Below are 54,345 nucleotides of genomic sequence, written 5' to 3'. Positions count from 1 at the left end.
GGACGGCGCCGAGGATTCTCGTCGACGGCCCGGACGCGGTGGTGCTCGGTGACATCCGCCAGACGGTGAAGGCCACCGGCCGCGCGTACACCGCCCGCTGCGCCCTGCACCTCACCGTCGACAGTGGCGTGATCACGCGGTACCACGTGTACGAGGACAGTCTCACCGTCGCGCAGGCGCTCGCGGGTTGAGGTTGGACGGGGCGCGTAGTTCTGCTGTGGTGATGTGGGGACGGCTGCGGTGTGGTGGACGTGGGTTGGGCGGGCGTTCGCGGGTTGAGGTCAGACCGGGGCGCGTAGTTCGGCCGTCGCGAAGTCCGCCATGCCCTCCGTGAAGCCGATCTCCGCCGTGAAGCCCAGCAGTTCGCGGGCCCGGGCGGGGTCGGCCACCACGTGGCGGACGTCGGCCGCGCGGGCGCCGCCCACCACCTCGGGTGCCGGGCCGGCGCAGGCGCGGGCCAGCTCCGCCGCCAGCTCGCCCACCGTGTGCGGGGTGCCGGAGCAGACGTTCACCGGGGTGATTTCGCCGGCCGGGCCCTCGGTGCGCAGGGCGAGGACGTTCGCCCTCGCGACGTCGTGGACGTGCACGAAGTCGCGTTGCTGGCGGCCGTCCTCGAGTACGCGTGGTGCTTCGCCGCGCACCAGCGCCGAGCGGAACAGGGACGCGACCCCGGCGTACGGGGTGTTCTGCGGCATCCGGGGGCCGTAGACGTTGTGGTAGCGCATCGCCCACACGCTGCCGCCCGTCTGCCGGGCCCAGGCGCCCGCCAGGTGTTCCTGCGCCAGCTTCGTCGCCGCGTACGTGCTGCGGGGGTTCAGCGGCGCGTCTTCGGGCACCAGCCGCCAGCTCAGCTCGGCGCCGCAGGCCGGGCACCGCGGCTCGAACCGCCCGGCGTCCACATCGGACGCCCGCCGCGGGGACGGCGCCACCACGCCGTGGTCCGGGCACGCGTACCGGCCTTCGCCGTAGACGACCATCGACGACGCCAGCACGAGCTTCCGGATGCCTGCCGCGTGCATCGCCGCCAGCAGCACCGCCGTGCCGTAGTCGTTGTGCAGGGCGTACGACGGCGCGTCGGACGGGTCGACGCCGTGGCCGACCACCGCCGCCTGGTGGCACACGGCATCGACGCCGTCCAGCAGTTCCGCGACGATCTCGGCGTCCGTGACGTCTCCGCGCAGGAACCGGTGCCTGCCGGTGTACGCGGGTGGGGTGCGGGAGCCGTGGGCCGTCGGCAGGAGGTTGTCGAGCACCACGACCTCGTCACCGCCGTCCGCCAGCAGATCGGCGATGTGGGACCCGATGAACCCGGCTCCGCCGGTGACCAGTACGCGCACACCGGCCACGCTAGGGGCCGCCGCGTGGACGTGCCCGGTCGCGCGCGGGCACGTCAGGGAATCGTCAGAACTCACCCGGCACCTCCCGGCGCCGGAAGGGCGAAACCGACTACGGTGGGCGCCATGGAACGGAGTGCACAACGGCTGGGCCGGGCCCTCGTGGTCATCGTGGACGATCGCGTGGCGCACGGCGAGCACGAGGACACCACTGGCCCGCTGGTGACGGAACTGCTCGAAGAAGCGGGCTTCATCGTCGACGGTGTCGTGGTGGTCGAAGCCGAGACCGCGGGTATCCGCAACGCGCTCAACACCGCCGTGATCGGCGGCGCCGACCTGGTGATCACCGTCGGCGGCACCGGCGTGCTGCCGCGTGACCGCACGCCGGACGCGACGGCCGGTGTGCTCGACCGGCCGATCCCGGGCATCAGCGAGGCCATCCGCGCCTCCGGGCTGGCCGCCGGCGCGGTGGACGCCGGGATCTCGCGGGGGCTGGCGGGCGTGTCCGGCAGCACCCTGGTGGTCAACCTCGCCGGCTCGCGGTCCGCGGTGCGCGACGGGATGGCGACGCTGACCTCGCTCGTGCCGCACGTGATCGACGAGCTTTCCGGCCTCGAAGAGGTCTGAAACTCCCTGGCCTGACCGGGGCGCCGCCGATAGCGTCGCTCCGGTCATGGACTTCCTCATCGGTGGCCGGCTGAAGGTGCGCCGGCTCGGCTTCGGCGCGATGCACCTGCCGGCCGAAACCGACCCTGAACGTGCGATCGCCGTCGCCCGACGGGCCGTCGAACTGGGCGTCACGCTCATCGACACCGCCCACCTCTACGGCGGCGGAGCCAACGAGGAGCTGCTCGCCTCGGCGTTGCACCCGTACCCGGACGAGCTGGTGATCACCACCAAGGTCGGTGTCGCGCGCACCGGACCCGGCGGTGAGTGGCGGCTCGACGCCCGGCCCGAGATCCTGCGAGACCAGGTCGAGCAGGCCCTGCGCCGGCTGCGCGTGGAGCGGATCGGCCTGCTGCAGCTGCACCGCATCGACCCGGAGACGCCCCTGGCCGACCAGCTCGGCACCCTCCGGGAGCTGCAGCTCGCCGGGAAGGTCGGGCTCCTCGGGCTGTCCGAGGTGACGGCCGGCGAGCTGGCGAGCGCCCGGGAGATCATCGACGTCGCGAGCGTCCAGAACCGCTACAACCTGCACGACCGGGAGCACGAGCCGGTGCTGCGGGACTGTGCCGCGGCGGGCATCGCGTTCCTGCCGTGGCGGCCCGTCGCGCCGGTCGGCGGGCCCCGGGTCGCCGCGATCGCCGCGGAGCTGGGCGCGACCGCCGCTCAGGTCGCGCTCGCCTGGCTGCTCGGGCACTCGCCGGTGCTGCTGCCGATTCCGGGGACCGGCCGGATCGCGCACCTCGAAGAGAACGTCGCCGCGGCCGGCCTGGTGCTGACGCCGGCGCAGCGCCGGCGGCTGAGCGGGCCGGACCTCGCCGAGATCGAAGCGTGCTTCACCGGCGTCCTGTCCGGGCGGATCAGCCGCGATGAGGCCGACCGCTGGGCCTCTCGGTGGCACAGTGATGACGAGTGCGAACTGGACGAAGACCAGCGGTGGGCGCTCGATCTGCTCTTCGGGATCGACCTCAGGCCAGGGCCCGGCGAGGACTTCCTGCACAGCGACGACCAGGTCCGCGAGTGGCGGGACGAGCTGCGCCGCCGGCTTTGAGCTTCGCTCTGGAGTTGTCAAAGAACTGTCGTGGGACACTGGGAGCATGTCCGGCCAGGAACGCGACCCCAAGACCCGCAGCGAGCAGCGCCGGCGGGTCGACGAGATCTTCGGGGACGTCCTGCCCGAGACGACTTCCGATGAGCGGGACGCCGGCGGGCGTGCCGGGCTCCCGGACGACTGGTACCGGGAGAACCGGCCTCCGCACCACGATCGCTGACCGGCCTCAGTCGCGGCCGTTGTCGCGCTGGGACTGCGCGCGCAGCAGGTCGCGGATCTCGATCAGCAGCTCGACGTCCGTCGGCTCCGACGGGCCCGGCTCCTGGCCGCGCTTGCGCCGCTCCTGCACGTGCTTCACCGGCAGCACGATCACGAAGTAGACCACCGCCGCGACCAGCACGAAGTTGATCGCCGCGTTGATCACGCCGCCGAAGTCGAGGAACGTGGCCTGGTTGTTGTCGAAGATCTGGTAGCCGAGGCCCTTCGCGGCGTCCGTGCCGCCGATCGTGCTGATCAGCGGCTTGATGAGGCCGTTGGTGAACGCCGTGACGATCGCCGTGAACGCCGAGCCGATGACCACCGCGACGGCGAGGTCGACGACGTTGCCGCGCATCAGGAAGTCTTTGAAACCCTTGAACACTTGCTCTCCTCGAAAACGGGTCGGGTGGGGGCTAGCGGAGAGTAACCGTTACCGGTCGCTCCAGTGAAATCGCCGCCACCCTCGTCGCCGTCGCTTCGGGGAGCCTGAGGAGCACGAGCGGACCCTTCTCAGGACCGCCGGCCGCTTTCTCCTGATGCCCGATCGCCACCACCGTCGCCCCACTGGCCAGGACGGACGCCGGCGCGCCCGGTTCCGGCGCCGCCACGACGTCGACCCGCCCGCCAAGGCCCAGCAACCCGGCGACGGCCGAGTCGGCCAGCCGGACCGGGACCGTCGCCGTGCCAGGCTCACCCGAGGCGGGGATGGTCTTCGCCAGCCGGACGTCGGTCAGGGGTTCGCCGGCGCGGACGGCACCGGCCAGCAGGTGGCCTTCGACCTCGCCGAGGGTGCTCGACACGCCCGCCGGACGTGCGGAATCAGGGAGGTCGGCCAGCCGGACGTCGGAAGTGCGCAGGGCCGCGCCGGAGGGCAGGTCGTGCGCCGCGACGACGGTCGGAGTCGTCGGCGCGCCCCGCGCCGAACCGGGATGGGCGAACAGCAGCGCGCCGGCCAGGAGCAGGCCGGCGGCGAGCCAGCGGCGGATCAGCCGCGCTCGCCGGCTGTGCAGCCGGGTGAGATCAGGTGGGGTGAGCTTCGCCAGCACGTCCACGGTGGCCCCTCGGTCGGATCGGGTGCGGCGGTGTGCCGCACGAAATCGACGTTAGGGAAGCCGGACGGGCCGCCGGAAGGGCCTCGTCCGGCATCTGTGGACAACCGGGGTGTTGTGGATAACTCGGGACTCAGGAGGCGGCGGCGGTGCTCTTCGTCGTGCTCGTGGGGGAGGATGCCGGCTTCGACTCCGTCTTGGTCTCGGACTTGGTCTCCGTCTTCGCCGGGGTCGAAGCGGTGCTCGACTTGCCCGAGTCGCGCGAGTCGGTGCGGTAGAACCCGCTGCCCTTGAAGACGACGCCGACCGAGCTGAACACCTTGCGCAGGGTGCCGGAGCACTGCGGGCACACGGTCAGGCTGGGGTCCGAGAACGACTGCACGGCTTCGAACCGGTGGTCGCATTCTTTGCAGGCGTACTGGTACGTAGGCACTGACGGCTCCTTTGCTGGCACTCATCCGACCAGAGTGCTAACCCAATTGTGCTTGAAAGCATTCCCCGAAAGCAATTCCTCGTTGCTCACATCGGCAGCTCGAGCACGCCTCGACCGGGTGTCAGGGCTCCGCTCATGCGCACGTCGTGAGGTTCCCCCGGCAGCCGTTCGACCAGTTCTTCGTCCCGGACGACGGCCAGCAGCGGCACCCCGGCCGCCGCGAACGCCAGCGAGCGATCGTAGTGGCCCGCGCCCCGGCCGAGCCGGACGCCCCGGTGGTCCACGGCCAGCGCGGGCACCAGGACCAGCTCCGCCGCGCCGACAGCCTCGGTACCCAGGCGTTTTCCACCGGGCTCGCGGATCCCGCGGAACTTGCTCGGCACCAGGTCGGCCTCGCCGGTGTACTCGGCCCAGTCGAGCGGGTCCGCCCGCGAGACGATGACCGGCAGCAACACGCGCGCGCCGCCGGCCGCCAGCGCGTCGACGAGCGCGGTCGTGCCCGGCTCGGCGCCGAAGGGCAGGTACGCGCACACCGTGCCGACTGTGACCTTCGACACCGCGCTGACCAGCGCCGACGCCTCCCGGGCATGGGATTCGGCCGTTTGGTCCGCCCGCGCGCGTGACAGCCGCGTCCGCCACTCCGCCTTGCTCAGGTGCTCATTGCCCAGCGCGTGCATGACCTCACGTTAGGCTTTGCGCCCATGACGGGCGCCGCAACCTCCCAGACGTTCAGAACCGCCATCGTGCCTGCCGCCGGCCTCGGGACGCGCTTCCTCCCGGCGACGAAGGCAGTGCCCAAGGAGCTGCTGCCGGTGGTCGACACGCCGGGGATCGAGCTGGTCGCGGCCGAGGCCGCCGCTGCCGGGGCGGAACGCCTGGTCATCGTGACCTCGCCGGGCAAGGAAGCCGTCGTCAAGTACTTCGAAACCCAGCCCGAGCTGGAGGAGAACCTCACGGCCAAGGGCAAGGACGAGCTGCTGGACAAGGTCCGCCGCGGGCCCGCGCTGCTCGCCGTCGAGACCGCCATCCAAGAGCAGGCCCTCGGGCTCGGGCACGCCGTCGCGCAGGCCGAGCCGAACCTGAAGCCCGACGACGAGGCTGTCGCCGTCCTGCTGCCGGACGACCTCGTGCTGCCCACCGGCGTGCTCGAGCGGATGAGCGCGGTCCGCGCCGAGTTCGGCGGCAGCGTGCTCTGCGCGTTCGACATCCCGAAGGCCGAGATCTCGCCGTACGGCGTCTTCGACGTCACCGACACCGACGACGAAGACGTCAAACGCGTGCACGGGATGGTCGAGAAGCCGAAGCCGGAAGACGCGCCCTCGACCTACGCCGCGGCCGGGCGCTACCTGCTCGACCGGGCGATCTTCGACGCGCTGAAGCGGATCACCCCGGGCAGTGGCGGCGAGCTGCAGCTGACCGACGCGGTGGCGCTGCTGATCACCGAAGGACACCCGGTGCACGTCGTCGTGCACCGCGGCGGCCGCCACGACCTGGGGAATCCGGGTGGTTTCCTGCGTGCCGCGGTCGATTTCGCGCTTGAAACGCCCGAGTACGGTCCATCTTTACGGGCGTGGCTCACGGAACGGATCGGGACAGATCGCCCATGACGGAATCCCTCGACGCGGCACGGGTCGAAGCGGCCGGCGAACAGGCCGAGTTCCGCTCGGTCGACCAGCAGATCGCGATGACGCTGGACGCCGCCGTCCGGCCCCGGCCGGTGCGGGTGGCGATCTCCGAAGCGCAGGGCTTGCTCTGCGCCGAAGAGGTCGTCGCCGAACACGCGCTGCCCGGGTTCGACCAGGCCGCGGTCGACGGGTACGCCGTGCGCAGCGTCGACGTGCGCGCGGCCGGGCAGGAGCCGGTGCAGCTGCCGGTCGTCGGGGAGATCGCGGCGGGCTCGCGCCAGCCGCGGCGGCTCCAGCCGGGGCAGGCGGTGCGCGTCGACACCGGCGCGCCGCTGCCGACGCTGGCCGACGCCGTCGTGCCGCTCGCCTACACCGACGGGCACCAGGCCAAGGTCACCGTGCACCGCTCGGTGCCGTCGGCGGGGTACGTGCGCCGGGCCGGCGAAGACGTCCAGATCGGCGACGTCGCGGTCCGCAACGGTGACACGATCGGGTCGGCGCAGGTCGGCCTGCTGGCCGCGGTCGGCCGGGCGAAGGTGCTGGTCTACCCGCGGCCCCGGGTGTCGATCGTGTCGGTCGGCGACGAGCTGGTCGACATCGACCGGACGCCGTCGGTCGGGCAGGTCTACGACGTCAACTCCTACGCGCTGGCCGCGGCCGCGCGGGACGCGGGCGCCGAGGTCAGCCGGGTCGGCATCGTGTCGACCGAGCCCAAGCGCCTGCGCGAGATCGTCGAGGGCCGGCTGCTGATGTCGGAGATCGTCGTGGTCGCGGGCGGCGCCGGCGGCTCGACCGGCGACGAGGTGCACGCCGCGCTGTCCGACCTCGGCCGGATCGACATGACGCGGGTGGCGATGCACCCCGGCTCGGTGCAGGGCTTCGGCCGGCTCGGCCCGGACTCGGTGCCGACGTTCCTCATCCCGGGCAACCCGATGAGCGCGCTGGTCGTGTTCGAGGTGCTGGTCCGGCCGCTGATCCGGGCGGCGCGCGGGACCCGCAACCCGCACCGGCGGATGGTCGGCGCGCGGCTGCTGTCGCCGATCACCTCGACCGAAGGGCGGCGTGGCTTCCTCCGCGGTCAGCTCCTGCGCGACGAGGCCAACGGCGAGTACCTGGTCCAGCCGCTCGGCCAGTCCGGCGCGCACCTGCTCGCGTCGCTGGCCGAAGCGAACTGCCTGATCAACGTGCCGGAGGAGCTGACCGACGTGCCCGCGGGCGAGCAGGTCCAGGTCACGTTCCTGGCGCAACGGGCCTGATGACCTCCGTGTCGGGCGTGGCTTACCCGGTCGAGAGCCGGCACCCGGGCTGGCCGTCCCGGCTCGGCCCGTTGCGGGTGCCCGCCGGCGTCGTCGCGATCCGGCCCGTCCGGCTGCGCGACGCGGGCGAGTGGTCCCGGATCCGGCTCCGGGACCGGGCGCACCTCGAGATGTGGGAGCCGACCGGCGTCGGCCCGTGGCCGGAACGCAACGCCTTCTGGTCATGGCCGTCCCAGTGGGCGGCGTTGCGGTCGCTCGCCCGGCGTGGTCAGTGCCTGCCGTTCACGATCACCCTCGACGGTCGCCTTGCGGGCCAGATCACTGTGGGTAACGTCATCCGGGCGTCGCTGCGGTCCGCCTGGATCGGCTACTGGGTGTCGTCCGAGGTGGTTCGCGGCGGGGTCGCGACGGCCGCCGTCGCCCTGGTCACCGACCACGCCTTCGGGCCGGCGGGGCTGCACCGGCTGGAGGCCACCGTGCGCCCGGAAAACGCCGCCAGCCTGCGGGTCCTCACCAAGGCGGGGTACCGGCAGGAGGGCCTGTTCGAGCGTTATCTCGACGTCGCGGGCGCCTGGCGGGACCACTACTGCTTCGCCGTGACGCGCGAGGAGACCGGGGCCGGCCTGGTGTCGCGGCTGGTCGCGTCGGGCCGCGCCGACTACGCCTGACGGTCATTACCCACCCGGGTCAGTGAGCGCGTTACCACATGCTGTGAGATTCACCTAATCCGGTGAGGCATTTCCGTGATCCAACCCGGCGAGCCTCCGTCCGATCTGTTACTCCTGTGACTAGCGTGATTTCAGGTGAAGGATCGGGGGAGGTGACGGGAGATGCCCAGCTCCGTGATCATCGTCGCGCTCGCCGCGGCATGGCTCGTCGTTCTCGTGCCCATGGTCGCGCGAAAGCGGCAGCAGGTGGCGCGTACGGCCGACTCCGCGCTGGCGGCCAGGGTGGTGCGCAGTGGACGCAACGAAGACCGGGAGGAATTCGCCATGTCCGACGATCCCGACAAGTCCCGGCCCTCGGTCGAGGACGACCTCGCGGAGCTGGAAGCGGACCTCGAACTCGACGAAGACGACTACGACGAGCCGGAGGCCGAGCCGCTCCCGCAGCCCAAGCGCGGCTCCCGCGTCGAGCGTGAACGCGCGGGCTACCGCCCCGGTCGCGGCGGCTTCGACCCCGAAGCGGCGGAGATCGCGGCGCGCGCGAAGTACAGCTTCCGGCAGCGCGTCGTCGTCATCCTGCTCGCGGCCGCGGTGATCACGGCCGCCGTCGCCGGCTTCGTCATGCCGATGGTCTGGTGGGGCCACGCGGCCGCCGACGTCGTGCTCGTCGGGTACCTCGTCTACCTCCGGCGCCAGGTGCGGATCGAAGAGGAGATCCGGCAGCGCCGGCTCGCGCGGTTCAACAGCACCCGGGCACCTCGCCGGTCCGAAGCCCGCCCGGCGGTCGAGGAGACGCCGGAACCGGAGCCCGAGCCGGCCGAGGACTTCGAGGTCGTGGAGCCGGTCCGCCGCGAGGTGGTCGAGCGGCGTCCGTCGCCGACTTCGCGGGTCCGGCGGAGCGCGGTGGTGGTCGATCTGGACGACGAGGACCCGGCGTTCGAGGAGCTCGACGAGCCCGGGACCGGGCCTTATCGGCGGGCTGTCGGGGAGTGACCCCCGATTTCGGGTGCTCGTAGGGCACTGATACGCTCTACGAGCACGACCAAGGGGCTGTAGCGCAGTTGGTAGCGCGTCTCGTTCGCATCGAGAAGGTCAGGGGTTCGATTCCCCTCAGCTCCACACTGGAGGGCTTACTAGAACACTGGACCAAGTCCATGCCCGCTAGTAGGACTTCAACATCGTTCATGACACGAGGGGCGTCTCCGGAATCGGAGACGCCCCTCGTGTCATCTGTAGGGAGTTCGGCGACGGCCCCAGGATCAGGCTTGTCGCTGCTCGCGCTCTGGTGGCGGTCTTCGACTGAGCGCAGCGTGGCAAACGGCTCTCGCAAGTCGTAAGCCGTGACGTCTTCGTCCTCGATGAAGACGTGCTCGAAGAGCGCCTGGTTGAGCAGCCGCCGCTGTTCGTCATCGCAGCGCCGGTAGAGCTCCTGTGGATCTTCGAGCAGGGTGAGACACAGTTCGACAAGCCGGGCGACTTCCGAGAGATCCTCGGTGGTCTCTTCCAGGCGTTCGGTGACGCGCTGGCGCTGCCGCCCGATGTCGCGGAGCTTCTCCTTGATCCGCTCGCGCGGCATCGTGTCGTCACCGCCGGCGACCAGGTCGATCAGCTTCTCTTCCTTGGTCTCAAGGTCGCGGAGCTGTGTGGTGAGTTGCTGCCGCAGTAGGCGCGTGGCAGCTCGCTCGTCATCCAGGGTGGCGGCGATGTGGGCTCGAACGTCTGTGACGAAGTCAGGGCTGAATCGGACGCTGGCGTAGTGCGTCTCGACAGCCTCCTCGACGTGGAGGACGTTGATGTGCGGGGTGCTGCAGCGGCCGCTCTGCTTGTTCCGGCAGAAGAAGTACGTGTACTCGTAGCCGCGTGAGTTGACCGTGTGCTGGATGATCATGCGCGACATGGCGCCTGTCTTCCGGCAGCGGCCGCAGAACACCGACCCTTTGAGATAGTGGTGATGCACGCGTCGACGCTCCTTGGCGGCTGTTCGTGTGCTGGCGATCGCTTGGACGTGGTCGAACAGGACGGGGTCGATGAGTGGTTCGTGGCGGCCGCGGACCTCCTCGCCCTCATGCGCGACGTAGCCGATGTAGTACCGGTCACGAAGCATCAGCGACAGCTTGTTGATCGAGACCCGCTTGGCCGGCCGCCGTGGTGTCGGCCGGGTCCGCAGGCCCCGCTCGTACAGTTCCTCATCCAGGTCCGCCAGCGTGTAGTCACCGGTCGAGTACAGCTCGAATGCCAGTCGGACGAGCGGGGCGCGCTCCGGATCGATGGCTATCGTGCGGATCTCGCCGCCCTCGGGCTTCGGTTCACGGACGTTCAGGTAGCCGAGCCGGGCGATGCCGACGGTGCCGCCGTTTTTGACCTTCTGGCCCATCTTGTAGCTGATGTCCGCGCCGCTGGCTTCGGATTGGTATTGGTCGACGGCGTGCAAGATGGTCTCCACCATGGCGCTCTCCGGGCTTTCGCCCATGTCGAGAATGGTGGAGACAACCCGGGTACCGACCCTCTTCAGGTCCCGCTTGGTGATGCCCGCGTCAACGCTGTTTCGGAAGACTCGGTTGAAGTGGTAGACGATGACGTAGTCGATGTCTTTCTGAGACTTCACCCAGGCGACCATCTCTTGAAAGGTTGGTCGTTTGTCGATGCTGGTGGCGGTGCGACCCGGCTCGACGAACTCGCGGACAACGTCCGCGTCAAGCTGTGCAGCCTTGTGTTTGCCGGCCTCGCGTTGGGCCGGGATCGAGATGCCTTCTGGATTGTAGTCGGTGTGAACCTGTCCGGGCGTCGATACACGGAGGTAGAGCACCGCGCGCTTGCGGCGACGTTCGCCAGTCGCGTACCGGGCGACGTTACGGTTCAAGGCTTGCTCGGTCATAGGACCTCCCTTCTGGGTGCCGTTACGCTGGTGGGTTGTTGACGGCAAGATTGACGGCAACGCAGCCCAATTTCCATGTGCGCGTATGTGCTCGTACGACGTTGTTTATAGAGGTCAGGCGTTGCTCGACGGTAGCTCCAAACGCTCTGAAGAGCCTTGTGTCCCCAGTTCGAGTCTGGGAGGAGCCACCAAAGAAAGCATCCAACCCATCGGGGGTGGATGCTTTCTTTGGTAGAGACTTTGATTCGCTTGCGGCTGCCTCGTTGGCGGTTTGACGGCAATTTTGACGGCAACGCTCTCTGTTAGAGGCTTCCGCAAACAGCCGTCCTTCGACCTTTTGTAGCGCATTCCTTTTGCTTTCAAGTCCGACATGCTCGTAGATGCCCGTGGTGCGGATGTCGCCGTGCCCGAGGATTGCCTGGGTGTCACGGGCATGTACCTGCAGTTCCTTCTGTGCGGTGGCGTTACTGTGTCGTAGCCCGTGGATGGTGATCCGCCGCAGGCCGTGTTGTGCGCAGATTCGAAGGAACGATCGGGCAACGTTGTGCGACTCCAGTGGACGACCAGTCCGAGTGGTGAAGACAAGCTCGTAATCGTCGCCGGTGCTATGCCACGAATCGCCGGCCTCGGCTCTGGCAGCGACTTGGGCTTCGCGCTGTCGCAGGAGTACCTCACGCGCGGTGGCGAGCAGTGGTTCATCTCTCTCGCTGGTCTCGGTCTTGAGTTCGACCTGCCGCAGTTCGCCATCGATGCGTTGGACTTGCTGCCGGATACGGACCACGCCGCGGTCAAAGTCCACGTCTCGCCACCGGAGGCCGACTGCCTCGCCGCGGCGCAAGCCGTAGAGTGCCAGGAGTACGAAGACCGGGTAGAGCGGATCGGTGCGGGCAGCGTTCAGGAAGCGTGTCGTTTCCTCTGGCGTCCAGTGGTCGGCTTCCGCTGCTCGATAGCGCGGTAGCTCCACCAGTCGAGCGACGTTCCGCGTGATCAGCTCCTGCCGCATAGCGTAGGTCAGGGCTGCACTCAAGACCTTTCGTGTCTGATGGACTGTTGCTACTGACCTGCCATCAGTGAATAGATCATCGAGAAAGTTCTGCGCTATCCGTACGGATAAAGCGTCAAGTCGTAGATGGCCAAGACGCGGCTTGATGTGGAGGCGCACTATCGATTCGTGCCGTTTTCGAGTAAGCGGTCGGCGCTTTTCCTTCTCGATCCAGGAGTCGAGGTAGTCGCCAAGCTTCCATGTCTTCTCGGCTGGTAATATCCCCTGCCGAGCTTCTTCGATCATGCGCGTCATCTTCTTGTGGACTTCGGTCCTGGCCTTGCTGTAAACGCGAACGCGCTTCTTCTTGCCACTTGCGGTTGGGAGCATGATGGCGCCCTCGTAGCGCCCATCTGCTCTCTGATATATGGTTCCCTCGCCATTCGCCCTGCGGTTCATAACGAGTCTCCGTCTTCGCGAAGCTCCTCGATGAGTGCCGTGAGGTCGGGCTCGGCGACAAGTCGTCGTCGACCGATCCGTATGGTCTTCAGCCTTCGCTGGTTGATCAATGCGTACACTTGCCATCGGCTTACGCGGAGTCGTTCGCTCGTTTCGCTGACAGTGAAGAGGCGTGGCGGCTCTGGCGTGGCGGCCACGACAGGTTGGTCATTCTCTGTTTGGTTCATAGGTACCTCCCTTCTGTGATTGCCTGTTCTCGTACAAGCTGGTTTGTTCGTAGCAGTACTGGGCCATCGCTGCCCGTGTCTCAACGGGAAGGTGGCTGAATTTTGTGTGGAGGTAGGGGGTCAAGTCGGGCAAATCGTCTGCCGTAACGTACTCGGCCATCGTGAACAAGTCTGCGAGTGGAACATCGAGCGCGCTCGCCAGTTGCTTGAGCGTGCCCGGGCTGGGCGCATGGATGCCACCTTGCTCGAGGCGCGTAACGGTCCCACTGTCGATGCCTGCTCTCGCCGCGAGACCACGAACGCTCAGCTTGCGCTGCGTGCGTAGGTCTCTAAGGTATTCGCCGAAACAGCGTGCGGCTTCATCTGTCATGTTCGCGAAGGTCTCCGTTATTTGTTCCCCTATTTTACCTCCGTTTAGGCGCAAAAGCACCCATTGTTGACAATTCCGCAACAGTGTCCCAATTGTTGGATTTATTGGAAGTCTGGACGCTGGTTGGGCCGCGCCGCTGCTAGCGCATGAAGACATGGAACTTCCCATCGAACTCGATGACGTCCCAGGTGGCGCGGACGGTGCGCTCAAGACGCTCCTGGTCGATCTTGATGAAGTCCTCGAAGCCCCAGCGCTCCTCGGCCTCCTTGATCGCTTCCTTCATCTTCTTGATCTCGGTCAGCTCGTCGACGATGTCGTTCAGGCTGGCGAAGCTGCCGATGTGGAAGTCGTTGAAGCGCTGAACAACGTCATCAGGGGCTTCACCCGGGTACAGCTGGAGGTACGCCCAGAAGGGTGCGCCGTGCTCCTGTAGTCCTTGTTCGACGGCCGTCGTGATATCTGCGGGGTGCCCGGGGCGACCAGCGGGTTGCTTGATTAGGTAGAGACCGAGCAGATCACAGAGCTCTTTGGTCTGGACGTCGCCGAACTGCGCATGGATCGCGAGTTCGCGAGCAAGTCCGAGGTGGTCGATGCTGCCCGTGACGGCGTAGTGGTGCAGGGTGCCAGGAACCGGGATGCGGTTGGCGAGCTCGCGGGCGATGACCCGGGCGCCCCAGTCGGGGATCTTCTCGCCGACTCCTTCCGCTTCGGTGATGGCGTCGAAGATGACGTCGGCCAATGCACCTGGCTGCGGGACACTGCCGGTGAGGTCGATCTCGCCGGCGTGCAGCCGTTCGCGCCCTGGGACGCTTCTATCCCGGTCGTCCGGGTTGAGTGGATACTTCTCCAAGTGGTACCTCCTTTCGCTGTGAGGGTTGGATGTGTCTCGTTCGCCGGCCTAGCGGGCGAAAACGTGCACGGTGCCGTCTCGGTCGGCGAGGACCTGCCAGCTGGGCTCGGCGTCCTCGGCGACAGCCGCGTAGTCGAAGACCACGTACGGTCGTATGAGCGTGTCGGTGACGTGTCGGTCGAGGTCTCGGTGCCAGCCGAGGCTTTCGACGAGGGCCCACGCCCACGCTTCACGGGACTGGTAGCTGCCGATGTAGGAGTCGCGGAACTCGCTGAGCCGCGAACGGTCGTTGCTGACAAAACGAGCCCAGGCCGCGAAGGCACGGCCGTGCTTGACAAGGCCGCGGGCAAGGTCTGCAATGACTGTGCTGTCGGTGACGGTCGACAGGTCGATGCCATCGAAGTCTTCGCTCGACCGGACTGCCCAGAGCTTGGCGCCGGGCACTGGGGAGCTTGCCAGCATCGCGGCGATGTCCGCGTCGATTTCGCTCGCCGTCTGGTCGGCGTCGATCCACAGGCCGTGTTCGATGCCGCGCTCCGTACTGGCCAGGTCGGCGACGTAAATCCTTGGATGGCGAGGTTGCTGTCGCTCCGGGCCGAAGGCAGGCGGGCGTTCGCCGGGCTCCTCGTCGTCGGATTCAGGTTGGTGCAGGTGTCGTTCCATTAAGTGGTCCCTCCTTTCAAGATGAGTTGTTGGTGCTGGTGGTCGGCCTCGGAGACCGCTGGCGGATCAGGAACTCCGCTGGTGATGAGCTGGCGGAACTCCGACGTCGTCACCACCTGGAAGAGCCCGGGCTGGATGGCCTTGTCGGCTGCCAGTGCGGCCTGAAGCGCGCGCTGGCGGGTCGAATCCGGGACGACCCAGACGACTGCAGGAAAGAGGCCATGACGCGCCTGGTGCGCTCCAGTGGCCGCGTAGCGCTGGTAGGTCTTCGCCTTGCGGAGAACGACGGTGGGGTGCTCGGTGGCCAGGTCGGCTTCGACGTACCAGTGGTCCTCGAAGTCGCCGATCACCGTGATGGTGAACAGGTCAGGCTTGAGCCACTCGAGCGTGCCGTGGGGGCCGGCGAACGAGCGCCAGCACGACGGCTCCGTCTCGGTAGCAGTCACTTCCAGAACACCGGCCTGGTCGAGCTCGTGCAGCGAGACAGCGAGTTCGGCCGTAGCGAGGGTGTGCGCCGCGAAGGTGGCGCCTGGCTCGATGAACCGGCGACGGTACTTCTTGCCCTCCATGGTGCGGATCAGGCGCTCGCCGGTCGCACCGAGCTGCCAGGTGATGCCGGACGATCCCGCGCGAACGCCGCCAATGCGTCGTCCCAATCGGGCCACCAGGGTCTTCGCCTCTAGGCGGGTCAGCACTCGCATGACGGCGCCGGATGCGGCACCGAGGCTGGCGTGCCCTTGGGCGAAGTGCAGTCGCCGGATGTGAGCGGTGGAGAGCAGGCGATGCGTGCTGATCGACTGCAAGATCGAGATGTCCCGCTCCGACAACTGCAGCAGCAAGGTGGTGACGTCGGTCGGGCTCATGCGCCGTCTCCTCGGCCCGCCCGGTGACCCCCAATTTGGGGGTCAGTCCCATCCCAAGGGGGGATAGGGAGGGCGTGTGACCTGCGAGGATGCGGCAGTGGGGTCGACACGGAGATACGAGCGAACATACGGGTGGAGACACTGCTTCTATCGTCAGTTCGCTGTTTCATGACGTCCTCCGCTTCCTCCCGATCCGTTCGATCGGCTGCGGCGCCAGTTCGAGCTCAGGAGCCACCTCGGGCTCGGCGTCTGGCTCGGAGGTAGTCGTCGGAGCCGCGTCCTCGATTGGCGCGTAGTTGGCCTGCGACGCGGCGCGGACGATGGCCGGGTCGATCGTCGCCACAGTCGGCGGCAGCGTCCTAACCAGCGCCCAGCCAGAGGGGTGGCCGTCGGCGACAAGGTTTGCGTAGGCATGGAACTGCGGCAGCGCCATGAAGTCCTCTGGCGTCAAGTCGCGGGTGAGCTTGGCGGTGTCCCGAGCGTCTTCGTACTCCGTTGCGAACTGGATCTTGGAGCGAGCATTCATGTCGACCGCTCGGGCGAGGGCTGGTGGGAACTGGGAGCGGAACTGAGCGGCCAGGAACCAGCCGACGCCAAGGGAGCGCGACACGGCGAGGGCGTCGGCCATCGAGACGGGGAGGTTCAGGAAGCGCGGCGCCTCGTCGATGTAGATCGTCGCTGGGGTCGTGCCCGCCCCCGGGTCCCCGGCGCGCTCCTGCGTGGCCTGCCAGATGTCCGCCACGATGAGGCTGCCGAGCAGGCTAGCGGTGCCCGGCCCGACGAGGCCTTCATTGAGGGGAGCCAGGACAATCTTGTTCTCGCGGAACAGGTCGCGGAGGCGGAAGCGGCCGCTGCGCTGGTCGAGCATCCGGATCAGTGCGGGGCGGAGCAGAAACTGGCGCAGCTTGTTAAGGGGCGGGGCGATCGCCGCGGCTTGTGCCTGTGGCGACTGCCCCTCGTACCACGCCCAGAAGCCGGCTAGGGCGACGTCGTTCTGAATGCGGCCGACCTGCCGACGACGGAACGCCGGATCAGTGAGCAGCCGCGTTAGATCGACCAATGTGGCCGGTTCCTCGGGCGTGCTTGCTCTGGCCAGCGTGCGCAGGCAGGCAGAGAAGATGTCCTGAGTCCTCGGGCCCCATCCGTCGCTGAAGACGCTAGCGAAGACCGCAAGGATGCCATCGACCACGACGTCGGGGTCGCGATCGCCGATGTCGAGCGGGTTGAAGCCGACGGGCGCCTGGTCGCCGGCGTTGATTTCGACCACGTCGTCGATGCGGCCTTCGGGAATCCGGGCCATGAGGTTGTCGATGAGTTGGCGCTTCGGGTCGAGTACCGCGACCGCTCGGCCAGCCTCGATGTCCGCCAGGATCAGGTGCTCGATAGCGGTTGTCTTGCCGGAGCCGCTCGGGCCGTACGCGATCCCGTGGAAGGTCTGATCCTGAGCTGAGATCCCAATCTGCCGCTCGTCACCGGGCGCGGCGCTCTGGGCGAAGACACGTGGGCCGGTGTGTACGCCAGGCGCGGCGCGTAGCGGCTTCGGGTGGAGCGGTGGCAGCCCGGGCAGCTCACCGTCTCCGATCGGCCAGGCGAGTAGTCCGAGAAGTTCAGGCACCGCCAGGTGCAACGGCCAGCGCCAGGGCAGCCGTGCCCCATCGAGCGCCTTCGGCTTCTCCGGCGCGAGCGTCATCTGAACGCCGGGACTGCGCGCGGTGGAGATCGCGCTGAGCAGCCCCGTGACGAAGCGCCGCCTCCGATCGCTGTCGCTGCTGGCCGCTCCCAGTCGGATGGTGGCGCGAAAGCCGCTTCGCGAGAGTCGGTCCTTGAGGCGCTGACGCGTCTCCGAGCTGGCGGGGCGGGCCCCCGCCGTGAGGGCGTCGAGCATGGTGCTGTCGGGGTCAGGCACGTCTGCGTGAACCGACCTTGGGATGTGTCGCGGGCCCAGGATGATCTGCATGACGAGGGACTCTCCGGTGTGGAGGCGTACGGCGAGTGCGGAGAGAAGGGCGAGCGTCGTCGGTTCGGCGACGTCCGTACGAAGCGGCAGGCTGGCGGAATGCAGGCGGAGCTGCCTTGCGACGTCGACAGTGGGGCGAGGGTTCGGGCTGGCCGCCGAGAAGCCGGCGAGGATGGTGCCGGGCAGCAGGTCGCCGAGGAGGCGTCTGAACGGATGCACGTCACCAGCTCGGCAGCCGAGCAGGTGCTGAGTGCCGGTCTCGCTAGCGCGTGCTTCGAAGATGACTCGCGGCTCGTCGCGATCGGACGCAAGTCGCTCGAGGAACCGGATGACCGCGGTCGACTCAAGCGGCCGGGGAAGGTGGAGTTGGGAGAAGACGAGCGACGTCGCGTCAGGCGCCATGGCGTCCGCCTTTCTTCGCGGAGGGAGGCGAGTCGCTAGCGTTGGGTTGAGCTTCGACGGCTTGGGCCTGGGCTTCGCGCTCGGCCTCGGCCAGCGCGAGCCCGATGATGGCTTTGGAGAGCTTGCGCATGTCCGGCGTATCCCGGCGAACACTGCGGACCCTTAAGCGGCGTTCACGACGCTCCTTTCGGTTCTTGTTGGTCTTCTTTGGGGCTGGGGTCATAGATCATCTCGCTTTCTCTGTATCACGCTTGTGCTGCATGGATTCAACACTTTGCAACGGATTTACTTATTACCTATTTTCGACGAGACGTCAATAATGTTTGTTTATTTGACAACGCGTGCGCAGTGCATGTGTCGGTTCGCTTTGGTTACCAGCGGGAGCGTCGCCACCGGATGAAGACGACTACGCACCACCCGAGGAAGGCGACCGCGAAGCCGGCGATCAGCCAGGGCACGATGGGCTGGAGAAACGTGACCGCCAGGTTGAGCGCGATGGACGCCCCGAGCATGACGAGGCTTGCATGGAGCAGCCAAGCGAGCGGGTTCTTCGAGCCGCCCTTGTCGTTCACTGAGCGCCTCCTGCGGCCCGGCGGTCACTGGGAACGGGGTAGCCGGTGACGGTGATGTCCGAGTCGATCTGGTTGCCCCAGACCGACCAGTCGGCGTTCGAGAGCGGCCGGCGGCGGGCGAACAGCTCCAGGTAGGGGCCAGGCGACACCCGCTCGATCAGGGCGTACTGCTCCTCCGGCTTATGGGAGTGATCCTGGACTGGTGCCGTGAACCAGGTGGGCTGCGATCGAAACTGGACTGGTGCCTTGCCGCGGGTGCAGAACAAGAGGTGCTCTGTCGTGTTGCGGAGGTAGGTGCCAAGCCCGAGCCGGAACTTCACCCAGGTGAGCGGCGAGCGCACCGTGAACCCCCAGCTTGTAGCGACGTCGTAGCCGTCGCGAAGGGTGGCATTGGTCGTCCAGAGCCAAAGGTGGCTTTGGTCAGCTGCCAGGTCGCCGACGGGCATCGCCTTGATGCGCTCGAGCGTCATGAGCTGGTAGTGGAGTTTGGCGCCGTAGCCTCCTTGTTGGAGCACATCCCATGGCGGGTCAGCCAGGATGGTTCGGAACTGCGTCGGTGTGGTGTGGACGGTTTCGTTTGTTGTTGTCACGCATGACTCTCCTTTCTCTGCCTGGAACGGAACCGGGTGAGGCGCCGGCCAGGTACGCGCCTAGTTATGGACGAAGAGTGGGCGAGAGGGAAACCGTCGGTTCGGTCGAAGGTTCGGGCGAAGGTTCGACCGAACCGACGGGTTCCTTCCGGGGCAGAGCTCTTGGGATCGACGCATCGGAGGTTCTCGATTAGCTGTTGTGTAATTGACTACGCATTAGTTCGGTAGCAGCGGAGTGCTGCCGGGCCGACGGGCGACGAGGGAGCCGAAGAGCGCCTTCGCGACAGCGCCCCGAGGGCCGCCCGACATGATCTGCGTAACCGTCACGGCGCCGTCAAGAACGCCGTCCGGGACTCGGCTGCCCAGCACCACCGCGTGCACCAAACCCGGGAAAGCCCGGAGATCGGACAGCACCTGGGCTGGGTCGGCGTCGAGGAGCAAGAAATCTGACAAAACGACCAGCGTGGCCTGGTGTCGCGGATGCGAGTGGGCAAGCTCCACTGCCTGATCCAGGCTCGGTGCCAGCGTGCTCGAGCCGACGCCGTCCTTCGGTCGGCGAAGCCCCGGACGCAGTGACGCCATGCCGAGCCGCGTGATCGGTACCGGTCCGGCGTCGGTCCGGCACGGCGAGTCGAAGTGCAGCACGGCTCCGAGCTCGCGCCGCGAGCCGCGCCGCGCGACGACCTGAAACGCGTGCTCCACTTCGTCGTAGCGCCGGGCGAGCGGGTCGTTGCCACCTCGTCCGGTGACTGAGCCGGAGTCGTCGAACAGGGCGATCACGATGGTCGGCGTCGGCGACGGCTGGCCGGGGTCGCCCAGCTCGTAGGGCGCGTCGTCGAGGTCGAACTCTTTCTGACTGGCGAGCTGGTCGGGAGGTGCGCCGAGAAATCGGCCCCGTCTGGGGGTACTCGGCAACAGGTGGGAGGGGAGGATCATGCGACGCCACCTCGGCGAGGTCGCCGGCCGATCACCCCGCCCTGCTCACCAGCTGGGAAGCCGTGGCCGAGAACGGCTGGGTTTCGGACCTGGATGCGCCAGGCAAGCGCCTCCATGTGTTCGGCCGCAGCCTGGCCACGGAGCGCGTACTCCTTCTCGATGGATTGAGCGACCGCTTGGCCAGCGGCGCGCAGTCGGAGCGGGCTGGAGCTGGCCAGCTGGAGATGACGGGCTTCAGCGCGCCGCACACGCTTGGCCAAAGCGTCGAGCAAATCCGCAACGTCATCGGCGGCGGAATAGCTGAGCAGCCCAGAGGCCAATGCGGTCGCTGCCGCCAGCATGCCGAAGGTCAGCCCGGCGGCCTGGCCATCCACAGAGGCGCGCAAGGTGCCGACCCCGAGGGCAATCAAGCCGACGACCGCGAGTGACATGAGCCCGATCAGCTTGAGAATGCCCGTGCCGCCGCCTGGGCCAGCGAACAGCTGGTGGTAGCGCTTCTCATCTTCGCTCAGCTGGTCGCGAGCCTGCTGCCGTGCTCTTGTCAAGCGGATGGTCCGCAGCTCGGCGCCCGCAAGGCCGGAGCACACGCCCGCCATGCCGGAGGCGAGGGCGAGGAACAAGGCGATGTAGACGACGTCGCCGTTCATGACGGCGGCGGCCCAGACTCCACCGGTGTCGCCAAACCACAGGACGGGCATGCCCAACCAGTAGCGCAGCTTGGCGCCGGAGGAGCGTTTGACGTGGTGGTTCAGCGTGCGGAGCGCGTGCTGATGATCCTCATGGGCGTGGCGAACCTGCCCCTCGCTCTCCTTGAGCAAGAACTCGGTAGCGGCCGCGGCTGCGGACTCCTCCTCGGCTTGCGCCTGGTGTGGAGAGGCCGCTGCTTCACCGGCCGCTGACCACAGAGCGAGTTGCTCCTCACCAAGCGCCAGATACTCGTGCTGGACGTAGATCGTCCCGATGGTGTTCGGGCGTGGACACGCCGTCGCTCCGTCCAACTGCGGGAGCGTGACCCGGTTGGCTTCGTGCTGCCAAGCTGCCGTCGGATCCTTCTGCGCGCCGATCGCGCGCGCGAGACTCATCGGCCGGCCACCGTGTAGTCGGTGACTGAGACGCACTGCGCCGCGGACGCGTTCTTGCACAGAGCGTCGTAGAAGGCAATGAGTCCGTCCACCATCTCGGAGCTCGGCGGGTCCCCTGAGATGCGGCCCAGGCCCGCTACCAGCACTGATGCACCAGGAAGCGGCGGAACCGCGACGCCGTTGGCGAGTTCGCCTGCGGCCTGCTTAGAGATGACCTTGTCGTCCAGCCGGAAGCCGACGTTCTGGAAACCGTCCGTGAGCAGGTAGAGATGCAGCCGGTAGGGCGCGCCAAGCTGGCCAATCCACTCACTGGCCAGGCGATACTCTGCGCTGATGTCGCTGCCGCCGTTCGGAAGCGACGTGGCTGCCGCCGAGTAGCCGCTCCGAATAGCCGCCATGCTGCTGGTGACCAGGGCAGGAAGCTTCTTCAGGCGTGCGTTGTCGGTCGCTCCGTCGAGGTGGAGCGACTTGTCGATGATGATGTTGGTCGCCGCGCTGCTCGAGGAGAAGACGCTCACGCGGAGACGTCCGCTGCAGATCGCGGTGGTGCGCACGATCGACTCGATGGCCTTGAAGCGCTCCTCGGTGATGGCGTCCGAGCTGCTCGAGCCGCTGCCATCGAGCTGGATGTCCGCGGCCGGCGGTGCGGCGGCGTCGCAGGTCGCGAGGATCTGCTGGTCGGCGGCCAGGTCGTTGTTCGGGCGAGATGCCGTACTGCAGCCTGCGAGCGCGAGCGCCGTGCCGACCACCGCGGCGGTGAGTGCTCGAGCTGGGGTGATACGGGTGAGGTTCGACTTGGTGAAGCAGGACATGGAAGCTCCCTTCTCTGGATACGGGTGCGGCATGAAGCGGGGCAACGGGATGTCGCCCCGCCACGGATCTGACTCCTATTCCTTTGTCACGCGCTTGGATCGGCGTTTGCGGTCGACCCGGGCACTGCGCCTTTCTTTCTCCTCGTTCCGAATGGGGAGAAGAGCCGACTGCGGATCCAATCGGTGGAGTTCGCGGCCGAGCTCGCGCAGTTCAACTTCTTGACGTTCGATCTGTACCCGTGTGCGAATGCGAACGAACTTGGTATAGCGGTTGCGGGGCATGTTTGCTCCATTCTGGAATCGGGGTAGTTGCGAGAAATCGCGACTGTAAAACTGTGCCCTGAGCTGAAACCGTCGCTATTGACTGCTCTTGCTGATCTTTCTCACCTCAAGCCCTGAGCGTGCGCCGCCGGGCGTCCTCGACCTGGCGCTTGCGGAGCGCCTGCGCCTGCTCGTTGACCTCGCGCTGCAGGTCGGCGAGCCGGCGCGTCCGCATGCTCAGGCGCTGTTCGGACCAAGCGCCACCGCACAGGACGCCCATGAGGAAGGCCAGCGTGACACTCAGCGTGAGAAGTAACGGCCACGGCAACTTCTGCTCCTTCGGGGGTTGTCGCTGACCCCTTGAAGCTGCCTGATCAGGCTGGATGGTTCAGTACCGAACCTGTGCAACATCAGGAAGAAGCTGGGAGAAACCAGGATCGAATGACTTTCTGGCGCAGATCCGCCTCTGTGAGCTCACGTAGTGTAGTCATTGGTACGCTTGTCGCCTCGGGCGTCGAGCGCTGCTAAGCGAGGGGTGGCAAGCCGAGCTGCTCGCGGAGGTTGTTCTTGATCTCCAGCGGTTGGGCATGCCCTGCGGTCCTGTGGTCGCGGTCAAGGGCATCAATAAGAAGAGCCGCCATCTCTGGGTCGCGCCTGCCGAGCGATTTGCAGATGTGATATAGATAGTCGAGACCGCCGTCTACGAGTGATTCCAAGCTTTCCTTGCCCTCGGCACCCTCGCAGAGAACACCCGCTAGACCCGCGATGTTCCTCGCTTCTTGGAGCTTGAGTTCGTGTTCGGTTAGGGTTTCATTGCCTTTTCGCTCTATTGATTCAGGTTGTAGTTCGTTCATGAAGATCATTATGTGCTAATGCAAATCAATGTCAACACTCTACGTGACCGCGACCGTTGATCCGGTAGTGTGCGGTGCGTGGACAATGAGCTGCGCGAGAAGATCAACAATCAGCTGACGGCCCTTCGTACGCGAGGATATGTCCGGCTCGGAGATCCACAGCTGCAGCCTGTCGATACGGATCTTCTTGAGCTTGCTGCGGGTAAAGTCCCCGGATTTCGTGACTCGCTATCGAGGGTTGCTCGCGTGGGACTGCTGCTCGAATATGCAATCAGTCTTCTTCCGGATCCGTACCGGTCCCAGCTCGCAGTCCTGTTTGGTGTCGATAAAGCTCTTCCGGATCAGCATTCGCTTCGGGGTAAGTTGGACCCAACTAAAACGGGCGACTTGCGCCAGATGGCTAGCAGGCTTGCTGGTATCGATGACCCCAATACTTATCGGAGAAGAGGGGAAGTTAGTGCGATAGCTGCACTGGCTGAGCAGATAGTCCACAGTTGCTTCGAGTCCCCTGATGATTTAGCAATCGACGGTGCTGCCTCGGATGACGATCCGACGAGCGTGCCCCTCGCGGACGAGCCTCGCGTGATGCTGGGCGAGTCGGCGTCTTCGGGTACAGGCGGTAAGCCGGATGCGGCGCAATCGCGCTCGATCTCCGCGCCTACTCCTGGCGAGATTGTTGAAGCGCCAAGGTCAACCCGCCCGCGAGGTGGCAAGCCACGACGGCGGGCGCTCGCCTTTGGTGGCGCGATCGTTCTTGTTGCTGCCGCGGGTAGCGGTGGTGCTATCTGGTGGTCGTCTCAAGCGTCAGACTCATCGGCTACCCCTCCGCCCAGCCCGCTGGCGGCGCAGTCCTCCTCTCCGGCGTCTACTCAGGCGTCAGTTCCAGTTCCGCCAGCCAATGGATGCGTCGACAGGCTGTGTGTGACTCGATCGTGGCCGACACTTCGCTCGGTTTCGGGACATCGATGCGACGCTGCAACAAGTGTCGCGATGTCATCCGAAGGGCAAGACATCACGGCCTTCGTTGCCGAAGATCCGCGTGAAGAAGCGGCTAGCGCTCCCGGCGGAGGGGCGTGGAAAGAGGGGCACCTACACCTTCTTCTGGGTGGGGTCGATGATCGGCCAACGAACATTCAGGATATCCGGCCACGTATTGAAACGCTCGCGACTGCGCCAAGATGGGTTTACACGCCGCAGGGAGGTTGCGGTGATACGTACGAGCGTGTATTTAATCTGAATCTTGACGCCGGGACGTTCGTCGATGCTGGCCTAGTCGGTGCGCCCGAGGCGGCGACGTCAACTCCTAATGCTCAGCCGCTTGGCCGATCCTTTTTCGTAACGAAGACAGAGTCTGCTGAAGTAAGAGTCGATGCGTTGAGCTGCAGCGGGAACTATAAATGGTATCTTGACATATTATACGCGACCGCGGGCGAGTCGGAGAAGACGTATACCGTCGGCCCGTTCCTCTCGATGGGTAGGTCAGATAAGACGTCGTTCTACACGAATTCAGCTGGGCCAGGTACTCCGCCGCAACTGACCTCCTCCGCTCCGAGTGACTCGATGTGCCGTAGCTAGCCTGAATCTCACGTCTGGAGAAGATCTTGAAGGTTCGTATGGGTCGGGTGCTCCTGTCGGCACTCGTGCTCGTTGCTGCTGTGGCGTGCTCGGCGCGAGGTGGTACCGGATCCGGCGCGACACCATCGAGTCCGTCGATCAGCGTCAGCTTCGATATCAACAAATGCAAGTCTGCGACGCCCGGACCGATCGAGCTGCCCTCATCTGGCCCCGCGCTGACCGACGATACTGGCTGCGCAGTTGAGAATCCCGAGCTCGTGAAGAAGGTCTACCACGAGCTTGAAATCGGGGATTATGACGCGCTCATGAAATACGGCGGCGATCGAGGGCTATGGAATGAAGAGAGGCAGCCGGAGCTGTTGAGTCAACCGGATGTCCGTGCCAAGGTGATGAAGTCGATGACTGTGCATCCACACTGCGATGGCGGCTGCGTCTACCCAGGGTTTACGACAACGGGTTGGGATACCGAGCTGGCTCGATCTGACGCCAAGGCGCTGGGAGTTGATCCGGCAGCGATACCGGATCCTACGGTGCAGATTCCAGTATATACGAGTTTCTTTCCGGATTGCGCGTGCGACTGGCTCGGGGTTGGCCCGCCAAAAATTTGATTGCGGCGATGGATAGTTGAAACTGGTGGAGTCTCTGCGTGTGAATCAGGTGTATCACCACAGAGACTCCACCTTGTCGAGCCACTCGTTTCAGATGGCTCGGTTATTCACCGGTGGTCGCCTTCCCGCGACGGGGCGAGGGCTGACTGGCACCTGTGCCGGCTTCCGGAGTCTTGCCGGTCGTTGCGCTCGCTCCGCCAAAGATGGCCGCGATCGCGGCTCGCTCCGTCTGCGCCTTGCGCTCGATCTGGGCCCTGACTGCCTCGGCCTTCTTAAGAATGACCGGGTCGGCCTTGGTCTTCTCGATCCAGTGCTCGAGTGCGAGACGGATCTCTTCGGTTGTGCTGCGCTCGGTCAGCTGCGCGACGATGTCCAGCTGAGCCCGGAGATCCTCCGTGATGCGGACGGCCAGCGTCCTGAGCTGACCTGCGCCTGGGGTTGGCTCGCTCATAGCGAGTGCCTCCTCGGTGAGTTGCGGCCGGCGAACCGGGATGGTTCGTCTGGTAGGCCGCAGGACCCCGACGAGTCGCTGACCAGCGCGTACTAGCCGCAACCCTATTGATCACTCAGGAGCCGACGAAGTACAACCGTCTGTTCGCGCTCGATGTAAAAACCACGACGAGACGCGGGAGGCGCACCTGGCGCCAAGACGTCGGTTGTGCACTCGCACGCCTCACCCTCCACTGCACCTGCACGGGCGTCTGCACCTCCTGATCACCCGCCGCAGCAGCGATCGGAGATCATCTGAGCGCATTCACTCTAACGTGTCGACGGTGTCATGTATCTGTCCAAGCTGATTCGAAGACGAGTAGTCGCGGCACACGAAAGAGTGAAATAGATGCCTTCGGATGGGGTCTAATCAGGGCTTAGTTACACACAATCACCGGTTTGACCGCTCATCGTTCGACGAATACCGGTTGGCGCATTCTTCGCGCTCAAGGTCGTTCTACTCGTCGGTAAGCGTGTCGGTTCCGCCAAGATGGCGTCTGCGTCGCCTGGGGTAACCCATGAGACGCAGACGCGGCTCCCAGCTGTCACTGGGAGCCGCGTAGTTGTCCGCAAGACCCATCCGACACGCAAAGATCGAGAGAGGCAACGAACATGTCGACGTTACCGCCGCGGGGTAGCGACGTGCCAGAGCAACGATCCCCCGATCGGCTCACATTTTCCAAGGATTCCAACCTCGTCGGCTTCGACGAGCTCTTCGAGGCCGCGGCGGAGCCGGTGGTGGAGGCTGAACCGACCGGCATGGTGCTCGGGCCGGCTTGCCGGACAGCGTGGCCTAACGTCCTGCCGGTGGGAGTTCCGCATCCGCTCTGGGAGCTGCTCCGCCAGGTGGTGTTCGGCGATGCCAAGCACGCCTGGCGTTCGGTGCTGCTTCTGGTGGTGCTCGGTGCCGTGATCTGCGGCATCTTGCTCGCCGGATCGGTAACGCTGACCGCAGCCGGCGCCGCGTTGGTGGGCTTGGTTGGACTGCTGCGGCTGAGCCGTTGGCAGGCTGGCCGAGTGCGCCTCACCTGATAGCCGCGGCGTAAGAGGAAGGTGGGCGAGGTCCGGGGCTGAAACAAGCAGCCCCGGGCCTCGCCCGGCTCACGTCCCCTGCGCTGAATATCCAAACGAGTGCCCGCGTATTCGGGCACCGCCGACGGCGTAGTGGCGATGCTCAGATGGGTACGTTCGTTGTGTCGCTGCGTGAAACCTCCAGCTAGTCGGCCTGGCCAGTTTCGGCGAACGCCTTCAGGACCGTCTTGACGGCATCGGTCACCGGCAGCTCACTGTCGAGCTGGGCCCACTGGTAGACATCGTGCTCCTGGAGCACGACTGGCTTTGTCGCGGCGACGTCGACGGCAAAGTTGAACTGCCTGCTCGCCTTGCCGCTGCCGGAGGTGTAGTCGAAGCTCCCGAGGTAGCGCTGGATCTTCGAGACGTCGAGTCCGGCTTCTTCCTTGACTTCCCGGATCAGCGCCGCGTCGAGCGCCTCGCCGGGTTCAACCTTGCCGCTGGGCAGTTCCCAGAGCCCGCCCATGAAGTCGTCCTCGGGCCGGCGGAGCAGCAAGACCTCGCCTTGCGACTGGACGACGGCGCCGACGACGAATTGCTGGATGCCCGCGACGCTGGCTTCCGAGGCGAGCTGCGTCAGGAGTGTCGAGTCGACCAATGCCTTATCCCCTAGAGTTCGTGGTGGAGGCCGACAACCTTACGGAAGCCGGCCGCGTACTGGCGGGCGAGGGAGATGTCTTGCTGCCTGTGCCAGACCGGCAGCTTGAGCGTTCTGGCGTGCAGACGCTCGGCGACCGGGAACTGGCCCGGCTCGTAGCGGATCTGGTTGGCGTTCGGATGCCACGGAAACAGTGGCCGCGGATCCTGGAAGAGCGGCAGCAGGTTGAGCGGGCAGGTCGAGCCCGGCCGGTCGACTTCGATCAGGCCCTCGGCGTGGAGCGCCTCGTAGAACCGCTCGATCGGGAGCCCGTCGAGCTCTTCCTCCGCGTAGATCACTGGATAGCCGTACCAGGCGGAGCGGACGTCGCCTTGGAGCTTCGGCACGGAGATGCCCTCCGTGTCACTGAGCTCGTCGCCGAGCACTTCAGCGAGCTCGGCGCGTCCCACCAGATAGTCGTCAAGATCGAGCAGCTGCACCAGCGCGATCGCGGCGGCCAGCGGATGGATCCGGAACTTGAGCCCCAGGCCGGTGACGGCGAAGCGGTGCAGCGGGTGATCCGGTGGGATTTCGGTTTTGCAGCGCTTGTTGTAGTGACCGAAGAGCAGGAGCCGGTAGTAGACCTCGTCGTCGTCGGTCAGGACGAAGCCGCCCTCACCCGCCGAGAGCGGCTTCGGGCCGTTCATGGAGAAGGCGGCGATGTTCCCGACGCTGCCGACCTTCTGGCCGGCCACCGCGGCGCCGTGGGCGTGCGAGCCGTCCTCGAGGAGCAGCAGGTTGTGCTCGTCGGCCAGAGCACGCAGGGCCGTCAGGTCGGCCGGGATGCCCCACATGTGCGTCGCCATGATCGCCGTCGTCTTCGGCGTGATCCTGGCGGCGACGTCGCTCACCGACAGATTGCCCGTCTCATCGCAATCAGCCAGTACGGGGATGGCGCCGAGGTGCAGGAGCGGCGTCACCGTGGCGAGGAAGGTGTAAGCGGGCACGATGACTTCGTCGCCGGGCCCGATGCCGGCGGCCGCGTACGTCGAGTGCAGCGCGGCCGTGCCGGAGCTGGTCAGTACGGCGTGCTGGACGCCGAAGTAGTCCTGGAGCGCCGTCTCCAGCTCGGCGATGACGCCCGATCGGTCGTAGATCGAGATGGAACGCTGCAACTGCGCCAGAACGCGCAGATCAGTCCGGTCGTCCATAGGCGGCCAGCTGAAGTGCGGCCCCGGCGCCGAGATCGTCGGCGGGCCGCCGAGCAGAGCCAGCTTGCTGGTCACATGAGCTCCTTCGGATTGACGTGGCGGCCAGCCCCCGCGGACTCGTAACAGGCGGCGATGAATGCGAGGTGCGCGATGTTGTCCCGCGGGCTGCTCAGATTCAGCCGGTCACCCCGGATGACGTGGCAGAAGTGGTTGATCTGCGAGGTGGCGGCCGAGGGCCAGGCCTGCTCACGAGCCAGCGACTCGACCATTTTGCCGTCGTTGGTCATCCGCTGAATCCGACCGCGCTCGAGCCGCACGATGCCGCGACTGCCGACCAGTTGGATCTTCTCGCTCTTGGGCCCGATGAACCGCGACAGCAGTAGCGACCCGTACAGGCCGCTGTCGTAGCTGAAGTGGATGAGCGCCGTGTCCTCGGCGTCGTAGCTGCGATCCGGCCGGGCGTTCGCCGAGGTGTCCGCCAGGATCCGGTCGGGCAACCCGAAGTACCAGAGCAACAGGTCAACGAGGTGGTAGCCCATGTCGATGATGCAGCCGCCACCGGCGACCTCGTTCTGGCCGCGCCAGCCGTCCGACGGATCGTCGACGTGCAGCGTGTAGGCGGCGTCCACCACGATCGGGGTGCCGATCTGGTCCGCCAGCTGGGTGAAACTGGTGTAGATCGGGTTGAAGCGCCGCTGCAGCGTGACCATGAGCTCGACTTCCGAGCGCTCGCAGAGCGCTGTCAGCGCCTGGGCTTCGGTGAGCGACGTGGCGAACGGCTTCTCCTTGAGGATGTGCACGCCGCGCTCGGCCGCCATCTCGATAACCTTCCGGCCGGCGCTGTGCGGCACGCAGACCACCACGAAGTCCAGCTGCTCGCTTGAGAGCATGGCCTGGATGTCGCCGTACCCGCTGACCTCCAACTGGGATTCTTGCTCGCGCACGACGTCGGCGTTCTCGTCGCAGACTGCGACCAGCTCGGCGTCGTCAGCAGCCAGTAGCCCCGGTAGGTGATCCTCGGTCGCCTGCTTACCGAGTCCGACCACGCCAGCCCGAAGCCGGGTCCCGGGCTGAATCGGCGGTGGGACGGGTCCGGCAAGCGGCTGGACCGGATGCAATACCTCCGGCATACAGAACTCTCCTTTCGAAAAGGTAAATCCGTGGGGGTGCGCCCAGAACCTGTGCGAGTTGATGAGGCGAGTCAGGACTCGCTCGTATACCGCCGCTTGCGCGAAGAGGGCTCGCTGGCCTTGAAGCCGGGATGAGTCGGCGGAATCGTGAAGCCGAGGCCGCGCCGGTAGTGCAGGTCACAGGTCCAGCAGGTCTTGACCGGCTTCTCAGCTTCGATCGTGTATTCGACGACGTCGACCAGGCCGCAGAGCATGGTCACCTGGTCGCCGGCCTTCGGTACGCGCGCCAGTCGCGCGCGGTGCCGCAGTCCGCGGACAACCAGGTGCAGTTTGTCCAGATCAAGGTAGATGCGGACCGTCATGACGGAGGTTCGAGCTCGTCGGCGAGGATGCGCATGCTGGAGTCGGTCCGGTGGATGGCAGCGCGGAGCCGCTTAACGCCGCCGGGCTTCCAGGAGAGGTGGCGCATCTCCCGTGCGATCGTCATGGCGGCGTCCGCCATGGCTAGAAACCTTCGCGCAGTCGGTAGGCTTGCCGAACGATGTCGCACGGCCAGACCGCTTCACAGCATGCACACTCACCCGTGGCCGGATCCGGCTTGTGCAGCACGAACGTCAGGGCGATCAGGCTGTACAGGTGGGTCGGCTTCGGGATCCGCTCGCTGACCGTCGACAGCCGTCGCTGCCAAGCACAGGACACTCGTGGGCTCTTGTGCAGGTCGATCGTTCGTACGGCCATGATGACCGCTCCGTCCGTCTCGTCGTCGATCTTGGACGGCATCCGACGCCGAGGGCTTCGCCCGGCCGTCGGGGGAAGAACGGCCGGTGGCGCCCTGGAGGACGGCGCCCACCTCGACGCCGGATGCCGCTTTTGACCTTGGTCGGCCGCCCGGCCCGATCCCAGGGAAAAGATCGGGAAAATTGGCGAAGAAGAACCCCAACCACAGGCTCTGACCTGCGGTAATGTGGCCAGGCGATACGGGCCGTATACGGAGGGGTGCACATGGTCGCCAAGCGCGACGAACTGGCGCGGACGCGGCGAGCAGCTGGCTTTACCCAAGAGGCGCTGGCCGAGGCGCTGGCTGTCGACGTCAAGACGGTCGGTAACTGGGAGGCGGGCAAGACCGAGCCGCTGCCCTACAAGCGGCCGAAGCTTGCCCGCCTGCTCGGCATCAGCGCGGACCAGCTCGAGGCGCTTCTCGTCGACGGTTTGGTACGGCCATCCGAAGCATCCGGGTCTGCAGGCCCACCCGGTTGGATGGAGAACCCGACGCCGGTTAGCCTCCGGCAGTGTCTTGAACACGTACAGCGCGACTACGACACAGCGCCGTCGACCAGCCTGCTTGCGATCGCGTCGCAAAACCACGGGCAAATCGGGTACCTGCGCCGGAACGTGCGGGCGACGCGAGATCGGCGCGAGCTAGTGGTTCTCGAAGCGGAGAGCGCCATCCTCATGGCGCAGCTGGTTTGGGATGCATCGCAGCGCCAAGACCACCGGACGCCACGGACTTACCTTGAGCAAGCCGTCGAAGCAGCTGGACGTGGTGGGGATAAAGTCGCGGAGGCCTACGCTCAGCTGCGGATCAGCTTTCTGTCGCTCTACGGCGACAAGGCGCCGCAGAACGGGCTGCTCGACGCACAGCGATCCGCCGATACTGCTGCGGACGCCAGTCCGGCGCTCGCGGGGTTGGCGCTGCTGCACGTCGCCGAGGCGAACGCCATGCTCGGTGAGCGCGCAGCCTGCGACAAGGCACTTGACGACGCTCGAGCTCAGCTCGACCGGGTTCACGATGTCGACCTGGCCGCCGACTACCTGACGTCGGCCGAGATCGATCGGATGGCGGGTTCCTGCTACCTGTTCCTCGGGCTGCCGGACCAGGCCGAAGTCATTCTGCGGCCGGCGGCCAGCGCGCTGGAGAACAAGAAGAAGTCGCAGGCGATCGTGCTGGGTAACTTGTCGCTCTCCTACATCCAGCGGGGCGAGCTGCAGGCCGCGACGACGTCGCTCCACGAGGCGATCGATGCGCTGGAGACGACCCGTGGCGGCGGTGGACTGACGCTGGCATTCGAAGCGGGTCGCAAGCTCCGCCCGTGGCGCCAGGAGCCATCTGTACAGGACCTGAACGATCGGCTCTTCACGCTGATTGCCTCACCCTGAACCGGGTACAACTGACGCATGGACGTTGAGGCGGGCAAGCGAGCAGTGCGCGAGCGGGTCTGGGCCGCGCTGGACCGGGCAGATGCCGTGGCACCGCCTGGAGCTGCTGGACACATCCCCAGCTTCGTCGGAGCCAACGTTGCCGCCCACCGCCTTGAGAAGCTGGACGTCTGGCGTCGAGCCGCTGTCGTCAAGGCCAACCCCGACAAGGCGCAACTACCCGTTCGCGAAGCAGCGCTCCGCGAGCAGAAGCTCCTCTACATGGCCGTCCCCAGGATCGCGACACCAGAGCCGTTTTACCAGTTAGACCCCGCGAAGGTCGGCGTCGATGCCGCGGCGAGTAAGCGCGCCGCCGAGATCGCACCCACTGTCGGCCCGGCCACCATGCGACCGGTTGACATCGTGGTGTGCGGGACGGTCGCGGTCGATCGCCGCGGCGTCCGGATCGGCAAGGGGGCCGGCTTCTCTGACATCGAGATGGGGTTGCTGGCCGAAGTCGGACTGCTCGGGCCGCACACGACGATCGTGACGACCGTGCACCAGCTGCAGGTGGTCGACGACGAGCTGCCCGAGACGGAGCACGACTTCCGCGTCGACCTGATCATCACGCCGGACGAGATGATTCGCTGCGAGCCGTCGCCGCGGCCACCGGGCATCATCTGGGAGCACCTCAGCGAGGAGAAGATCCGCTCCATTCCGGTGCTTGCGGCTCAACAAGAGCAGCGCGCGTAAGGCGCCCGTTCACCGAGCCAGGTCTAAGCGTTCAACGAGCGCTGCCAGCGTGATGCCGATTGCCGTGGCCACGTGGTGCAGCTCGACGACGTCGAGCCGGCGCTCGCCGGCCTCATACTTGCTCACGAAGGACTGCGGCTCATCCAGCCGCTCAGCGATCTGGACCTGCGTCAGCCCAGCTTCCAGACGCAGCTCCCGAAGGAGTGCGCAGAGCCGCTGGTACTCCGCGGAGTAGATCGACTTGTCCACGGAAGGTAGCGGACCGTAACCCTTGCCAATATCCCAAAATAGGATATTGTCGCCGTCGGCCGAGAGAATCGGCCGTTCACCAGCGCATTTTGGCGGGAGGTGACGACATGCAGAAGACCACGTTCGGCGGTGGTGGCGGCGGTGGCACCGGCGGCTAACCAACCGCGCAGACCGAGAAGCGCGAGGTCCTGGACGCTGTACTCGTCCAGGACCTCGCGTTTTGCTATTCAACAGGAAAACAAAGCTTGCTACAATAAGTCGCAGATGAATCATCTGCTTGACCAGCTCTACAAGACCAAGCTCCGGCTCGCCGGTCTGGTGACTGCGCTCCTCGGAATCGCCCTGATAACTCTATCGCACAGCGTCGATACAGTCCCGATTCTGAGTTGGCTCGTCGGGTGGCCGACCGGTGAAGTCGGCAGCGCGCTGCTGAGCGTTGGTGTCATCGCGGTCATCTTCGAGTACTACGCGCGCAAGGAGACCGCGGCCCGCACGAACGAACAGCTTCGCCACGCCATCCGGCAAGAGGCGCCGGCCATCCGCGAAGTAGTGTTGGACAGCTTCGCGTTCGAACCCGAGACGATGCGGAGCATCGCGTCGAACGGGACGCTCGACAAAATCGCCACGAACGCGATCGGACTCCGCCTGGGCGACGCTGAACTTGCCCGTGATGCCTACGCTGACCTGCGCGAACAGGTCATCCGCTCGCCAGAGCGGTGGCGCAACGTCGACGTGTCAGTGTCGCTCAGTCCCTGGGAGGGTGGCCCTGCGAAGGGCAAGGACTCGATGTTCGTCGCCACGATCCGCTGGGAGTATGAGGTCCGACCAGCCAACTCGACCCTTCGCTTCGTGAGCACCAGTGACCAGGCCGAGTACCGGGAGCTGCTTCGCGATCCAACGGTCGCCGGCCAGTGGATGTTCGAGAGGGTCGGGACTCTCGACGCGAGCTCACAGGAGACCTTCGAGCTCGTCCAGTTCGCCGTCGATGGCGAGGAACGGCCTGTTCGCCGGAACGTACGCCGCGGTGCGCAGGTGTACACCGTCGCGATCGGCAAAGCTGCGACGAACGGCAACGAAGTCACGATCTCATACACCTACCGGATCGTCCTCCAGCGCCACGGTCACCTGCTGTACCTCGATCTGCCTCGGCCGACCAAAGGTTTGCACGTCCAGCTCAACTACGGGCAGGCCGACATCCGATACGTCAACGTGCTGGACTACTTCGCGAGCCCGGACGTGTCTCGGGTCGAACGATCACCGAAGACGGCGCCGGCCAGGACGATCGATGTCGGGTTTGACGGCTGGGTGTTCCCGCGAGCTGGCGTGGCGTTCGTGTGGGTACTCGAGGATGAGCTTAGGCTGGGTAATCTCGCGGCCGTCGTTTCGAAGCGCTAGCAACCGTGCACCAACTGCCAGGTCAATCGGTGTCGGTGCTGGTAAGGCGCCTCGTATCGCCAGCGGTGGCTGGAGGCGTCTCAGCAGCGCAGAAGAACCCGCCCCTGCACTCTCGGTTACCCTCGGGCGATAAGCACTCGACTATGTGTCCCTCGTCCGACTACCGCATGGCGGGGTGTACCACAAGGGGTTGCAACTGATTGTAGCAACCTGGCCCTTATGTGTAACTTCTGTGTGAACCGCCGACGATGTACTTGCTGGCAACTTCCAATGCAGTACTGTGCGCACGTTGGCGAACGGAGAGCTCAACATGACACACCCTCGTCAGGTTGATGACTGGACGGTAGAGCGAGAGCTCGGCCGAGGAGACTTCGCCACAGTCTATGAGGTTACCGGCCAAGACCGCCGAGGGGCGCTGAAACTTTGCACCACGCATAGCGAACCGACTCTTGAGCGACTTGAGGTTGAGCAAGATGCGCTGCGTCTCCTCGATCATCGTGCTATTCCTACGCTGCTAGGCTCGGGGGAATATGACAGTCTTCCTTACTTCGTCATGTCACTCGCGCCAGGAAGTCCCCTAAAAGACCTTATTGAGGATAATCATAAGCTTGGACGCCTGTACGGCGATATTGAGACGCTTCAGCTCCTGTCTCAACTGTTGTCGGCGTTAGCGCATGTTCATGAGAGCGGCTTCGTGCATCGAGATATTAAGGATGCCAACGTCATTCATGATCCAATAGGGATGAAGCTTGCCCTTATTGATTTCGGATTTTGCAAGCAGGCTGGCACTTCGCAGATGCGGTCTAGCGATTCGTTCTGGCGGGTCGGTGCGGCGAGGTTCAGTCCCCCGGCCAAGCTGGCCAATCCTGGCTTCGCTAACCCAAGTCACGACGTTTTCGCGGTCGGTGTCATGGCATACAGGATGCTGTCAGGAGAGTTTCCGTGGTCGGTGACTCGGTATGATGACGTTGCTGCGCTTAGAGTGGCGCAGCTCAACCAGCCACTCGAGCCACTCTCGGAAAAGAACTCTTATGTGCTGCCTCGAGTGTCTCGCTGGGTTGCTGATTTACTGGAATTGGATGATGCGCGCAGGCCTACCGCCACTGAGGCGCTCGCCCGGGCGGAAGCTATCCTCTCGGAAGTCAACGGCAGTAACTTCAGTTTGCTTCGCGGAACCAGGAAGATCGATTTTCCGTTCGTTATTAGAGATCCGATTCATAGAGATATTCGCATAACGGAGTACGAGTACAAAGTTCTCAATACACCTGAGATGCAGCGCCTTCGATCGATCAAGCAGTTGGGACTGACCAATCTCGTCTATCCAGGCGCTGAACACTCGCGCTTAAGTCACTCGCTCGGCTGTCTTGCGCGAACCGAACAGATCTTGCATACCATTGAAGAGCGTGACGGTCTTCGCATTGAGCCGGAGATTCGCCTAACGGCGCGACTCTATGCCTTAACTCACGATATAACTCACATTCCCTTCGGTCACACGCTCGAAGACGAGCTGGGAATCTTTGAAAGGCATGATCAAAATCGTCCTCGTGCAGGTAGGCTGCTAGGAAAGTCGACCTCTCAGGTGGGTAAGCTGCTGAAGCAGAGTGAGTCCGGGCGTCTCTTGCTTGATGAGTTCATTGAAGGAGAGGAGCTAGGTTCACTCCACTCGGAGCTGGTGTCGAGCGTCGCAGGTGCAGATGTACTCGACTATATTGACCGAGATTCGTATTTCTGCGGACTGCAGCATCAAGTTGACAGTGCGATATTCCGTCAGTTTCGGCTGCATGCAACACCAAATGCGGACGACAGTCGACTCATATCGTTGATTGGTGGCAAGTATGGCCTGAGGATTGATCGTGAATTCGCTGTTGAAACTATTTTGAAGGAGCGCTATGCGCTCTTTCTTAAGGTCTATACTCACAGTGCCAAGATTGCGGCATCTGCACTTCTAGGGAAGGCGCTATTCCACGCAACGGAAGGGTCCAGAAGGCTGCGCGAGGAGGATATCGAGCAACTCGGCGACGAAACGCTCCTACAGCGGTTGGTTACTTCTCAGAAGCCAGTTGTCACGTGGAGTGCTAGTCAGGTTAGGAATCGTATCTTGCCGCGCGGTGTTTATCGAGCAGTACTCCTTCCAGAGAATTCGCGTGACCAGCACGCATACAACGACAAGCATGCGTGGCTTGAAGCTAAGAACCTAATTTCCCCTCATGGTCGGCATAAGATGGAACAAGAGCTGGCTCGGCGAGCTGGGTTAGAGCCTCAGCAGGTTATTGTCTATTGTCCCCCGAAAGCGCCTGGCTACCGGCAGGTCGAGCACTGGGTTAGTAAATCCCGGGAGGAATCGCCGACGCGCCAGGGTAGTGAACTGGGTGGAGATATCGCAAGAAAGCATCTTGGTCTTTGGGAGATGTGGGTCTTCATTGTGGGTGTACGAGACAATGATAAGCGCACTAAGCTGGCAGACCACGCGCAGGACATATTTGGCATGCAAAATCTTATTAATGTGTATCGGCGACAAGGTCGGCTATTCTAGCTAGATGCGTTGACTTTCCAAGGTTGAAGGGCGATAATTTAGATAATGCAAATAACTGAAGCCTTGGTGGCAATTGGGGGTCGAGCTAGCCGCCTGCGGGCAGCGGGCATCGAGGTTCCGGTGTCAAAGTCTTTTATTAAAGTTCAAGGGCGGCCGTTGCTGCACTGGTGCCTCAGTTCACTGTATCGCGCAGGTGTTCGCTCAATTGTGTTAGCGGCCGACAGTGTCCTTCAGTATCACGAGGCGCAACTAGTCCTGCGAGAGTTCGAATTTTCGTTCGAGGAAATCAGATTTCTTCGCGACGAGGGTCGGGGGGTGCACGGTCTCCCGTATCACGCGAGAAGTATGATGGCTGATCAATTTATTTTTGAATGTGGCCACAGTGTAATGGCTTCATCCCACTACATGCGGATCGCGGCTGAGAAGGAAGTCGAGAATGTGGTTTTCTCGGCGTTTCACCCCGACCCAAGCAACCTCCGTCAACCTGTACAGCTGGATCAGGATGGTCACGTATCTGTTGGATCACTAGAAGAATCCAGCTTCGCCGTCGCGCATCCATTTGTGGTAGACCGGAGGTACGCCGAGTCATTGCCTAAGCATCAATTTGGTATCGAGCGGATAATCAGTCACTATGCCGAGCTGCATAAACTCAAGTATGTGTTTTCCGAACTCCCTCCAGAGTTTGATGTTAGCGAAGAGTATTATAGGTCATTAAAAATATATGACTCTACTCTGCCTTTCGCGTGAGGCGTCTACTTTTGGAAAGTAGTCCGTCGACTGCTTGGGGGATCAGCCGCCGGGCAAAGGTTTTGGATGCCGGACGACTATCCGCGGCGCTTGAACTGCGCCTGGCCACAGGACTACGTGGTAGAGATCATCGCCGTGGATTCCGTCGCTTGAGATCGTGCTGAGGCCTTTGGCGTAGACACGCACGGTGTAGTCGCCTGCAGGCACTGCAGTGCGACGCACAGCGTCGCTGTAGTCGAGCATCGACACGATGATTTTGCCCGTCTCGACGTGCAGGCCAGCCTCCGTGACGTGGTCCCAGCCGTCGAAGTTGTCATCCGGTGCCTCGGACCGGACGTCAAGGATGACTGGAACGGTCGTCCTCCGGGCGGTGCCGACCCCGATCACCCCCTCGCGCGCCGCGATCATGTCCGTGATCAGTGCCTTCGTCCACGCCCGGTCCGGCTCGAAGCGCGCAGTCTCGTCCTGGACCATGAAGCTGTTGTAGTCGGCGAAGACGTCGAGTTCGGCGTAGGCGAGCTGCTTGCTGCCGGGCGTGGCGGCCGGGGCGCGATCTGCCATGAGGTGTACCTGAGCTCCGTCGGGTAGGTCGTGGATCGTCTGGGCGAGTGGGCCGCGGATGCGCATGCAGGTCACGGCGTCCTTGGCCGCGAGGTTATCGAAGTCGTACGTCCCGCCCATGGTGAACATCCGCAGCGGGATCAACCGCTGGTCGTGTCCGAGCGCTCCGCGCTCGTCCTGCCAGGCAGTGGCGAACTGGTGGGCGCCGCGGCCGGCCGGATCCTCGAGCAACCAGGCCGCCCAGTCGTTGAGGCCGGCCCCGACGGGCGTGCGTTCGGCGGTCTCCGGATCGAAGACGACGATCTCGCGGTTGTCAGCGACCGCGAACTGGCAGCCGAAGAGGTCTTGGCCGAAGCAGAACAGGCCGTCGGCCAGTCCGGCGTACGTGTTCTTCCAGGTCGGCGGCTCGTTCCAGCGGCCGAGCTCCGGGCCGAGGCCGGCCGTTCCTGCGTGGAAGACCTGCACTCCGGCGTTGAAGGCGGTGAAGCCGTTCACCCGGGTGAGCAGCTCGGCGAGCTCGGCCAACGGCCCTGTTTTGTGGCCCAAGGTGAGCTGGATGCCCGGTCCGAGCGGCGCGCGGGCCCCGGCAAGCAGCTGGTCGAGCGGTCGCAGGTCGGTCATCTGTCAGTCCACCAGGATGGTGACGCGTTCGCCGTTGTCCAAGTCGCGGATCTGGTTCCTCACGGAGGACCCTGCACCGCGGTTGTCGAACGGGTCGATGTACTTCACGGACGAACCTTCCCCGCCTTCCAAGAACACAGCTGGTGGGTACTCGTCGCGATCGTAGCCAGGCCGCGTCTGCGGGACCTGCTTCATCGACTCGGTGCGCCGGTCCTCGGCGCCTTCGCGGTCGATCGTCACGTCGGCCGGCTGGGTCCTGGGGAACGACTCGTCACCGCGCCACGACGTACCCATCTGCGCCTCGCGGGCGTGGTCGGCGGCCTCGGGGTAGTCGCCCTGGTCGATGATCACGTAATGCGGGCCCTTGGGCTCCGGTTCGTCGCCGCTGAGGAACGCCTTGGCGTCGTTGCCGCGCTCCTGGAGCCAGTGCTCGGCGGTATCTCCGGCGCGGTCGACGGTGTCGCCTGCCTCGTGCAGCGACGACGTGACGGTGTTGCCGGCGTTTGTCAGGTCGTCGGAGCCGACCAGGCCGCCGACGTCGCGCAGCACTCCGCCGACCCCGTCGCCGAGGTCGTGAACGATGTCGCCCGCACCGTGCACCAGGTTCTTGGTCACCTCGCCGGTCGCGTTCATGATGTTGCTCGTTGCGTCGCCAAGGTCGCTTGCCAGGTTGTGCCCGACGAACTCCGCGGCTGACGTCAGCCCGTCGCCGATGTCGTCGAGGAAGGTCGGCTCTTCCGGAGCACCGGCCTGAGCCTTATCGACCTGGCCGACTGCCTGGTTGCCGGCGGAGTCCAGCTGGCTGCGAGCCTCGTTGAGGAGCGAGCGGGCCTGGGCACGCTTCGGCTCGCCGGGATCCTGGAACGGCGTCGCGGTCGGCGGCGGTTGACCGTGCGACGCAGCTTCCTGTCCGGCCGCTGCGACTTCGTGGTCGTAGGCGGCGCGAGCTTGGCGGGTCGCGTCCTCGGCCTGTTTCCACAGGTCAATGGCTTGCTGCGCCTGCCCCTGTGCCCAGTCGAGGGTCAACGCGTAACCATTGATCGCCGCAGCGGCCCCGTGGAAGGCGTCCCCGGCAGTCAGCCAGCGGGCTGGCTCGGCGTGGGTTCGCTCGTGGTATGCGTCGGCGGCCGGCCCCGACCAACCACCCGTGTCCAGCTTCTTGAAACCCTCGCCGATGCGGATCATGGTGTCGCCGTACACCGTCAGGTGGATGGTTGACGCCCGGATCTCCTTCGCCTCGCCGGGTACGAGGGCCTTCGGGTCGTCCGTATCGCCGAGCTCAGCCATCGCTCATCGCCGTCGCGCCCGGGTCGGCGCCGGTGTCGTCGAAGATGCCCTTGAGCTTGTGCTCGTGCGCCTGGTCGGCCTTGATATAGGCGCCGGCCGCGTCGACCATGCGGCGGGAGAGCTGCTGGCCGTCCTTGGTCAGGTTCTCGACGCCGATCGCCCACCGTGTCGTGAACGACTCGTACGAGTCGGCCAGCTTGGTGTGCCCGATGAAATTCCGGTCGCAGTCGATGTTCTCGATCTGCAGTTCGTCGAGATCTGCGAGCAGGTCTGACAGCCCGAGCCCGGCGTTCTTCAGTGCCTCGACGTCGACAGCAAAGCCGTCTGGCATCGCACCCTCCCCGTGGATGACCAAGATCGGCGCCCACCCTACGGCGTAGCCTCGACACGTTGAGCGACAACTCCCGAGCGCCACTCGATTGGACGCAGGAGCCAGGTCCGCTTCGAGTCGCTTATCAAGCCGGTGGTTCTTGGGCTTCTCTCCGCGTATCTGTGGTCTGTGCAGGCGTCTTATCCGTCAGCTCGATGAGAATGGCCAGCAAGTTGCGCGCCACGGCCGGCGTCAGCTCTGGTGGACCGTCCGGCAGGATCACACGAATCTGCTTGCCTATCAGTCCAGCGGTATCGCTCATCCGATCAGCCCAATGCGTCCAGAGCCTTCGAGCAAGATCTCTAAAAGCTGAACTTCGGTCGCTAGCTCCAGAACCGGACCAAGTGCTGGCCTCTGCACCGACATCCACGTTGATGGCCGCGATGAGCAGTTGTTCACCGCGGCCATCAACGCTGGCGACTAGAAGCAGCCCAGGTACGTCCACTTCAGGTAGACACCGTTGTGGTAGAGGTGAGTGCCGCCGCAGCCGACGCGGTTGGCCATGTTGAACAGCTGGTAGGTGTAGGCCGAGGTGCTGTCGGAGTAGGCGGTGTAGAGGTTGGTGCCGGACTGGTTCTGGAGCCAGACCGACGGCGCGGCCGAGTACCCCGGGAGGAAGTAGACGGTGACCCACTGCGTGCCGCAGCTGCGGCTGTAGCGCAGGTGGGCGGTGGCGGCGCGGGTCCCGCCGTCGTAGATGTCGGCGACGACCTCGCGCGACATGCTCGCCGCGCATCCGCTGGTCTGCGGATTGGGGTCGGAGGCAGTGGTCGCCGACGCTGTCCCGGCCGTGAACAGCAGGCCAATGGTCGCCGCCGCGATCACGAGTGCGCCGGCCCTGTGGCGGAGCGCCGTAACAAACTTCTGCAGGATTTCCATGGGTGACCTTTCGCCGAGCGTTGATGGCGCCGCCGAGTCAAGCGGCTGAATCATCGTCAGCAGCAGCTGTGGCGAAGGTCGATAGATTCGGCGTCCAGACCGTGTCCCGGACGCTGGCGGACACCGTTCACCTGCAGTTTTGGTGGGTCAGCATGGGGGCAGGGCCAAGCCTCCTCGGTAGGCTGGCGCCACGTAGACCTCTGAGATGTAGCCCCGTCGCCCGTCCGGCCAGATGACCTCGTACCAGAGAGCGGACGCTGAGGCGTTGGGGTTGGTCTTGATGCCGGGGGAGGAGATGTCGGCGTTCGTCAGCAGTTCGCCTTGGATGTGGCAGACCGCGGTGATCGCGGCTCCGGTGCTCATCTCGGTTCCAGGGAGCTTGCAGCCGATGTTCGCGCAGCGGGACACGGGACGCGAGGACAGGTAAGACGGGGAACGGTCTTCAAGCAGCCCGGATGGGCCGCTGGCGTACATATTCTGGACGATAAGGGTGCTGTGCGGCTGCCCCTGCAGGGCGGTCGCTGACTCCGCCAGGCTGTGGTCTCCGCTGCTCCCATCGGGCGAACTTGCAAGCGCGACCCAGAGCCAGATGCCGCCCGCCAGTAGGAGCGCCAGGCCAGCCGCGATGCCGAGCGTCCGGCGGGACACGCGAGGGCTCGGCGGGGCGCCGGTCTGGGGCTCATCGGGATTTGCAAGGCGGTCATATCGCGCTAGCCAGTGCTCGAGGTCCTCGCCAGCGACACCGATTTTGCTCAGTACGCCGCGCACTAAGTCGCGGTTCGGCAGCGTATGCCCGTTGCATGCCAGGGAAATTGTCGATTTTCCCCAGTTCGAAAGGGCCGCCGCTCGGCGCACGGACACCTTGCGGCGGCGGAGTTCAGCCCCGAAGTCTAAGCAGAAGCTCCGGGCAGAGTCGGGGGTGAGTGAGACGGAACTGTCATCCATGAGTACGGCCCCCTCGGCAGCTCTCTGGGACAGATACGGTATGTGCGCGTTGACACAAAGTCACTACGGCGTTAGGTGTAACTGGTGGTGACAGGCGGGCGTCCGTGGCTGGGAGCCAGCTCAAGGGAGATCAGGGTGCAGTGCGCGGCCCGGAACGGCCGTATCGGATTTTCTGGCGATCCGGCGTTCGGCTGGTAGCTCACGCGGGGGAGTGGGCGCGTCGCCGCGGAGACACAGCACTGCACTCACCGTGTGAGCGACCAGCTTGGCGCTCCGCGCCGGCCTCTCGGGTCGACGCGGAGCGTTCTGTTCGATCAGAGGCTCGGCACTCGTCCGCGCCGAGGCCGCATCGCCCAGGCACCCAGCAGACTCAGACCGCCAACGAGCGTGCTCAGCGATGCGCCGACTGCTGGTCCGCTCGTCATGAACACCGCGACGATGATTCCGCCGGCCACTGCGAGCAGCAGACACACACGCAAGGTCGGCGCCCAGCCTGCCAGGATGGCCATCGCTAGACACAGCCAGTTGTCGCCGGTGAAGCGTCGCCGCCGCACCAGGCCGCGCCGAATCATGACTCGATCGGCTGCAGCCAGCATCTCGTCACGGCTTGCGATGCGTCGTGGCCGGACGTCATCGCCGTGTTTTGCGACAACTTTGACCCGATGGGGTCCTTCTTTGTCTGGCGTCTTGCCAATATCAGGTTGTACAGTCACTGCGTCCTATTCCTTGTGTCGCAAGCGAGTAGTCGGACAACCCGCGTGGCCCTCTGGTGCAACAGGGGGCCACGCAGCACCGGGCTAGGTCTCACCCCCAGTTCGGTTAGAGACATCTTGGCGAAGCCGATTGGTTACCCTCGCGTAGCACTCAGGGTGTCGCGCTGAGCGGTAGCGGCAGATCGTTCAACGGCTGGGTGACGGGCTTGGCTACGCTCTGCAATGAGCGTGGCCGATCTTCGATGAGCGCGCCTGCCGCCTCATCACGGCCAGTCGTCCCAGCTGGTGCTGTGCCTTGATGTGCTGATGTGTGGACGCCCAGTTAGGAGCTCTGGTCAGGAGGAATGAGCTCGGACTCCGGCGTCGAGAGCAAGGGGTCGGGCGATGCCTCAGACCACGCCTGCGGCGCCGGGCCGAACGCGCGTCGGGCGGCCCGGACGGACAGGGCGGCCATGGTGGCGTTGGCGCCGCCGCCGATCGCCGCGCCGATGCCGAACGGGACCACCCGGCTGAGAACGATGATTCCTTGCTTGGTGCCGTACTTGGTGATGAAGTTCTTGCCGAGGACCTTGTTGATTTTGAGCAGTGTGGCCGTGGGCACTTTGTCGACGAGGTGACGGGCCCAGTGCTTGCCGGTGCGTTCGGCGATCTTGCCGATGGTCGTGGAGCCGGACTCGCCGAGCAGGATCCCCATGACGAGCGTGCGGCGGCGTTCGATCTCGTCCGGCTGGACTCCGTGGACCTCGGCGAGGGAGAGCACGAACAGGGTGCTCAGTTCGAGCGAGGAGAAGAACTCGCCCGCCGACAGCGCCAGTGCGATCCCGGTGCCGACGGCTGGCGCGGCCGCGGTGGCCCCGACTGCGGCTCCCGTTGACGCCAGGGCGCTGACGTACATCCGCTCCAGAGTGCGGACGACCTCCGCCGGTGTCGCCTCCGGGTTGCGCTGGCGCGCCCGCACGATGTTCTTGCCGACCAGCGGTGCCTGTGCGCCGATGGCCTTGTCCAGCAGCCCGAGGATCGGCTGGCCTCGTCCGCTCGACTCCGGGATCGGTCCTTCGAGGGCGTCAGAGACCACGCCGCGCTCCTTGATTCGTCGCGTTTCACCCAGTTTTGCACCTGGACGACCACGACCGTTCGCAGAGGTGCCTTCCGCGGACGGCCACTCGTCGGAGTGAACATCGCATCTGCGTCGTTCACATGGGACGACACTAAACATCTGGAGCCGGCGGCGAGAGCGAGTCGGACTGCCGCGCGGATCGGAGGCGGCCGTGACCAGCAGCGCTGAGCACGATCCGTGGGCTGCACTGGACGCGTTGTGGGGCAGGGGAACGGCGAAACCGGTTGATGCGACCGTGGATGCCACCGCGTTCTACGGCCGATGCTCCACGGAAGATAACCAAGATCCGCAGACTTCGCGAGGTTGGCAGCTGGGCAACGCTCGGCGGTTCATCGAACCGCGCGGCGGGACGATCGTCGCTGAGTACTTCGACGTCGGTGAGTCCCGCTCAGTGCCGTGGCATCGGCGGCCGGCCGCCGCCCAGCTGCTGCTCGACCTGAAAGACCGCGGCCGTGGGTGGACCGCCGTGGTGGTCGGCGAGGGGACCAGATGCTGGTTTGGTAATCAGTTCTCCTTGACCGCGCCGCGGCTGGCGGCGTACGGCGTCGACCTCTGGGTACCCGAGCTGGGAGGCCGGTACGAGGCGCGGAACCCGTCGCACGCCATGCTGATGAGTCTGCTCGGAGGGATGAGCGAGTCCGAGCGTCGGCACGTCCAGCTGCGGGTACGCGCTGCGATGGACGCACAGGTTCGCAACGAAGGCCGGCATCAGGGCGGCCGCGCCCCCTACGGCTACGTCGTGGTCGACGGCGGCGTGCACCCGCATCCGCGCAAGGCCGCCGAGGGGCTTCACCTCCGAGTACTGCAGCTCGACCCGGAGGCGGCAGTGGTCGTGGCGCGAATCTTCGCCGAGTACCTGGAGAGCCACACCGACCGGGAGATCGCCTCGGCCCTAAACCGCGACGGGATCCCGTGCCCATCTGCACGGTGCCCGGCACAGAACCGCCACCGACCGTGCGACGGCTGGCAGGCCAGCACTGTCCGCGCCATCCTCGAGAACCCCCGCTACACCGGCTACGCCGTGTTCGGCCGCTGGACGAAGCACGACGTCCTGCTTGACCCCGATGACGTAGCCGCCGGCCATGCCGTTCGGTTCCGGCGGGCGGCTCCAGGCGATGCTGTGCGCTCGGAACGGCCGGCCCACCCGGGCATCGTCTCGGTGGCCGACTTCACCCAAGTTCAACTACTACGCCGTGCCAAGGCTCGTGGCGGCAGCATGATCGAACGCGCTGCGCGCCGTACGGTGCACCAGTACCGCTTCCGCGGGCTGATCCGTTGTGCGCTCTGCGGCCGCAAAATGGAGAGTTCCATCAACGGCGGTCGCATCTACTACCGCTGTCGCGCTCGGACGCTGCCGACCCGAGCGAGGCCGGCCGACCATCCAGCCACGGTCTATCTCCGTGAGGATGCCGTCGTGCAGCGGGTTGGACCGTGGATTGCAGCGAACCAGCTGGCGGGCGCCGCGGGGCTACCAGGCTCGGGCCAACGCGAGGCTACTGCGGGGGCAGCCGACGCGTACCGCGCTCTCGGGCTTGGGCTTCAGTTCGACCCCAACTCGGCGACGCTAACTGGGGTCATCGCGTCGCAGTCTGTCGGCCGGGTTGAACCGGCCGCGGCGACCCGGCGCACGTGGACGAACGTTCCCTGAAGTCATCGAGGTCTGAAGCGTCGGATTCAGGCTGTCGTGGACGACCAAGCAGTGCTCGTGTATTGGCGCCGTGGTGGCCGGACCTGCTTGCCCGGCCACCACGACGCGTCTGTTGTGGTCTACAGCTGTCCGAACTCGTCCGGCCCGACCAGGAGCAGGTGGGGAACTGGTCCGTCGGCCGGGCGCAGCTGGATCAAGTGCTCTTCCTCGCCGTCGGCGTTGTGCCCTTTGGCGAGCCTGCTCATCCGGCCTCGAGCGTGCACCTGGACGACGTACCACCCGGAACCGGGCAGGGCGATCTCGTGTTGCACGGTCAAGCCGGTGCCGAGAATGTCAACGGAACCATGGGTCACTTCGATGCCGCGTTGCACCACCGAGTCCCAGGAAGAGAAGTTGGTCTCCAGTGGGCCGGTGCCGGTGTCGATGGTGACGTTCAGCGGTCCCCATTCCAGGCCGGTGAGTACCACGAACCAGCGGTCTTCGCCGGTGGTCAGTCGATCCTCGGGTTCGGGCCAGCCGTCGTCGATGATGATCTCGGTATCTTCGACGCGGTACTGGCCGTCGCTGACGTTGACCACGAGTTCGCGGCGAGCAGATGGTCCTAGCGATCCCATGAATTTCGACCGTCCGGCAGGAAAGCGATAACCCAGAACGCTTCTTGTTCCATGATCCTACAGTAACCTATGTAGTTCGCGGTCTGTGCGCCCTGGGAACTGTTGGCTTCGGGAATGACGTACTCGACCGAGTAGGGTCCGCCGGACGCTGCGCCTTCCCGCGAGCGGGCGATGGGGTATTCGTCGCAGCTCTTGCCTGGGGGCGTACCACCTGAGGGGCATGCCACGTTGCGGTTGGCGGCTTCCGTGGCGTCGTTGCCCAGGGTCAGCGGCTGTCCGACGCCGTACCAGCCGTAGTGCGGCGCCAGCGAGCCTTCGGCGTCGTAGACGTGCTGGGCGACCTCGGCCACCTTCGGGTAGATGGTCGCGTCGTAGGCGATGTCGGCCGGATTTTCAGCGGCCACGCAGCCCGGGCTCTTGCGCACGATGCGGTCGCATCGCCCGACGACGCCGTTGTACTCCGACGCGTTCATCGACACCTTCGAGGCGGGCGCGCCGGCCGGGGTCACGACCAGCCACGGACCGACGTAGCCAGACAGGTTCACGTAGTTGCCGGTCCCCTGGGACACCACGCCGGTCTCGCGCTGCTCCCAGCCCTGGCTTTCGGTCACGCCCGTCAGCAGCTTCACCGCGTACGAGGCTCCGCCGGGGTCACAGACGAGCGTGTCGCGGGCGCAGCCGTTGCTCATGACGCCGGTCGCACCGGGGAGCTCCGTACCGGTGGCGTTAGTGACCTTCACGCTGGTCCGCAGCGACCAGTTCAAGCTGTTCCAGTTCCAGCCGACACGGGTGTCGAAGTACAGGTCCTCCGACCCAATCTGTTTGCCGGGCACGCCGTTGATGACCTCGTAGACGATATAACCCCAGTTCAGCCCCATGCACGAGTTGGCGCGCCAGAATCCTGGGCACTGAGGCTCGGCGTTGACACGTGCGCCGGTCGCTCCGGTCGTCATGACCGCCGACTTGCCGGCCGACGTGACCGACGCGGTGAAGTTGGTTGCCTTCGTCAGCGGCTTGGTTGCCACACAGCGTCCAGTGAAGCTCGGCGCCAGGCCGGCACAGGTGTTCTGGCTGGCCTGCGCGGCCAGTTGCTGGAACTGAGCCGTTGACGGTCTCACAGCTGGCTGATCATCTGCACTGGCCGCCGGAGCGAATCCGGCGACTACGGTGACGGCGGCTGCCGCGACAGCGCCGACTCTCACCATGATTTTTCGTAGCATTCTTTGACTCCCTCTTCGGTATTCGAAAACGAACCGATAAGAGCGTCACGAAATGGCGCATCAGGTTGGAACCGAAGCGCAACTATCGCGACTATGCCACAGGGGCTGGCCTGAGAGCAGAGTCATCGCAGAATTTCCGCGGTCGATGATGATCGCCGCGATCACGAATCCCCCTCGTCAGTCAGCGCCCTCCCCGACTGCTGTGACGATCATCGAGTCTGCCACGAACATCTGAGCGAACAACCCGCCGAACGAGTGATGTCAACCAAGTGTCGACGGAACGTGTAAGACACTGACAGTGCGCCCGGGACAATTCTTATCACCTCGCTACAGAGGCCATCTCGGATTTGCTCAAACGGTTGCCGACGGCGCGAACGCGATGGCCTACAGCTTCCTAGCGTCGAACAAGCTGGCGCTCTCGACGTCGCTAGCCACGGCCCCGTCAGGAGCGCTGTTCGGGAGGGACGAGCTGATAATGCAGCGTCGGAAGCGCGGGATCGAGCGATGTCTCGAGCCACGCCTGCGGTGCCGGGCCGAACGCTTGCCGGGTGGTCCGGACGGACAGGGTGGCTCTGATGGCCAGTGTGCGGCGGGGGATGCTGAACCGTGACGTGACATGCGTAACTGTGAGGCGCGTCGCGACGACTTGGGAAAGAAATGTCTAGGGCAACAAAGGGGACGCAAGTCGCAGGGCAGGCCGACGTTGCGTTGTCTAGCATATGTTGCTGCTCGTGATTAGGACGGAGTAGTGAGTAGGTATGTCGGATTCAGAGGGAGCTAACAAGCCTGCGCAGGACAACGATTCAGGTGTTGAGAAGACCACCTCGTTTGCGCTCCGTGGTGCTGCAGGAGCAGTGGTTGTCCTGGCGATTGGTCTGGTACTGCAAGGAGCATTCGGCAGCAAGGCTGCAGTCTGCAACTCGCCGCTAGGGCAGATGGGGCAACTCCATGGTGAGCTGTCAGATACGGCCGCTTGCGGGGGCGTCGTAGTGGGTGACCAGGTAGGCATTGCGTTCACGTGGGCGGGTGCAATTGGTCTTGGACTGCTCGCCCTGATCCTGATACTTGCCTTCGCGACCAAGGACAACTCGCTGTGAGAGCGGCCGGTGTCCCGCGTATCCGTGCGTTATTGGTGACCTCGCTGCTGCTAGGTGCTTCCTTGGCGGGCTGTGCGGCACGATCTGTGGATAACTACTGCTCAGTCTTCTACGGCCAAGGGCAGGTCTTTCGGCAGCGTGCGATTGATGCGAATCACAGTAATGACCCTTTGGCTGTGCTTAGCGAACTCGTCGGTGCGCCGGCGCAGCTTGCCGAATTTTTTGACAAGTTGGACGCCGTTGCGCCGAATGAGATTGAGCCCGATGTGGCACAACTGCGTGATGCATACAAAGCGTCGGCGAGCTCCATGGGATCAGGGGGTAGCGTCGACCCCCTCGGTGCGGCGGCGGACGGGCTCATACTCAGCTTGACCGTTTACCAACCCGCTCAGAGGGTCGATAATTACACGCTAAAGGAGTGCGGTAAGCCGCCAGTGGGTTGAGTTAATTGTCGTAGAAGATCTTGGCGTTCTGAAGGTGTAAGCCGCTTTCAGCGACGAGTCATGTGGAGCGGCCCCGATCGCGCCGGTTAGGCGGCCACTCCTTGCGTGAACGACGACGTTCGCCAGGTCCGTAATGCTCAGGAAGTTCAGCGCCAGGATGTCGGCTTCGGTTACCGTGTCGACCGCGTAGTCCGGCCAGCCCCGAGGGCATGCCGGTCGAGTAGCTCGTGTTGGGATGCGTAGTCGTTGGCTGGGGTAGTCCGCTGGCATCGACTTGCGGTCCGCGAAGACGGTGCTGGCAAGTAGCCTTGGTTGGATCACTTGTCGGCAGCCACTTCGTGGGCACAATCGCCTGTCACTGGTCGTCAGTCTTTTCCTGCGCAGCACACGCCTACGGGCCGGCCCACAAGTCGCCATCCATGTCGTGACGTTGTTGAGCAGGACCTGGAGAGATCGTCGGATCTCGCCAGCTGATACCTACGCCGCCCTAGCCTCCAGCCGACGCACACGCTTATCTAAGTCATGTATGGCCGTGTCATTCTTCACGAGCTCGCTACCGACAGCGTTCTGAATCTCGTTAAGTTGCCCATCGATGTCATCGAAGCGCTCATCCATACGATCTAAGCGCTTGTCCATACTGTCGAAACGCTTGTTCATCTCATCCTTCAACTCGTTCTTAAGGTCGGCTGTCGCCTGCGACACCGTCGTCGATACGTATTGCTTCAAATCGTCAAGTAGTTGCTCATTTGTCATATACTCCTATTATCTGAAATATCCACGACACCGTCAAGGCTGAAGTTCGGCCTACATCGTCCGAATTCGTCGTCACCGCATCGGGTGATACTGCCTGTGAAGTATGGCGATCATGACAGCGTTCGACGAGTCTATCTCGCCAGAAGCCGTGACCGTATCCTTTTGGTCGATCGCACGGCTGATACTTCGAGAGGATCCAAAGTGACAAAGAAGAGCAAGACGCCGACGGTGCAATGGATGAATGACGGCTCCTCCGTTTCGTGTCCGCCGTGGTGCGAGGGGGAACTGCACAGCGATACCGATCACCCGGACGATCGGGTGCACCACTCGCCGCAGCTGTGGTCGTTTCTGCCGAAGCTCATGAATCCGAACTACCACTGGCCGATCAAGGGAGAGCCTGGTCGCTTCGACCACGGCCCGTGGGAAGTAAACGTCTATATCCAGCAGGGCTGGCGCGAACGGGAGCCGTCGATCGAGCTGGTGCCCGACATGCTCGGTTCTGACATGGGCAAGGGGTTGAAGCTGACGATCGATGAGGCGAAGAAACTGCGCAGCGTGCTCGACGAAGCCTTGGCGCTCGCTGAGGTGCGGCCATCGACGCGCCGAGCGAAGCTCAAGTCGGTGGGTGCCGCCTCGTAGTCGGCCACAGAGTTGCCACGCCGCCAAGAGGTAGTCGACGTCGGGAGGGTCACTCCGATCCGGATTCGTCTACCCGTCAGCTGTCGTCAGGCTTCTTGCGAGGTGTACGCTGGCGGGCTGGCCTGGCGGGCGCCTCCTCGACGGGCTCGGGCTCCGGCTCGGCAACCAATGTGGCGGGCTGGCCGGCTTCGAAGGCTGCGTAGATCTCGTTCGAGATCCGTCCGCGCTCCGAAACTTCATAGCCGTTGGCCATCGCCCAAGCACGCACCTGCTGGTTGTGCTCGCGGCTGGCCGTACTGGTCGAGCCACCACGGTTGTCGCCGCCGCCCGCCGTCGACTGGCCCGCTGCCACGCGGATACGACGTCCCCCGATGCGCTGACCAGCCTCGATATACCGTGCGAACACGTCGCGCAGCGCCTGGGCGTTCTCGTCGGACAGGTCGATCTCGTACGAGACGCCGTCGAGGGCAAAGGGCACCGTCTGCGTGGCGGTCTCGCCGTCGAGGTCGTCAACGATCTCAACGAGGACTTTCTGAGCCATGGAGCAGGCCTTTCAACAGAACGACATGAGCATGCGCTTACGAGCGCACTACCGAGCATAGATTCAGTACACGGAGGTAGCGGGGTGATACACGGCGCTGGACACCTTGTCAGCCGGAAGAGGACCTTCGTCATGATTCAGCAGCCTGTACGCGAAGGGCTACAAAACAGGCCACCTCCCGGGTCAGTCGCGCGGGCGGGCTTCGTACCCGAACGTCAGGCCCTCGGGTGCGAGTTCGGCCAGATTTGCGAGGGTTGGCTCGGTGTTTCGGCCCCACATCTTGCTGAGAATCCACGTCCGATCGGCCTCGCGTAGAGGCGATTCGATGAACCAGCGGCGCAGGTTGCCTTTGGCCTTGGGGTACCGGGTGACGAACTCTTCGGCAAGGTCGTCGTCACTGGGGGAGCCTGCAAGACTGAGCATGCGCTGGCCGGGAATGGCTTCGGCCAGTTGGGCACCGGGCACGCCGGCGGCGTGGAGTCCGCTCACCAGCGCGAGGACCGCTTGACGCTTCCGCAGCGGCTCGGTGCTCCCTTCCGGCGTGGTGATCACGTACGGCGTCCAGTCCCGGCCTTCACCAACCCGAGCGGCGCGCGCCTGGGACTCTCGGCGCCGAAGTTGAATGGTCAGGTCGGCAGCTTCCGGGAGCGGGATGACCTGCTGAACGTCGAGGAGTAGCCGCTCGCCGACCTTGTATGGAGTAAGCCGAACGCACTGGGTGTCTAGGCCATAAACCTCGTTCAGCCACAACACGGTCGTGGTGATCTCCCGGTCGAACCCACCCGACACCAGCACCACGCGGACATCGCGGGTCAGGACGGCGTCTTCACCTCCAACGTCCTCGAGCCACTCGGCCAACTGGCCGCGGGCGTTATCCACCTCGTCGGGCTTGACCTGGAGCAAGTAGCGCTCGTATGCCTCGCTGACGTCGTCGAAGGTGAGCGCGGAGACCATGGCGGCGTAGCGCAGCGCTTGAAGCTCGAGGTGCCCGCCGTCGGTAGTGCGTTTGAGCTCGATGACTACGGGTTTGCCCTCGCGGTCGATGCCGAGCAGGTCGATCCGTCGCCTAGCGCCGGCGAACTCGGCGAACTCCTCGCTGACGATGAGGACGTCTTCGACGACGGTGTCGATCTGGGCGCGCAGGAGCCGCTGCAGGTCGGCGCGTTCGAGGATTTGCTCCGCGGCAAAGGTGGACGTCGGTACGGTCTCTAGCTTGTCGGCGTTGAGTTCGAAGAGCGGCATGCGCGCTAGCTTTACGGGCGCCGAGCATGAAAGGGAAGCACCGCCGTGTCACAGCCGTATCACCCTGCTGCTGTACATGACCTGGGTCGGTATTGGCCTCGGCGGCCTCGAACGACTCGCGAATCCTCGTGACATCTGGAGGCACGAGGCTGGGATCGAGTTGAGTGTTGCTCAGATCGGTGGCTCGGCGAAGGTGCCTGGTACTTGACGTCCTCGCAAGATTTGACAAATTCTGGACAAAAGTGTGCACGTGTGTTGACCGCTGGAGTTGCGTATAATCGGAGAATGAGCACTATGACCTACGACATCGCTGTCTCCTTTGCCGGCGAGCAGCGTGAATACGTTGTCCAGTTCGTTGAGGCGTGTAAGGCTAGAGGAATTTCGGTCTTCTACGACCGCGATCTTACCAACGACTGGTGGGGCAAGAACTTCATCCGTGAGCAGCGTAAGGTCTACGGTAAGAACACCCGCTACTTCTTGCCCTTCATCTCCACCGAGTACTTGGCCAAGCCGGTTCCACGTGACGAGTTCTCCGCCGCCATGATAACTGCAGTCAACCGAGGTGATGGCTACGTCTTACCTGTCCTCTGGGGGCACGTCGAGGTGCCGACCGACCTCCTGCACCCGCACATCCACCACCTGAGGGCAGACGACTACACACCGGAGCAGTTGGCAGAGGCTGTGGCGCGGCGAATTGGAGTGGGCGGGCAGCAGCCGGCCCGCGATATCAGTGAAGTCGTGCAAGAAGCGCTCGAGTACCGCATGCCGAAGGTCGTACCGCAGAACTTCAGCACATACCGGGAACTAGACATCACTTACGACTACCTGGCCGATCAGCTGCAAGCCGCTGTGCACCAGCTCGAATCCATCGGCTTCGTCGGCACTGTCCGGCGCGGCGAGTCGAAGATCGCAGTCCGCATCGAGCGCCAGGGCCAGACAGTCTACGGACTCGACATCGAGAAGGGTGGCCCGTACGGAGACAGCAGCTTGAACTTCGTCATTGGTACTCATCGTGTGGGTGCCGGTGGCAGCTCGAGCAACGGACACGCGACGCCCTTCTTCGACCGTGAGGCTCAGGTGCCCAAGCTTCGGATGTTCAACCTGTCTGTCTTCCAGGAGGTGGGCGGGCCAGACAGGGAGTACACGAAAGAGGAGTTCTTTGCTGCCCTATGGGACCGCATCGTCGAACAGATTGAGTGTTAGACAGCAGCGATGCAGTCTCATGTCGATAGTTCGTCAGACCGCTACGCGTCAGTAACCATGTCTTGGTCGTAGTACCGCACTTCTCCAGTGTCCGGAAAGTGGATGCCGAGGCAGTACACAAAGCCGGCTGGGCCGCCCACGCCGAAGTTCTTGCCTGGATCGATGACGATGCCGACGTCTTCACGGTCGCGAACCTTGACGCGGCGAGGCTGGGGAGGTTGCTCATCGAGATATCGCATAGTCATCCTCGGGTTCGTGAACTACTGGGCTGGTACGGTCGCGATAGGAACATGCCTGAGCGTGAGAGTACGTCCGCCACCTGCGAGCCAGAGTGCCACGGCCACCTAAGGCGCGCCGAGACCAGGGGGCATCGTGAAGCAAGATCTGCACACTGGCGCTGTCGGGAGGTCGTTCCGAGCTGGACAACGGTGGGCGGCTGCCGCGTTGCGCGACCAGCACATCGAGGTGTTCGTCGCCGAGCTTCCTGAGCAGGTGCGCGCCGGAATCCTCGAGGCTCAGCGCCGCCAGTACCGGCAGCACCGCGCATCGGGGGCTTTCCGCAAGTCTTGGTCGATCAAGGCCCACCTGTGGCTGAGGAGCCTAAGAAGCCGGCGAGTCGTGGTGACCGAAGAGATGAGTCCCCACCTGTTCGTGTAAGCCCTGGTGGGAGCCGCCCGTTCCTGCATCACTCGAACGTGTGTCAACCGCCATTCGGCGCGTCTTATCTCATCTAAGTCCGCCTACCGCCCGTTACCGGCCGCTCTGATGGCGCTCTCCGAGATGGGCCAGCCATGCTCTCCGAAATGGGCCAGCTGAGGAGTGCAGCGTAACCGGTGTCAGCGGCGGAGCGGGATCACTCCGTCGGGTGCCGCGACGGGCATCTGCGGCC

General features: G+C 64.8%; 64 protein-coding genes, 1 tRNA gene and 1 pseudogene (1 of these 66 only partly in view). 22 read left to right on the top strand and 44 right to left on the bottom strand.

Annotated features, from left to right (window positions below):
• On the top strand, positions 1-191 hold the 3' end of the coding sequence (locus tag M8542_RS14670; RefSeq protein ID WP_257920695.1) for a nuclear transport factor 2 family protein. 580 nt of this gene lie to the left of the window's left edge; the window shows 191 of its 771 coding nt (coding positions 581-771); the start codon falls outside the window, past its left edge; its stop codon occupies positions 189-191.
• 90 nt (positions 192-281) lie between these two features.
• Here M8542_RS14670 and M8542_RS14665 read toward each other — a convergent pair whose 3' ends face one another.
• Positions 282-1,337: an NAD-dependent epimerase/dehydratase family protein gene (locus M8542_RS14665; protein WP_257920694.1), complete on the bottom strand. Its 1,056-nt coding sequence runs from the start codon at positions 1,335-1,337 to the stop codon at positions 282-284.
• A gap of 123 nt (positions 1,338-1,460) precedes the next feature.
• On the opposite strand from M8542_RS14665, the gene M8542_RS14660 reads away from it, so the two are divergent.
• From M8542_RS14660 to M8542_RS14650, 3 genes are read left to right on the top strand one after another with little or no spacing between them, the layout of a single operon-like run.
• Complete coding sequence (locus tag M8542_RS14660) at positions 1,461-1,961, top strand: MogA/MoaB family molybdenum cofactor biosynthesis protein (RefSeq protein ID WP_013230045.1); 501 nt, start codon at positions 1,461-1,463, stop codon at positions 1,959-1,961.
• Between the two features lie 46 nt (positions 1,962-2,007).
• Entirely contained in the window at positions 2,008-3,048 is a 1,041-nt protein-coding gene (locus M8542_RS14655) for an aldo/keto reductase (RefSeq protein WP_372508528.1), read from the top strand.
• A 46-nt stretch (positions 3,049-3,094) separates the two neighbouring features.
• Complete coding sequence (locus M8542_RS14650) at positions 3,095-3,268, top strand: hypothetical protein (RefSeq protein WP_257920693.1); 174 nt, start codon at positions 3,095-3,097, stop codon at positions 3,266-3,268.
• 6 nt (positions 3,269-3,274) lie between these two features.
• Here the strand turns inward: M8542_RS14650 and mscL are convergent, their stop codons facing one another.
• The 4 genes from mscL to M8542_RS14630 form a co-directional block, all read right to left on the bottom strand.
• Complete coding sequence (gene mscL / locus M8542_RS14645; RefSeq protein WP_257920692.1) at positions 3,275-3,688, bottom strand: large-conductance mechanosensitive channel protein MscL; 414 nt, start codon at positions 3,686-3,688, stop codon at positions 3,275-3,277.
• A gap of 31 nt (positions 3,689-3,719) precedes the next feature.
• Complete coding sequence (locus M8542_RS14640; protein ID WP_257920691.1) at positions 3,720-4,358, bottom strand: SAF domain-containing protein; 639 nt, start codon at positions 4,356-4,358, stop codon at positions 3,720-3,722.
• 130 nt (positions 4,359-4,488) lie between these two features.
• Positions 4,489-4,788, bottom strand: a complete 300-nt coding sequence (locus M8542_RS14635; RefSeq protein WP_257920690.1) for an FmdB family zinc ribbon protein — start codon at positions 4,786-4,788, stop codon at positions 4,489-4,491.
• Positions 4,789-4,874: 86 nt separating this feature from the next.
• On the bottom strand, positions 4,875-5,465 hold the full coding sequence (locus M8542_RS14630; protein WP_257920689.1) for a 5-formyltetrahydrofolate cyclo-ligase: 591 nt from the start codon (positions 5,463-5,465) through the stop codon (positions 4,875-4,877).
• Between the two features lie 24 nt (positions 5,466-5,489).
• Between M8542_RS14630 and M8542_RS14625 the strand changes: the two genes are divergently transcribed.
• The 6 genes from M8542_RS14625 to M8542_RS14600 all read left to right on the top strand — a co-directional run bounded on the left by M8542_RS14625 (position 5,490) and on the right by M8542_RS14600 (position 10,000).
• Positions 5,490-6,395, top strand: coding sequence for a UTP--glucose-1-phosphate uridylyltransferase (locus M8542_RS14625; protein WP_257920688.1), 906 nt, complete (start codon positions 5,490-5,492; stop codon positions 6,393-6,395).
• Positions 6,392-7,669, top strand: coding sequence for a molybdotransferase-like divisome protein Glp (glp, locus tag M8542_RS14620; RefSeq protein WP_257920687.1), 1,278 nt, complete (start codon positions 6,392-6,394; stop codon positions 7,667-7,669). Before M8542_RS14625 ends, glp begins: the two co-directional genes overlap by 4 nt.
• A complete protein-coding gene (locus M8542_RS14615; RefSeq protein WP_257920686.1) occupies positions 7,669-8,337 on the top strand; it encodes a GNAT family N-acetyltransferase in 669 nt (222 codons plus the stop codon). Before glp ends, M8542_RS14615 begins: the two co-directional genes overlap by 1 nt.
• Before the next feature lie 162 nt (positions 8,338-8,499).
• Positions 8,500-9,327: a divisome protein SepX/GlpR gene (gene sepX, locus M8542_RS14610; RefSeq protein ID WP_257920685.1), complete on the top strand. Its 828-nt coding sequence runs from the start codon at positions 8,500-8,502 to the stop codon at positions 9,325-9,327.
• A 53-nt stretch (positions 9,328-9,380) separates the two neighbouring features.
• Positions 9,381-9,453 (top strand) — tRNA-Ala (locus tag M8542_RS14605).
• A gap of 247 nt (positions 9,454-9,700) precedes the next feature.
• On the top strand, positions 9,701-10,000 hold the full coding sequence (locus M8542_RS14600; protein WP_257920684.1) for a hypothetical protein: 300 nt from the start codon (positions 9,701-9,703) through the stop codon (positions 9,998-10,000).
• A gap of 102 nt (positions 10,001-10,102) precedes the next feature.
• Here the strand turns inward: M8542_RS14600 and M8542_RS50630 are convergent.
• The 17 genes and pseudogenes from M8542_RS50630 to M8542_RS14520 all read right to left on the bottom strand — a co-directional run.
• Positions 10,103-11,209: pseudogene (locus M8542_RS50630) on the bottom strand (recombinase family protein); the annotation flags it as partial.
• Between the two features lie 22 nt (positions 11,210-11,231).
• A complete protein-coding gene (locus M8542_RS14590; RefSeq protein WP_257920682.1) occupies positions 11,232-12,497 on the bottom strand; it encodes a tyrosine-type recombinase/integrase in 1,266 nt (421 codons plus the stop codon).
• Positions 12,498-12,646: 149 nt separating this feature from the next.
• Positions 12,647-12,877, bottom strand: coding sequence for a helix-turn-helix domain-containing protein (locus M8542_RS50625; protein ID WP_372508527.1), 231 nt, complete (start codon positions 12,875-12,877; stop codon positions 12,647-12,649).
• Positions 12,858-13,247, bottom strand: coding sequence for a helix-turn-helix domain-containing protein (locus tag M8542_RS14585; protein ID WP_257920681.1), 390 nt, complete (start codon positions 13,245-13,247; stop codon positions 12,858-12,860). Before M8542_RS14585 ends, M8542_RS50625 begins: the two co-directional genes overlap by 20 nt.
• Positions 13,248-13,386: 139 nt before the next feature.
• The gene (locus M8542_RS14580; RefSeq protein WP_257920680.1) at positions 13,387-14,097 is read right to left on the bottom strand and encodes a hypothetical protein; all 711 of its coding nucleotides are present in this window, start codon (positions 14,095-14,097) and stop codon (positions 13,387-13,389) included.
• A gap of 48 nt (positions 14,098-14,145) precedes the next feature.
• A complete protein-coding gene (locus tag M8542_RS14575; protein ID WP_257920679.1) occupies positions 14,146-14,760 on the bottom strand; it encodes an antirestriction protein ArdA in 615 nt (204 codons plus the stop codon).
• Positions 14,760-15,623, bottom strand: coding sequence for a replication-relaxation family protein (locus tag M8542_RS14570; protein ID WP_257920678.1), 864 nt, complete (start codon positions 15,621-15,623; stop codon positions 14,760-14,762). Before M8542_RS14570 ends, M8542_RS14575 begins: the two co-directional genes overlap by 1 nt.
• A 166-nt stretch (positions 15,624-15,789) precedes the next feature.
• Positions 15,790-17,982 (bottom strand): type IV secretory system conjugative DNA transfer family protein, encoded by a 2,193-nt coding sequence (locus M8542_RS14565; RefSeq protein ID WP_257920677.1) that lies wholly within the window; start codon positions 17,980-17,982, stop codon positions 15,790-15,792.
• On the bottom strand, positions 17,972-18,112 hold the full coding sequence (locus M8542_RS14560) for a hypothetical protein (protein WP_257920676.1): 141 nt from the start codon (positions 18,110-18,112) through the stop codon (positions 17,972-17,974). Before M8542_RS14560 ends, M8542_RS14565 begins: the two co-directional genes overlap by 11 nt.
• Positions 18,113-18,353: 241 nt before the next feature.
• Positions 18,354-18,554 (bottom strand): hypothetical protein, encoded by a 201-nt coding sequence (locus M8542_RS14555; RefSeq protein WP_257920675.1) that lies wholly within the window; start codon positions 18,552-18,554, stop codon positions 18,354-18,356.
• Positions 18,551-19,144, bottom strand: a complete 594-nt coding sequence (locus tag M8542_RS14550) for an MT-A70 family methyltransferase (RefSeq protein WP_257920674.1) — start codon at positions 19,142-19,144, stop codon at positions 18,551-18,553. Before M8542_RS14550 ends, M8542_RS14555 begins: the two co-directional genes overlap by 4 nt.
• 216 nt (positions 19,145-19,360) lie before the next feature.
• The gene (locus M8542_RS14545) at positions 19,361-20,080 is read right to left on the bottom strand and encodes a hypothetical protein (protein ID WP_257920673.1); all 720 of its coding nucleotides are present in this window, start codon (positions 20,078-20,080) and stop codon (positions 19,361-19,363) included.
• Positions 20,077-21,162, bottom strand: a complete 1,086-nt coding sequence (locus M8542_RS14540; protein ID WP_257920672.1) for a hypothetical protein — start codon at positions 21,160-21,162, stop codon at positions 20,077-20,079. The genes M8542_RS14545 and M8542_RS14540 overlap by 4 nt, the downstream gene beginning before the upstream one ends.
• Entirely contained in the window at positions 21,159-21,974 is an 816-nt protein-coding gene (locus tag M8542_RS14535; protein ID WP_257920671.1) for a hypothetical protein, read from the bottom strand. Before M8542_RS14535 ends, M8542_RS14540 begins: the two co-directional genes overlap by 4 nt.
• 75 nt (positions 21,975-22,049) lie before the next feature.
• Positions 22,050-22,256, bottom strand: coding sequence for a hypothetical protein (locus M8542_RS14530; RefSeq protein WP_257920670.1), 207 nt, complete (start codon positions 22,254-22,256; stop codon positions 22,050-22,052).
• Between the two features lie 106 nt (positions 22,257-22,362).
• Entirely contained in the window at positions 22,363-22,563 is a 201-nt protein-coding gene (locus M8542_RS14525) for a hypothetical protein (RefSeq protein WP_257920669.1), read from the bottom strand.
• Between the two features lie 196 nt (positions 22,564-22,759).
• Complete coding sequence (locus M8542_RS14520; RefSeq protein WP_257920668.1) at positions 22,760-23,089, bottom strand: hypothetical protein; 330 nt, start codon at positions 23,087-23,089, stop codon at positions 22,760-22,762.
• 1,622 nt (positions 23,090-24,711) lie between these two features.
• On the opposite strand from M8542_RS14520, the gene M8542_RS14515 reads away from it, so the two are divergent.
• Positions 24,712-25,272, top strand: coding sequence for a hypothetical protein (locus M8542_RS14515; RefSeq protein WP_257920667.1), 561 nt, complete (start codon positions 24,712-24,714; stop codon positions 25,270-25,272).
• A gap of 103 nt (positions 25,273-25,375) precedes the next feature.
• Here the strand turns inward: M8542_RS14515 and M8542_RS14510 are convergent, their stop codons facing one another.
• Positions 25,376-25,723: a ribbon-helix-helix domain-containing protein gene (locus M8542_RS14510; protein WP_257920666.1), complete on the bottom strand. Its 348-nt coding sequence runs from the start codon at positions 25,721-25,723 to the stop codon at positions 25,376-25,378.
• 680 nt (positions 25,724-26,403) lie between these two features.
• On the opposite strand from M8542_RS14510, the gene M8542_RS14505 reads away from it, so the two are divergent.
• Complete coding sequence (locus M8542_RS14505; protein ID WP_257920665.1) at positions 26,404-26,793, top strand: hypothetical protein; 390 nt, start codon at positions 26,404-26,406, stop codon at positions 26,791-26,793.
• A 184-nt stretch (positions 26,794-26,977) separates the two neighbouring features.
• Here M8542_RS14505 and M8542_RS14500 read toward each other — a convergent pair whose 3' ends face one another.
• From M8542_RS14500 to M8542_RS14475, 6 genes are all read right to left on the bottom strand, one after another.
• Complete coding sequence (locus M8542_RS14500; protein WP_257920664.1) at positions 26,978-27,430, bottom strand: NUDIX hydrolase; 453 nt, start codon at positions 27,428-27,430, stop codon at positions 26,978-26,980.
• An 11-nt stretch (positions 27,431-27,441) separates the two neighbouring features.
• Positions 27,442-28,695: a DegT/DnrJ/EryC1/StrS family aminotransferase gene (locus M8542_RS14495; RefSeq protein WP_257920663.1), complete on the bottom strand. Its 1,254-nt coding sequence runs from the start codon at positions 28,693-28,695 to the stop codon at positions 27,442-27,444.
• Positions 28,692-29,750: a Gfo/Idh/MocA family protein gene (locus M8542_RS14490; RefSeq protein ID WP_257920662.1), complete on the bottom strand. Its 1,059-nt coding sequence runs from the start codon at positions 29,748-29,750 to the stop codon at positions 28,692-28,694. The genes M8542_RS14495 and M8542_RS14490 overlap by 4 nt, the downstream gene beginning before the upstream one ends.
• 71 nt (positions 29,751-29,821) lie before the next feature.
• Complete coding sequence (locus M8542_RS14485; RefSeq protein WP_257920661.1) at positions 29,822-30,112, bottom strand: hypothetical protein; 291 nt, start codon at positions 30,110-30,112, stop codon at positions 29,822-29,824.
• Entirely contained in the window at positions 30,109-30,252 is a 144-nt protein-coding gene (locus M8542_RS14480; RefSeq protein ID WP_257920660.1) for a hypothetical protein, read from the bottom strand. The genes M8542_RS14485 and M8542_RS14480 overlap by 4 nt, the downstream gene beginning before the upstream one ends.
• A gap of 2 nt (positions 30,253-30,254) precedes the next feature.
• The gene (locus M8542_RS14475) at positions 30,255-30,530 is read right to left on the bottom strand and encodes a hypothetical protein (RefSeq protein WP_257920659.1); all 276 of its coding nucleotides are present in this window, start codon (positions 30,528-30,530) and stop codon (positions 30,255-30,257) included.
• Between the two features lie 222 nt (positions 30,531-30,752).
• On the opposite strand from M8542_RS14475, the gene M8542_RS14470 reads away from it, so the two are divergent.
• Positions 30,753-31,907, top strand: a complete 1,155-nt coding sequence (locus tag M8542_RS14470; protein ID WP_257920658.1) for a helix-turn-helix transcriptional regulator — start codon at positions 30,753-30,755, stop codon at positions 31,905-31,907.
• An 18-nt stretch (positions 31,908-31,925) separates the two neighbouring features.
• Positions 31,926-32,639 (top strand): 5-formyltetrahydrofolate cyclo-ligase, encoded by a 714-nt coding sequence (locus tag M8542_RS14465; RefSeq protein ID WP_257920657.1) that lies wholly within the window; start codon positions 31,926-31,928, stop codon positions 32,637-32,639.
• Positions 32,640-32,648: 9 nt separating this feature from the next.
• Here the strand turns inward: M8542_RS14465 and M8542_RS50360 are convergent, their stop codons facing one another.
• Complete coding sequence (locus M8542_RS50360; protein ID WP_257920656.1) at positions 32,649-32,888, bottom strand: helix-turn-helix domain-containing protein; 240 nt, start codon at positions 32,886-32,888, stop codon at positions 32,649-32,651.
• Between the two features lie 264 nt (positions 32,889-33,152).
• Here M8542_RS50360 and M8542_RS14455 point away from each other — a divergent pair, with 264 nt between their 5' ends.
• The 3 genes from M8542_RS14455 to M8542_RS14445 all read left to right on the top strand — a co-directional run bounded on the left by M8542_RS14455 (position 33,153) and on the right by M8542_RS14445 (position 37,563).
• Complete coding sequence (locus M8542_RS14455) at positions 33,153-34,283, top strand: hypothetical protein (RefSeq protein WP_257920655.1); 1,131 nt, start codon at positions 33,153-33,155, stop codon at positions 34,281-34,283.
• 289 nt (positions 34,284-34,572) lie between these two features.
• A complete protein-coding gene (locus tag M8542_RS14450) occupies positions 34,573-36,816 on the top strand; it encodes a protein kinase domain-containing protein (RefSeq protein ID WP_257920654.1) in 2,244 nt (747 codons plus the stop codon).
• A gap of 45 nt (positions 36,817-36,861) precedes the next feature.
• Positions 36,862-37,563 (top strand): glycosyltransferase family protein, encoded by a 702-nt coding sequence (locus M8542_RS14445; RefSeq protein ID WP_257920653.1) that lies wholly within the window; start codon positions 36,862-36,864, stop codon positions 37,561-37,563.
• Positions 37,564-37,605: 42 nt separating this feature from the next.
• Here the strand turns inward: M8542_RS14445 and M8542_RS14440 are convergent, their stop codons facing one another.
• From M8542_RS14440 to M8542_RS14405, 8 genes are all read right to left on the bottom strand, one after another.
• A complete protein-coding gene (locus M8542_RS14440; protein WP_257920652.1) occupies positions 37,606-38,745 on the bottom strand; it encodes a hypothetical protein in 1,140 nt (379 codons plus the stop codon).
• Positions 38,746-38,748: 3 nt separating this feature from the next.
• Positions 38,749-40,032 (bottom strand): putative T7SS-secreted protein, encoded by a 1,284-nt coding sequence (locus M8542_RS49945; RefSeq protein ID WP_276586506.1) that lies wholly within the window; start codon positions 40,030-40,032, stop codon positions 38,749-38,751.
• Positions 40,025-40,363 carry a hypothetical protein gene (locus M8542_RS14430; RefSeq protein WP_257920651.1) on the bottom strand — a complete coding sequence of 113 codons (339 nt, stop codon included), beginning with the start codon at positions 40,361-40,363 and terminating at the stop codon, positions 40,025-40,027. The genes M8542_RS49945 and M8542_RS14430 overlap by 8 nt, the downstream gene beginning before the upstream one ends.
• Before the next feature lie 124 nt (positions 40,364-40,487).
• Positions 40,488-40,664, bottom strand: a complete 177-nt coding sequence (locus tag M8542_RS14425) for a hypothetical protein (protein WP_257920650.1) — start codon at positions 40,662-40,664, stop codon at positions 40,488-40,490.
• 158 nt (positions 40,665-40,822) lie between these two features.
• On the bottom strand, positions 40,823-41,125 hold the full coding sequence (locus M8542_RS14420; protein WP_372508526.1) for a hypothetical protein: 303 nt from the start codon (positions 41,123-41,125) through the stop codon (positions 40,823-40,825).
• Between the two features lie 303 nt (positions 41,126-41,428).
• A complete protein-coding gene (locus M8542_RS14415; protein WP_257920648.1) occupies positions 41,429-42,226 on the bottom strand; it encodes a hypothetical protein in 798 nt (265 codons plus the stop codon).
• 314 nt (positions 42,227-42,540) lie between these two features.
• Positions 42,541-42,939: a hypothetical protein gene (locus tag M8542_RS14410; RefSeq protein WP_257920647.1), complete on the bottom strand. Its 399-nt coding sequence runs from the start codon at positions 42,937-42,939 to the stop codon at positions 42,541-42,543.
• Between the two features lie 322 nt (positions 42,940-43,261).
• Positions 43,262-44,014 carry a hypothetical protein gene (locus M8542_RS14405; RefSeq protein WP_257920646.1) on the bottom strand — a complete coding sequence of 251 codons (753 nt, stop codon included), beginning with the start codon at positions 44,012-44,014 and terminating at the stop codon, positions 43,262-43,264.
• A 193-nt stretch (positions 44,015-44,207) separates the two neighbouring features.
• On the opposite strand from M8542_RS14405, the gene M8542_RS14400 reads away from it, so the two are divergent.
• On the top strand, positions 44,208-45,704 hold the full coding sequence (locus M8542_RS14400) for a recombinase family protein (protein WP_257920645.1): 1,497 nt from the start codon (positions 44,208-44,210) through the stop codon (positions 45,702-45,704).
• Positions 45,705-45,823: 119 nt separating this feature from the next.
• On the opposite strand, the gene M8542_RS14395 is transcribed toward M8542_RS14400, so the two are convergent.
• Complete coding sequence (locus M8542_RS14395; RefSeq protein ID WP_257920644.1) at positions 45,824-46,318, bottom strand: hypothetical protein; 495 nt, start codon at positions 46,316-46,318, stop codon at positions 45,824-45,826.
• Positions 46,306-47,538 carry a NucA/NucB deoxyribonuclease domain-containing protein gene (locus M8542_RS14390; protein ID WP_257920643.1) on the bottom strand — a complete coding sequence of 411 codons (1,233 nt, stop codon included), beginning with the start codon at positions 47,536-47,538 and terminating at the stop codon, positions 46,306-46,308. The genes M8542_RS14395 and M8542_RS14390 overlap by 13 nt, the downstream gene beginning before the upstream one ends.
• A 758-nt stretch (positions 47,539-48,296) precedes the next feature.
• On the opposite strand from M8542_RS14390, the gene M8542_RS14385 reads away from it, so the two are divergent.
• Positions 48,297-48,635, top strand: a complete 339-nt coding sequence (locus tag M8542_RS14385) for a hypothetical protein (protein WP_257920642.1) — start codon at positions 48,297-48,299, stop codon at positions 48,633-48,635.
• A gap of 920 nt (positions 48,636-49,555) precedes the next feature.
• Here the strand turns inward: M8542_RS14385 and M8542_RS14380 are convergent.
• The gene (locus M8542_RS14380) at positions 49,556-49,831 is read right to left on the bottom strand and encodes a hypothetical protein (protein ID WP_257920641.1); all 276 of its coding nucleotides are present in this window, start codon (positions 49,829-49,831) and stop codon (positions 49,556-49,558) included.
• Positions 49,832-50,032: 201 nt separating this feature from the next.
• On the opposite strand from M8542_RS14380, the gene M8542_RS14375 reads away from it, so the two are divergent.
• Positions 50,033-50,470 carry a DUF6907 domain-containing protein gene (locus M8542_RS14375; RefSeq protein ID WP_257920640.1) on the top strand — a complete coding sequence of 146 codons (438 nt, stop codon included), beginning with the start codon at positions 50,033-50,035 and terminating at the stop codon, positions 50,468-50,470.
• A 76-nt stretch (positions 50,471-50,546) separates the two neighbouring features.
• Here M8542_RS14375 and M8542_RS14370 read toward each other — a convergent pair whose 3' ends face one another.
• Both M8542_RS14370 and M8542_RS14365 read right to left on the bottom strand, forming a co-directional pair.
• On the bottom strand, positions 50,547-51,011 hold the full coding sequence (locus tag M8542_RS14370) for a histone-like nucleoid-structuring protein Lsr2 (protein WP_257920639.1): 465 nt from the start codon (positions 51,009-51,011) through the stop codon (positions 50,547-50,549).
• 183 nt (positions 51,012-51,194) lie between these two features.
• A complete protein-coding gene (locus tag M8542_RS14365) occupies positions 51,195-52,253 on the bottom strand; it encodes a PDDEXK family nuclease (protein WP_257920638.1) in 1,059 nt (352 codons plus the stop codon).
• A 294-nt stretch (positions 52,254-52,547) separates the two neighbouring features.
• Here M8542_RS14365 and M8542_RS14360 point away from each other — a divergent pair, with 294 nt between their 5' ends.
• Positions 52,548-53,456 (top strand): toll/interleukin-1 receptor domain-containing protein, encoded by a 909-nt coding sequence (locus M8542_RS14360; RefSeq protein WP_257920637.1) that lies wholly within the window; start codon positions 52,548-52,550, stop codon positions 53,454-53,456.
• 41 nt (positions 53,457-53,497) lie between these two features.
• Here M8542_RS14360 and M8542_RS14355 read toward each other — a convergent pair whose 3' ends face one another.
• Entirely contained in the window at positions 53,498-53,695 is a 198-nt protein-coding gene (locus M8542_RS14355) for a hypothetical protein (RefSeq protein WP_257920636.1), read from the bottom strand.
• A 133-nt stretch (positions 53,696-53,828) separates the two neighbouring features.
• Here M8542_RS14355 and M8542_RS14350 point away from each other — a divergent pair, with 133 nt between their 5' ends.
• Positions 53,829-54,113: a hypothetical protein gene (locus M8542_RS14350; RefSeq protein ID WP_257920635.1), complete on the top strand. Its 285-nt coding sequence runs from the start codon at positions 53,829-53,831 to the stop codon at positions 54,111-54,113.
• The last annotated feature ends 232 nt before the right edge of the window (positions 54,114-54,345 follow it).

The organism is Amycolatopsis iheyensis, from assembly GCF_024703995.1.
Taxonomy (GTDB): Bacteria; Actinomycetota; Actinomycetes; order Mycobacteriales; family Pseudonocardiaceae; genus Amycolatopsis; species Amycolatopsis iheyensis.
This window is presented reverse-complemented; position numbering and strand designations above follow the sequence as displayed.

What these genes read in the sequence shown, in the direction of transcription:
- M8542_RS14660 (WP_013230045.1), top strand. Translation starts at nt 1,461, where the DNA reads ATGGAACGGAGTGCACAACGGCTGGGCCGGGCCCTCGTGGTCATCGTG.
- M8542_RS14655 (WP_372508528.1), top strand. Translation starts at nt 2,008, where the DNA reads ATGGACTTCCTCATCGGTGGCCGGCTGAAGGTGCGCCGGCTCGGCTTC.
- M8542_RS14650 (WP_257920693.1), top strand. Translation starts at nt 3,095, where the DNA reads ATGTCCGGCCAGGAACGCGACCCCAAGACCCGCAGCGAGCAGCGCCGG.
- M8542_RS14630 (WP_257920689.1), bottom strand. Translation starts at nt 5,465, where the DNA reads ATGCACGCGCTGGGCAATGAGCACCTGAGCAAGGCGGAGTGGCGGACG.
- M8542_RS14625 (WP_257920688.1), top strand. Translation starts at nt 5,490, where the DNA reads ATGACGGGCGCCGCAACCTCCCAGACGTTCAGAACCGCCATCGTGCCT.
- glp (WP_257920687.1), top strand. Translation starts at nt 6,392, where the DNA reads ATGACGGAATCCCTCGACGCGGCACGGGTCGAAGCGGCCGGCGAACAG.
- M8542_RS14615 (WP_257920686.1), top strand. Translation starts at nt 7,669, where the DNA reads ATGACCTCCGTGTCGGGCGTGGCTTACCCGGTCGAGAGCCGGCACCCG.
- sepX (WP_257920685.1), top strand. Translation starts at nt 8,500, where the DNA reads ATGCCCAGCTCCGTGATCATCGTCGCGCTCGCCGCGGCATGGCTCGTC.
- M8542_RS14590 (WP_257920682.1), bottom strand. Translation starts at nt 12,497, where the DNA reads ATGATCGAAGAAGCTCGGCAGGGGATATTACCAGCCGAGAAGACATGG.
- M8542_RS50625 (WP_372508527.1), bottom strand. Translation starts at nt 12,877, where the DNA reads ATGAACCAAACAGAGAATGACCAACCTGTCGTGGCCGCCACGCCAGAG.
- M8542_RS14585 (WP_257920681.1), bottom strand. Translation starts at nt 13,247, where the DNA reads ATGACAGATGAAGCCGCACGCTGTTTCGGCGAATACCTTAGAGACCTA.
- M8542_RS14575 (WP_257920679.1), bottom strand. Translation starts at nt 14,760, where the DNA reads ATGGAACGACACCTGCACCAACCTGAATCCGACGACGAGGAGCCCGGC.
- M8542_RS14570 (WP_257920678.1), bottom strand. Translation starts at nt 15,623, where the DNA reads ATGAGCCCGACCGACGTCACCACCTTGCTGCTGCAGTTGTCGGAGCGG.
- M8542_RS14565 (WP_257920677.1), bottom strand. Translation starts at nt 17,982, where the DNA reads ATGGCGCCTGACGCGACGTCGCTCGTCTTCTCCCAACTCCACCTTCCC.
- M8542_RS14560 (WP_257920676.1), bottom strand. Translation starts at nt 18,112, where the DNA reads ATGCGCAAGCTCTCCAAAGCCATCATCGGGCTCGCGCTGGCCGAGGCC.
- M8542_RS14545 (WP_257920673.1), bottom strand. Translation starts at nt 20,080, where the DNA reads ATGATCCTCCCCTCCCACCTGTTGCCGAGTACCCCCAGACGGGGCCGA.
- M8542_RS14540 (WP_257920672.1), bottom strand. Translation starts at nt 21,162, where the DNA reads ATGAGTCTCGCGCGCGCGATCGGCGCGCAGAAGGATCCGACGGCAGCT.
- M8542_RS14535 (WP_257920671.1), bottom strand. Translation starts at nt 21,974, where the DNA reads ATGTCCTGCTTCACCAAGTCGAACCTCACCCGTATCACCCCAGCTCGA.
- M8542_RS14530 (WP_257920670.1), bottom strand. Translation starts at nt 22,256, where the DNA reads ATGCCCCGCAACCGCTATACCAAGTTCGTTCGCATTCGCACACGGGTA.
- M8542_RS14520 (WP_257920668.1), bottom strand. Translation starts at nt 23,089, where the DNA reads ATGAACGAACTACAACCTGAATCAATAGAGCGAAAAGGCAATGAAACC.
- M8542_RS14510 (WP_257920666.1), bottom strand. Translation starts at nt 25,723, where the DNA reads ATGAGCGAGCCAACCCCAGGCGCAGGTCAGCTCAGGACGCTGGCCGTC.
- M8542_RS14490 (WP_257920662.1), bottom strand. Translation starts at nt 29,750, where the DNA reads ATGCCGGAGGTATTGCATCCGGTCCAGCCGCTTGCCGGACCCGTCCCA.
- M8542_RS14485 (WP_257920661.1), bottom strand. Translation starts at nt 30,112, where the DNA reads ATGACGGTCCGCATCTACCTTGATCTGGACAAACTGCACCTGGTTGTC.
- M8542_RS14480 (WP_257920660.1), bottom strand. Translation starts at nt 30,252, where the DNA reads ATGGCGGACGCCGCCATGACGATCGCACGGGAGATGCGCCACCTCTCC.
- M8542_RS14475 (WP_257920659.1), bottom strand. Translation starts at nt 30,530, where the DNA reads ATGCCGTCCAAGATCGACGACGAGACGGACGGAGCGGTCATCATGGCC.
- M8542_RS14470 (WP_257920658.1), top strand. Translation starts at nt 30,753, where the DNA reads ATGGTCGCCAAGCGCGACGAACTGGCGCGGACGCGGCGAGCAGCTGGC.
- M8542_RS14465 (WP_257920657.1), top strand. Translation starts at nt 31,926, where the DNA reads ATGGACGTTGAGGCGGGCAAGCGAGCAGTGCGCGAGCGGGTCTGGGCC.
- M8542_RS14455 (WP_257920655.1), top strand. Translation starts at nt 33,153, where the DNA reads ATGAATCATCTGCTTGACCAGCTCTACAAGACCAAGCTCCGGCTCGCC.
- M8542_RS14445 (WP_257920653.1), top strand. Translation starts at nt 36,862, where the DNA reads ATGCAAATAACTGAAGCCTTGGTGGCAATTGGGGGTCGAGCTAGCCGC.
- M8542_RS14440 (WP_257920652.1), bottom strand. Translation starts at nt 38,745, where the DNA reads ATGACCGACCTGCGACCGCTCGACCAGCTGCTTGCCGGGGCCCGCGCG.
- M8542_RS49945 (WP_276586506.1), bottom strand. Translation starts at nt 40,032, where the DNA reads ATGGCTGAGCTCGGCGATACGGACGACCCGAAGGCCCTCGTACCCGGC.
- M8542_RS14430 (WP_257920651.1), bottom strand. Translation starts at nt 40,363, where the DNA reads ATGCCAGACGGCTTTGCTGTCGACGTCGAGGCACTGAAGAACGCCGGG.
- M8542_RS14425 (WP_257920650.1), bottom strand. Translation starts at nt 40,664, where the DNA reads ATGAGCGATACCGCTGGACTGATAGGCAAGCAGATTCGTGTGATCCTG.
- M8542_RS14420 (WP_372508526.1), bottom strand. Translation starts at nt 41,125, where the DNA reads ATGTCGCGCGAGGTCGTCGCCGACATCTACGACGGCGGGACCCGCGCC.
- M8542_RS14415 (WP_257920648.1), bottom strand. Translation starts at nt 42,226, where the DNA reads ATGGATGACAGTTCCGTCTCACTCACCCCCGACTCTGCCCGGAGCTTC.
- M8542_RS14395 (WP_257920644.1), bottom strand. Translation starts at nt 46,318, where the DNA reads ATGGGATCGCTAGGACCATCTGCTCGCCGCGAACTCGTGGTCAACGTC.
- M8542_RS14390 (WP_257920643.1), bottom strand. Translation starts at nt 47,538, where the DNA reads ATGCTACGAAAAATCATGGTGAGAGTCGGCGCTGTCGCGGCAGCCGCC.
- M8542_RS14385 (WP_257920642.1), top strand. Translation starts at nt 48,297, where the DNA reads ATGTCGGATTCAGAGGGAGCTAACAAGCCTGCGCAGGACAACGATTCA.
- M8542_RS14380 (WP_257920641.1), bottom strand. Translation starts at nt 49,831, where the DNA reads ATGACAAATGAGCAACTACTTGACGATTTGAAGCAATACGTATCGACG.
- M8542_RS14370 (WP_257920639.1), bottom strand. Translation starts at nt 51,011, where the DNA reads ATGGCTCAGAAAGTCCTCGTTGAGATCGTTGACGACCTCGACGGCGAG.
- M8542_RS14365 (WP_257920638.1), bottom strand. Translation starts at nt 52,253, where the DNA reads ATGCCGCTCTTCGAACTCAACGCCGACAAGCTAGAGACCGTACCGACG.
- M8542_RS14360 (WP_257920637.1), top strand. Translation starts at nt 52,548, where the DNA reads ATGACCTACGACATCGCTGTCTCCTTTGCCGGCGAGCAGCGTGAATAC.
- M8542_RS14355 (WP_257920636.1), bottom strand. Translation starts at nt 53,695, where the DNA reads ATGCGATATCTCGATGAGCAACCTCCCCAGCCTCGCCGCGTCAAGGTT.